This is a genomic window from Paenibacillus sp. FSL P2-0136 (genome assembly GCF_037975325.1).
GTDB classification, from domain to species: Bacteria; Bacillota; Bacilli; order Paenibacillales; family Paenibacillaceae; genus Paenibacillus_AQ; species Paenibacillus_AQ silagei.
Map to the genome: position 1 here is coordinate 5,302,853 of NZ_CP150244.1, position 57,671 is coordinate 5,360,523.

42 protein-coding genes (2 of these 42 running past the window's edge) are annotated in these 57,671 nt (G+C 55.2%); 4 read left to right on the forward strand and 38 right to left on the reverse strand.

What is annotated here, in order from left to right; genetic code table 11:
- The 21 genes from NYE26_RS22545 to NYE26_RS22645 form a co-directional block, all read right to left on the reverse strand.
- Positions 1 to 2,051, reverse strand: the 5' portion of a protein-coding gene (locus NYE26_RS22545; RefSeq protein ID WP_339250261.1) for an HDIG domain-containing metalloprotein. It extends 229 nt beyond the left edge of the window; the window shows 2,051 of its 2,280 coding nt (coding positions 1-2,051); the start codon lies at positions 2,049 to 2,051; its stop codon lies off the left edge, out of view.
- A gap of 17 nt (positions 2,052 to 2,068) precedes the next feature.
- A complete protein-coding gene (locus NYE26_RS22550) occupies positions 2,069 to 3,040 on the reverse strand; it encodes a PhoH family protein (RefSeq protein WP_036690294.1) in 972 nt (323 codons plus the stop codon).
- Positions 3,041 to 3,055: 15 nt separating this feature from the next.
- Positions 3,056 to 4,237, reverse strand: a complete 1,182-nt coding sequence (gene yqfD / locus NYE26_RS22555; RefSeq protein ID WP_339250262.1) for a sporulation protein YqfD — start codon at positions 4,235 to 4,237, stop codon at positions 3,056 to 3,058.
- The gene (gene yqfC / locus NYE26_RS22560; RefSeq protein ID WP_209872075.1) at positions 4,234 to 4,527 is read right to left on the reverse strand and encodes a sporulation protein YqfC; all 294 of its coding nucleotides are present in this window, start codon (positions 4,525 to 4,527) and stop codon (positions 4,234 to 4,236) included. The genes yqfD and yqfC overlap by 4 nt, the downstream gene beginning before the upstream one ends.
- 181 nt (positions 4,528 to 4,708) lie before the next feature.
- Positions 4,709 to 5,305 (reverse strand): hypothetical protein, encoded by a 597-nt coding sequence (locus NYE26_RS22565; RefSeq protein WP_339250264.1) that lies wholly within the window; start codon positions 5,303 to 5,305, stop codon positions 4,709 to 4,711.
- A 16-nt stretch (positions 5,306 to 5,321) separates the two neighbouring features.
- Entirely contained in the window at positions 5,322 to 6,323 is a 1,002-nt protein-coding gene (floA, locus tag NYE26_RS22570; RefSeq protein WP_209872081.1) for a flotillin-like protein FloA, read from the reverse strand.
- A 36-nt stretch (positions 6,324 to 6,359) separates the two neighbouring features.
- Complete coding sequence (locus tag NYE26_RS22575; protein ID WP_339257590.1) at positions 6,360 to 7,697, reverse strand: NfeD family protein; 1,338 nt, start codon at positions 7,695 to 7,697, stop codon at positions 6,360 to 6,362.
- Positions 7,698 to 7,898: 201 nt separating this feature from the next.
- Complete coding sequence (locus tag NYE26_RS22580; protein ID WP_036724349.1) at positions 7,899 to 8,342, reverse strand: GatB/YqeY domain-containing protein; 444 nt, start codon at positions 8,340 to 8,342, stop codon at positions 7,899 to 7,901.
- A 15-nt stretch (positions 8,343 to 8,357) separates the two neighbouring features.
- Complete coding sequence (gene rpsU, locus NYE26_RS22585) at positions 8,358 to 8,531, reverse strand: 30S ribosomal protein S21 (protein WP_005547957.1); 174 nt, start codon at positions 8,529 to 8,531, stop codon at positions 8,358 to 8,360.
- 142 nt (positions 8,532 to 8,673) lie between these two features.
- Positions 8,674 to 9,033, reverse strand: coding sequence for a histidine triad nucleotide-binding protein (locus NYE26_RS22590; protein WP_076075810.1), 360 nt, complete (start codon positions 9,031 to 9,033; stop codon positions 8,674 to 8,676).
- Positions 9,034 to 10,086: 1,053 nt separating this feature from the next.
- A complete protein-coding gene (locus NYE26_RS22595) occupies positions 10,087 to 13,773 on the reverse strand; it encodes an AAA family ATPase (protein WP_339250266.1) in 3,687 nt (1,228 codons plus the stop codon).
- 1 nt (position 13,774) lies between these two features.
- Positions 13,775 to 14,956: an exonuclease SbcCD subunit D gene (locus tag NYE26_RS22600; RefSeq protein ID WP_339250268.1), complete on the reverse strand. Its 1,182-nt coding sequence runs from the start codon at positions 14,954 to 14,956 to the stop codon at positions 13,775 to 13,777.
- Positions 14,957 to 15,523: 567 nt separating this feature from the next.
- Entirely contained in the window at positions 15,524 to 19,708 is a 4,185-nt protein-coding gene (locus NYE26_RS22605) for a UvrD-helicase domain-containing protein (protein ID WP_339250270.1), read from the reverse strand.
- Positions 19,705 to 23,265, reverse strand: coding sequence for a helicase-exonuclease AddAB subunit AddB (gene addB, locus NYE26_RS22610; protein WP_339250271.1), 3,561 nt, complete (start codon positions 23,263 to 23,265; stop codon positions 19,705 to 19,707). Before addB ends, NYE26_RS22605 begins: the two co-directional genes overlap by 4 nt.
- 257 nt (positions 23,266 to 23,522) lie before the next feature.
- On the reverse strand, positions 23,523 to 25,550 hold the full coding sequence (locus tag NYE26_RS22615; RefSeq protein WP_339250272.1) for an alginate lyase family protein: 2,028 nt from the start codon (positions 25,548 to 25,550) through the stop codon (positions 23,523 to 23,525).
- Positions 25,547 to 25,882: a cupin domain-containing protein gene (locus tag NYE26_RS22620; RefSeq protein ID WP_036724361.1), complete on the reverse strand. Its 336-nt coding sequence runs from the start codon at positions 25,880 to 25,882 to the stop codon at positions 25,547 to 25,549. The genes NYE26_RS22615 and NYE26_RS22620 overlap by 4 nt, the downstream gene beginning before the upstream one ends.
- 78 nt (positions 25,883 to 25,960) lie before the next feature.
- A complete protein-coding gene (locus tag NYE26_RS22625; protein ID WP_339250274.1) occupies positions 25,961 to 27,379 on the reverse strand; it encodes a sugar ABC transporter substrate-binding protein in 1,419 nt (472 codons plus the stop codon).
- A gap of 145 nt (positions 27,380 to 27,524) precedes the next feature.
- Complete coding sequence (locus NYE26_RS22630; protein WP_339250276.1) at positions 27,525 to 29,132, reverse strand: response regulator; 1,608 nt, start codon at positions 29,130 to 29,132, stop codon at positions 27,525 to 27,527.
- A 9-nt stretch (positions 29,133 to 29,141) separates the two neighbouring features.
- Positions 29,142 to 30,896 carry a histidine kinase gene (locus NYE26_RS22635; RefSeq protein WP_339250278.1) on the reverse strand — a complete coding sequence of 585 codons (1,755 nt, stop codon included), beginning with the start codon at positions 30,894 to 30,896 and terminating at the stop codon, positions 29,142 to 29,144.
- A 64-nt stretch (positions 30,897 to 30,960) separates the two neighbouring features.
- Complete coding sequence (locus NYE26_RS22640) at positions 30,961 to 31,803, reverse strand: carbohydrate ABC transporter permease (RefSeq protein ID WP_051477952.1); 843 nt, start codon at positions 31,801 to 31,803, stop codon at positions 30,961 to 30,963.
- A 60-nt stretch (positions 31,804 to 31,863) separates the two neighbouring features.
- A complete protein-coding gene (locus tag NYE26_RS22645; RefSeq protein ID WP_339250280.1) occupies positions 31,864 to 32,754 on the reverse strand; it encodes a sugar ABC transporter permease in 891 nt (296 codons plus the stop codon).
- A 74-nt stretch (positions 32,755 to 32,828) separates the two neighbouring features.
- On the opposite strand from NYE26_RS22645, the gene NYE26_RS22650 reads away from it, so the two are divergent.
- Positions 32,829 to 32,951, forward strand: coding sequence for a hypothetical protein (locus NYE26_RS22650; protein ID WP_339250282.1), 123 nt, complete (start codon positions 32,829 to 32,831; stop codon positions 32,949 to 32,951).
- Positions 32,952 to 33,686: 735 nt separating this feature from the next.
- Here NYE26_RS22650 and NYE26_RS22655 read toward each other — a convergent pair.
- Positions 33,687 to 35,090, reverse strand: coding sequence for a class I SAM-dependent rRNA methyltransferase (locus NYE26_RS22655; RefSeq protein ID WP_339250284.1), 1,404 nt, complete (start codon positions 35,088 to 35,090; stop codon positions 33,687 to 33,689).
- 100 nt (positions 35,091 to 35,190) lie between these two features.
- On the opposite strand from NYE26_RS22655, the gene NYE26_RS22660 reads away from it, so the two are divergent.
- Both NYE26_RS22660 and NYE26_RS22665 read left to right on the forward strand, forming a co-directional pair.
- On the forward strand, positions 35,191 to 36,180 hold the full coding sequence (locus tag NYE26_RS22660; RefSeq protein ID WP_339257592.1) for a Na/Pi symporter: 990 nt from the start codon (positions 35,191 to 35,193) through the stop codon (positions 36,178 to 36,180).
- A gap of 149 nt (positions 36,181 to 36,329) precedes the next feature.
- The gene (locus NYE26_RS22665) at positions 36,330 to 36,707 is read left to right on the forward strand and encodes an STAS/SEC14 domain-containing protein (protein ID WP_036732199.1); all 378 of its coding nucleotides are present in this window, start codon (positions 36,330 to 36,332) and stop codon (positions 36,705 to 36,707) included.
- Between the two features lie 121 nt (positions 36,708 to 36,828).
- Here the strand turns inward: NYE26_RS22665 and NYE26_RS22670 are convergent, their stop codons facing one another.
- The 13 genes from NYE26_RS22670 to NYE26_RS22730 all read right to left on the reverse strand — a co-directional run bounded on the left by NYE26_RS22670 (position 36,829) and on the right by NYE26_RS22730 (position 49,062).
- Positions 36,829 to 37,035: a hypothetical protein gene (locus NYE26_RS22670; RefSeq protein ID WP_339250286.1), complete on the reverse strand. Its 207-nt coding sequence runs from the start codon at positions 37,033 to 37,035 to the stop codon at positions 36,829 to 36,831.
- 134 nt (positions 37,036 to 37,169) lie between these two features.
- Entirely contained in the window at positions 37,170 to 39,398 is a 2,229-nt protein-coding gene (locus tag NYE26_RS22675; protein ID WP_339250288.1) for an Ig-like domain-containing protein, read from the reverse strand.
- Positions 39,399 to 39,634: 236 nt separating this feature from the next.
- Positions 39,635 to 40,984: a tRNA (N(6)-L-threonylcarbamoyladenosine(37)-C(2))-methylthiotransferase MtaB gene (mtaB, locus tag NYE26_RS22680; protein WP_339250290.1), complete on the reverse strand. Its 1,350-nt coding sequence runs from the start codon at positions 40,982 to 40,984 to the stop codon at positions 39,635 to 39,637.
- A gap of 3 nt (positions 40,985 to 40,987) precedes the next feature.
- The gene (locus NYE26_RS22685) at positions 40,988 to 41,752 is read right to left on the reverse strand and encodes an RsmE family RNA methyltransferase (protein ID WP_339250292.1); all 765 of its coding nucleotides are present in this window, start codon (positions 41,750 to 41,752) and stop codon (positions 40,988 to 40,990) included.
- Positions 41,753 to 41,915: 163 nt separating this feature from the next.
- On the reverse strand, positions 41,916 to 42,599 hold the full coding sequence (locus tag NYE26_RS22690) for a site-2 protease family protein (protein ID WP_036732205.1): 684 nt from the start codon (positions 42,597 to 42,599) through the stop codon (positions 41,916 to 41,918).
- Positions 42,600 to 42,601: 2 nt separating this feature from the next.
- On the reverse strand, positions 42,602 to 43,660 hold the full coding sequence (prmA, locus tag NYE26_RS22695; protein ID WP_339250295.1) for a 50S ribosomal protein L11 methyltransferase: 1,059 nt from the start codon (positions 43,658 to 43,660) through the stop codon (positions 42,602 to 42,604).
- A 160-nt stretch (positions 43,661 to 43,820) separates the two neighbouring features.
- Entirely contained in the window at positions 43,821 to 44,402 is a 582-nt protein-coding gene (locus NYE26_RS22700; RefSeq protein WP_339250297.1) for a DNA-3-methyladenine glycosylase I, read from the reverse strand.
- Between the two features lie 119 nt (positions 44,403 to 44,521).
- Complete coding sequence (locus NYE26_RS22705) at positions 44,522 to 46,189, reverse strand: DUF4179 domain-containing protein (RefSeq protein ID WP_339250299.1); 1,668 nt, start codon at positions 46,187 to 46,189, stop codon at positions 44,522 to 44,524.
- Entirely contained in the window at positions 46,149 to 46,706 is a 558-nt protein-coding gene (locus NYE26_RS22710; RefSeq protein ID WP_339250301.1) for an RNA polymerase sigma factor, read from the reverse strand. Before NYE26_RS22710 ends, NYE26_RS22705 begins: the two co-directional genes overlap by 41 nt.
- Before the next feature lie 188 nt (positions 46,707 to 46,894).
- The gene (locus NYE26_RS22715) at positions 46,895 to 47,806 is read right to left on the reverse strand and encodes a methyl-accepting chemotaxis protein (RefSeq protein WP_339250303.1); all 912 of its coding nucleotides are present in this window, start codon (positions 47,804 to 47,806) and stop codon (positions 46,895 to 46,897) included.
- A gap of 174 nt (positions 47,807 to 47,980) precedes the next feature.
- Positions 47,981 to 48,355 carry a hypothetical protein gene (locus NYE26_RS22720; RefSeq protein WP_339250305.1) on the reverse strand — a complete coding sequence of 125 codons (375 nt, stop codon included), beginning with the start codon at positions 48,353 to 48,355 and terminating at the stop codon, positions 47,981 to 47,983.
- A 122-nt stretch (positions 48,356 to 48,477) separates the two neighbouring features.
- Positions 48,478 to 48,657 (reverse strand): YfhD family protein, encoded by a 180-nt coding sequence (locus NYE26_RS22725; protein ID WP_036732220.1) that lies wholly within the window; start codon positions 48,655 to 48,657, stop codon positions 48,478 to 48,480.
- Between the two features lie 45 nt (positions 48,658 to 48,702).
- A complete protein-coding gene (locus NYE26_RS22730; protein WP_209872151.1) occupies positions 48,703 to 49,062 on the reverse strand; it encodes a hypothetical protein in 360 nt (119 codons plus the stop codon).
- Positions 49,063 to 49,623: 561 nt separating this feature from the next.
- Here NYE26_RS22730 and NYE26_RS22735 point away from each other — a divergent pair.
- Positions 49,624 to 53,706 (forward strand): S8 family serine peptidase, encoded by a 4,083-nt coding sequence (locus NYE26_RS22735; RefSeq protein ID WP_339250308.1) that lies wholly within the window; start codon positions 49,624 to 49,626, stop codon positions 53,704 to 53,706.
- Between the two features lie 420 nt (positions 53,707 to 54,126).
- Here the strand turns inward: NYE26_RS22735 and dnaJ are convergent, their stop codons facing one another.
- From dnaJ to grpE, 3 genes are all read right to left on the reverse strand, one after another.
- Positions 54,127 to 55,254 (reverse strand): molecular chaperone DnaJ, encoded by a 1,128-nt coding sequence (gene dnaJ, locus NYE26_RS22740; RefSeq protein WP_339250310.1) that lies wholly within the window; start codon positions 55,252 to 55,254, stop codon positions 54,127 to 54,129.
- Positions 55,255 to 55,372: 118 nt separating this feature from the next.
- Entirely contained in the window at positions 55,373 to 57,220 is a 1,848-nt protein-coding gene (gene dnaK / locus NYE26_RS22745; protein ID WP_209872159.1) for a molecular chaperone DnaK, read from the reverse strand.
- A gap of 73 nt (positions 57,221 to 57,293) precedes the next feature.
- Positions 57,294 to 57,671, reverse strand: partial view of a nucleotide exchange factor GrpE gene (gene grpE, locus NYE26_RS22750; protein ID WP_036732234.1) — the 3' portion only. It continues 210 nt past the right edge of the window; only the last 378 of its 588 coding nucleotides appear in the window; the start codon falls outside the window, past its right edge; the stop codon is at positions 57,294 to 57,296.

A 57,671-nucleotide genomic window follows, 5' to 3' on the forward strand; every position in this document is an offset into this window, starting at 1 on the left:
ACGGTTGGCTTGCGGAGCGAACGGACTGCAGCCTCCACACTGTCGGCGATCCCGACAACTGCGGATTCCTTCGACTGCGCCTTCGGGCCGGGATAACGGAAATCCTCCTCCGTGAAGTCCGGCTCTACACCCTTGTCCTCTGCAAGCTTCAATGCCTTATGATAAAAATAATGCAGGAACGTCGTGCCATGATGCTGCTCGGCAATATCGCGGATCGGCTTCGGCAGCTTGTATTCCTTCTGCATCTCCACCCCGTCCCGGGCGTGGGCCACAATGATCGACTTGCTCAGCTTCGGCTCAATCGTATCATGCGGATTCTCCATATTGTTCTGGTTCTCTATGAAATAGAACGGGCGCTTCGTCTTGCCGATGTCATGATAATATGAGCCTACCCGGCACAGCAGACCGTCCGCACCAATCGCTTCGGCCGCAGCCTCGGACAGATTGCCTACCATCACGCTATGGTGATAGGTTCCCGGCGTCTCTGTAAGCAGCTTGCGCAGCAGCGGATGGTTCGGGTTAGACAGCTCTACGAGCTTCAGGGCCGACAGAATGCCGAACGTTACCTCGAAGAACGGCATCAATCCGATGACCAGCACTGCAGTAAGCAGCCCCCCGGCAAAGGAGAAACCCAGAGCATATAACGTATTCGTCTCGTTCCATACGCCGCCGCTCAGCATGGTCAGTATGGCTACGGTCAGGCAGCCGAGCAGAGACACCATAATACCACCCTTCAGCAGCGTTGAGCGCTGTCCGGCGCGGTGCGTCGAGAAGATGGCAACATAACTTACGATTAGGGCAAAGAAGCCGAAGGTGAAATCAAATATCGTATTCTGCTGGACATTCAGCAGGATACTGGCCAGAATGCTGAACAGAATGGAACAGAAATAAGCTAAGGTCATGTCCAGCAGCATGGAGATCAGCATCGCGCCGAGAGCCACAGGTGCCAGATAGCCTATATATGTCCTCACATCCGTTTGCAGGAAGGCCGTCAGCTTCATCATAACGATGGTAATGATAAAGACCAGCACCAGCATAAGCAGCTGGGAGTTATTGTATTTGAAGCCTGAGGCTCCGCCATTGTAGCGGATGAAGGTCATCAGGCCAAAGGACAGCAGTGCAGAGAGCAGCAGCAAGCCGAGCTGCGGCCAGTAATTAATCTCTTTGCTGAGCAGCCCGTTCTCATCCAGCAGCTTATACAGCTCAGGGGTAATCTCCTGATTCTTGGCGACCAGCACATCCCCCTGCTCGATGAATACATCCGGTGTATTCTGACGGGCCTGCACCTTCGCTTCCTTGGTCGCATCCTCGTCATAGAATTTGTTGGCGGTGATCACCAGCCGTACCAGCTCCTGCACCACCTCGCGGGCGGTCCGCTGGCCCAGTGAACTGACACTGACCTGCTCGGCCACTTTGGCGCGCGCGCTCTGGGCGTCGGTAATCTGGTCATTCATCAGCTTCGTCACAATATCCCGGGCCACCGGCTTCATTTCGATGATATCCTGTGAAGTCAGGCGCGGGATCTTGATATAGGTCTCTTCCGGAATGACGTAGGCCTGATCCTTAATGACGGACTGCATCTCATTCAGCAGATGCTCGGAGTAAGTCCCCGCCTTTTGGCTGGCAGCCACAAAATTAAGGATAAAATCATTGGCCCGCCGCGGAATCTCTTCCCGGTAAATCTCAGTCTTCTCACTCTGTGAAATCGTATCATCCTGATTCAGCCCGCCGATCCGGTCCAGCAGCAGAGTTACTAGATTCTCCGCCCGGATAGGAATAATGGCATAACGGTTGGTCACATTCTCTGCAGCAGTCTCCTGGGCCTTGAGCTTGGCGTTGGTGTCCAGGATTTGCTTGGGAGCTGTAATCTCCTTGGCACTGCGGGTTCCCTCTTTGATATCATACCTTTTGGGCAGCAGATCAGAGGACAGGCTGAGGTAGAAAACAACCGCGAGTAACAGGAAAAGAGCATAGCGCGACACCGCGCTATACTTCCATCCGCTGCTGCTGTATACAAATCCGCTTAATTTCGATGGTTGCTTTGAGGCCATGAAGACAATCCCCTTTTTTATTGGAGGTTTTCGGCAGAGCGGTCATAGGCAACGATAATTTTCTGCACAAGGGAATGACGGACAACGTCCTGCTCAGCGAAGTAGACAAAGCCAAGCTCCTCAATACCGGAAAGAATCGTTTTGGCTTCGATCAGCCCTGACTTCTTGCCGCGCGGCAAATCGATCTGGGTCACATCGCCCGTGATGACCATCTTGGAGCCGAAGCCCAGACGGGTGAGGAACATTTTCATTTGTTCGGGTGTGGTATTCTGCGCTTCATCAAGGATGATAAAAGCATCCTCCAGCGTACGTCCGCGCATATAGGCAAGCGGTGCAATCTCGATCAGCCCGCGCTCCAGCGCCTTCGCCACCTGATCAGGCCCCATAACGTCGTACAAGGCGTCGTAGAGCGGCCGCAGATACGGATCTACCTTCTCCTGCAAATCTCCCGGGAGGAAGCCCAGGTTCTCCCCGGCCTCTACAGCCGGACGCGTAAGCACGATCCGTTTGACCGAGCCTTCCTTCAGCGCCGTCACCGCGAGGACCACAGCCAGATAGGTCTTGCCGGTGCCCGCCGGGCCGATGCCGAAGACGATATCGCGCTTTTTGATGGTGCTCACATAATGCTTCTGGCCAATCGTTTTGACACGGATCGGCTTGCCGCGGAATGTTGTCGTGATCTCGCCCTTGAACAGGTCCAGCAGCTGGTCGGCACGGAAATCCTTCGCCAGCTCCACGGCGTACTGCACATCGCGTTCGCTCAATATATAACCCCCGCGTACGAGTGACAGCAGCACGTTGAAGAGCTGGCCCAGCATGTCCACTTCCCGCTCCGTACCGCGAATCGTAATTTCGGCCTCGCGTGAATTAATAACTGCCGGAATTTCTTTCTCGATGATTTTCAGGAATCCATCCTGCGGGCCGAACAGGGATTGCGCTTCTCCCGCATTGTGCAAAGATATTTGAATGCTTGCAGTCTGTTCTGACAAGTAGCCTCATTCTCCTCAATTGTTTACTATCGGAAGCTCTTCCGCGATTCTCTCTTCCACCTCAAACAGCACTTTCATATAAACTTTACCATTCTCTTTCTTCTCATGCAAAATTTTTTGACTTTTGATGACGCTATCAGCGCCGTAACGCGCGAAAATATCGCTCTTGGCCCGTGTCAGCCCTTCTGCACGCGCGGCCTCCGAAGTAAGCGCTTCAGTGGTGTATTTAATCTCCAGTTCCTTCTCGGTCATCAGGCCCAGCGGCAGCTGAAAAGAGCGCCACGACAGCATGTCGGGCTCTGAAAGTGTACGTGACTTCGCAAACCCGGAGTCCCCGTAGCCCCACAGTTGAATCGCCCATTTGCCAAGAACGAGATAGGTGCGGTCCTTGCGTTCTCCTGTATACGCACTGCCCGTTCTTTTGAGCGGTACCTCCAGATTATATTCATGCCATACAAGGCCTTTAACCATGCCTTTAGCGACAACGAACTCTGTATTCTCCTCGTCACCCAGCGCACCGGAGATGAGGATGTCCCCTTTTTTAACCCGCGAATTCCGGCTGACCACCGGTCTGCCCTGCTCCGCATAGATTTCGGTCACCACCGCATCGGTCCGGCTGATGAGATGGCGCTGGCTGAGCAGCGGTTTGTTATCCGGGCGGTCAGCTTCGACGACCTGTATGGTAATGCTCGTCCCATTCCGGTGGAACCCGGCCCAAGTTAAGCCCGGAACCAGGGTGGTCAGCTCCCGGGACAGCTCGTCCGACTCCTGCATGCGCCAAATCCACTGAAACGGATAGACGCCCTCCTTGCGTGCGGCTTCCAGGATGTCCTCGGTCGGAATGCGGGTATTCCCTTCAACCTTGACGCTCCAGATCATCGAGGAGAGCAGCAGCAGGGCTACACCGAAGATCAGTATACCTGCGGCAAAAAACTTCCGTCTCCACAAGCGCGCGAGGCGAAACGGAAGTCCGTGCCTGGCTGTAACATGCATACGGCAGCCTGTCTTTTTGAGGAGCGGGCGAAGCCGGAAAAAGTCATCCAGCAGCAGATTCAAAGAAGCGCCGTCCCCGGCAGGCCTCACATCCCAGATGATGATGCCCGCTCCAGTTACAGCATTAATGAATTTCTCCACCTGCGGTCCGCTCACATGCAGTGTAACGAACCCCCGCAGTGATGACAGAGGCGGTTCTTTCATGGATTCTCCCCACTTTCCTTATATCTGATTTCACCGATTACTCCAATGACGGCAAGCTCCTGGCCCAGAATATTGCGGATGACCAGTCCTTCACCGGAAATCTCCAGCACCCCTTGGGTTAATGCCAGCCTGAGCTGCTCCGAAGAGAAGTGCAGCACGCCGCGGTGGTTCTCAATATACAGCTCCTTATTGCCGATCAGGGTGATCCGGGGCATCTCCTGCAGCACATCCTGCGGAAGATCCAGTATCCCGTTTGTCCATCCCCGCAGCCTGCGGCCGATACGGGTCATAAGTAGACGCTCCCCCTTCCTGCCTTCTGTACACCTTATGCGGCGGGGCAGCTGTTTATGAGAAGAACTCACACCCTTCTGCCAGGGAAAACAGCAAAAAAGCCTGAATCCCTTCCGGTTAGGGAATGGATTCAGGCTTATGTGCAGTATTACATGTTGCTCGGGAGGCGGAGGCAAGGTCTTAGCGCCGTGTGGAATGCGGCTGGCGGGCGCGGGGCGGACCCAGCACCTCCGCCCATACCAGACCGCTGCGCAGCGCGTCAGGGTCGCCTGTGAGCGGATGGACAGCATATGCCGGCGATGCTGCATCTGCGTCCTCCCCGTCTGCGTCGGAGCCCGCAGACGGGACCGCAGCCGCCATTCCGTCGAAGGCAGCCTTCAGCTTCTCCAGCTCTTGCTGCATGCGTTCTGTGCGGGCCTCCACGCTGTCCAGATCATCGGCCTGTTCCAGAGACACACCTTCGCCTGTCTCATCACCGGGAGCCGGCTGCCCAGCTTCAGCCCATGCTGGCGAAGACGGGGCCTCCTGAGCATCCGGCGGCGGGGCAGGCTGGTTTGGGGCCGTCCTTGTCCCGGCAGGCGCCGGAAATCCGCTGCCCTGCTGTTCAACGCGTCCGGCCTTCTGGCGGCGGGGCAGCGGATTGCCGATATCTCCCCCGCCGCCCCCAAAGGTAGGCATCCCCCCGCGCGGGGCCTGTTTGTCTTTGCCCCTCTGTTTGTTCAGATTGGTGATGATCGCTATGGCCGCCAGCACCAGGAAATAGATCACGCCGCTCATGGGAGCTCACATCCCTTTATTTGTGGGGCGGACGGCTGCTGTCGTCCCCATCGTTTAGTTTGCCGAGGGAACCGCGCATCTGCGTATCTGCCTCGATGTTTTTAAGATTCATATAATCCATCACACCAAGCTTGCCGGAGCGCAGGGCTTCGGCCATCGCCAGCGGAACCTGGGATTCAGATTCAACGACCAGCGCCTTCATCTCAACCACGCGTGCCTTCATCTCCTGCTCATGGGCAACCGCCATGGCCCGGCGTTCTTCAGCCTTCGCCTGGGCGATGCGCTTATCCGCTTCCGCCTGCTCGGTCTGCAGGTACGCACCAATGTTCTTGCCTACATCCACATCCGCAATATCAATGGACAGAATTTCAAAAGCAGTCCCTGAGTCCAGACCCTTGGATAATACGGTCCGGGAGATGGAATCCGGATTCTCAAGCACATCCTTATGCGAATTACTGGAGCCGACTGTGGTTACAATCCCCTCGCCGACACGGGCAATAATCGTCTCTTCGCCCGCACCCCCGACCAGCCGGTCGATATTGGCCCGCACCGTTACCCGTGCCTTGACCTTGACTTCAATCCCGTTCTTGGCTACAGCCGCAACAATCGGCGTCTCAATGACACGCGGGTTAACGCTCATCTGAACCGCCAGCAGCACATCGCGTCCGGCCAGATCGATGGCGGCGGCACGTGTGAATTCCAGCGGAATATCCGCTCTCTGGGCGGCAATCAGCGCGTTCACTACCCGGTCCACATTCCCTCCGGCCAGATAATGGCTCTCCAGCTGATTGATATTCAGCCCCAGCCCGGCCTTGGTTGCCTTAATGAGCGGGTTGACAATCCGGCTCGGCGTTACCCGGCGCAGACGCATCGCTACCAGCGTGATAATGCTGATTTTGACCCCCGAGGCCCAGGCAGATACCCACAGCATTACCGGGAAGAAGCTGAAGAAGACGCTTAGTACAATAATCACGGCTACCGCGATCAGCAAAAAAGTAATCATAGATGCTTCTAACATACGCTTACCTACCTCCGATATTTTGATAGACAAAAATTATTTCGCAGCTTCCTTCACTACCACACGGCCGCCCTCAACCTTCACCACGGACACGGCCGTCTGCGCCTCGATGAACCCGCCTTCTGTCACCACATCTATCCGTTCGCCGCCAAAGGTGGCGGTTCCGGCCGGACGCAGCGGGGTAACACTGATGCCGGAGGCCCCGATCAGACGCAGCTTCTCCGGGACAGGCACGAATCCCTTCTCTCTGGTAAGGCTATCCTGAAGGATGAACCGGTTCCAGATGCCCCGCTCCTTGAAGACTACGGCTACAATCACAATAACCACAGCCGCCGCCGAAAAAGCAATACCAAGGCTGAAAAGGGCATGTGTAAAGCTGTAAGCAGCCCTTACAACACCCGCTACCAGACTGATAGACCCGAGGATTCCCAGAATACCGAAGCTCGGCACGAACAGCTCCAGAATCAGCATCACCAGTCCCAGAATGAACAGCAGCAGCGTCTCCGCCCCGGCGAAGCCGGCCACATAGTTGCCGAAGAAGTAGAGGGCAAATGCCAGCGTACCGACAATTCCGGGCACCCCAAAGCCGGGCACCAGCAGCTCGATGAACACACCGGCTATGCCCACAAAGAGCAGAATCGTCATGACTACCGGATGAGTCAGAAATTGCGACATTTTCTCCGCACCGGTATGCTCAATGCGAAAAATGTCGTCTGTCGAGTAGCCCAGCCAGGTAATCGCCTCCTGCTCTGTTCCAGCAATCCGGTCGGCGTAACCGGCCTGAAGCGCCTCATTGCTGCTCAGAGCGATAATCTCGCCAGCCTGCTTGTTCACACCCAGCTCCGGGCGGTTAACTACCAGATGGACATCCATCATGCCGGCCGCCACTTCAGGATCACGCCCATTCAGCGTGGCAGCCCCGATCATTTTGGATTTCCAATAGGATACCATCTTGGCATCTTCCACGCTCTTCCCGTTCATGTCCACCAGCGAAGCGGCCCCTATCATGCTGCCCGGCTTCATGATAATGGCGTCCGCGCTCAGCGCAATGTAGCTGCCTGCGGAAGCGGCGTTGCCTTTGATATAGGCTACTACCGGGATCTTGCTGTCTCTGACCAGAGTGCCGATTCGTTCGGCAGAATCCACCCGTCCTCCAGGTGTATCGATCTCCAGAACAATCAGAACTGCGCCGTAATTCGCCGCTTCCTGAAAGCCCCGTTCCAGAAAGCTCTGCAGACCCCGCTCAATCTCCTGATCCACCGGAATAATGAAGACGGGTCCGTTGACCACTGTACCTGAGGCCGCTCCCGGTGCGCGGACCGCTTCATTATCCGCCTGAACCGTCCCCGCCAATGGCAGGAACAGAAGAACCATTAAGGCCGCGATACAGGAAAATATGATGGTGCGTAACTTATTCAAGCCTGCGCCCCCCTTTTGTACGTGAACCATTTGCATTCTCAACTTATCATTGTATGTAAGTCTGCATATAATTCTTAGTATACCTTATACGCAGGTCTATCCAAAAAGCTCCACATAATGAAAAACACCCCTTATAAAAGGGGTGCTAGCGTTATATTATTGCAGAAACTGCTGAACCGCCTGGTTCACAAGTTTACCATCGGCGCGACCTTTGACCTTAGGCATCAGTGCGCTCATCACCTTACCCATTTCACTTTTCGAAGAAGCACCGGTTTCCTGGATGGTCTGTTGTACAATTACTTTAATTTCTTCTTCGGTAAGCTGCTCGGGAAGATATTTAATGATAATCTCGATTTCTGCCTTAGTACTCGCGGCAAGCTCATCGCGACCCGCTGCTTCAAATTCTTGGAGGGCATCTTTGCGCTGTTTGATCTCACGACTAAGGATATCAAGCACTTCGTTGTCGTCTAATGTTCTCTTCAAATCTATTTCAAGATACTTTATTGTAGAACGAACCATTCGAATGGTGGAGAGTGTGAACTTGTCCTTACTCTTCATCGCTTGCTTCATATCTTCGTTCAATCGTTCGCTAAGATTCATGCGTGGGTAATCCTCCTAAAACTTTCTCTTACGAGCAGCCTCAGACTTCTTCTTGCGCTTTACGCTTGGCTTCTCATAATGCTTGCGTTTCTTCACCTCAGCCAAGACACCATCCTTAGCAATGGAACGTTTAAAGCGACGAAGTGCAGCATCAATTGTCTCGTTTTTGCGAACTTTCGTTTCAGACACCAGTTTTCCCTCCCTCCGACCAGACCGTCCAAGAGCATAACAACACGGTTCATCACCTTTCATTATAGGTCAAACCTAAATAAGGTGTCAACCTTCGCGTTATTCTTTTTTTAGCCGGGCTGTACATAGTTGCATTGCTTAATTAGGCATGAGAACTGGAGTTCCCCGTAAGGGCACCAAGCTTGGCTCCACCCAGCAGATGATAATGCAGATGCGGCACTGCCATCCCGCTGTCCGGACCGCAATTATTAATCAGCCGGTAGCCGGTATCGGCAATTCCGAGCTCTGCAGCAAGCTGCTGTGCTACGGCATGAATCTCGCCAATCAGCGGCAGATCCTCAGGCGTAACCTCGTTCATAGAAGCGATGTATTTCTTCGGGATAATCAGCACATGCACAGGGGCGGCAGGCTCAATATCGTGGAACGCCAGAATCCGCTCATTCTCGAACACCTTTTTGGACGGGATTACACCTTCGATAATTTTGCTGAATACAGTTTCCATACCACGCTTCCTCCCAAAAAATTTGTAATGCAGAAGCTTGCATCCGGCACTTTCCGCAGCAGAGGCTGAGATAACAGACACGAACCTAACTCTTATTCGTACAACGGCCACCCGCTACTCACAGGCAATGACCGTCAATACAGCTAGAGCTCTGCGGGGCGCACACGCCTGAAGATCATCGGGCTTCCGGCCTGATCGGCTTCGCGACAAATTTCAATTTATGGAACTAATCATACAGGATGTTGAGCAATTACGAAAGGCGGAAGGCTATATTCTGGTGAAATCAGATGTTCGGCGCGGCTTATGCTGGGATTGTGAGGGAAAGTGGGCGGGCGGCGATGTATGGGGGAGCTGGGGTGGGGGCAGCAGGGAGTATGGGAGCAGGTAAACAGGCAGGGATCAGGGAATAGGGATCAGGATATCAGGTGGGGGCGGATCAGGGGAGCAGGGGTGGAAGTGTCACGCGAACAGGGCGTTAATATCAGGGGCAGGGAGTGGAGGATCACAATAACAGGGGGTGTAGGTAGGGCAGACTGTATTATAACAGGGTGGCGGCACAATAAATTCGGTTTATCGTGTACATTTGGTCCGGGCGTACCTCCACTAGCACAATTGGCCCTCTTACCCTTGCTGTGGCATAATGTATTCGGTTTCCGCAAACATATGGTCCTGGAACACGTTCAATAGCACAACTGCTCCTCTAACCCTCGCTGTGGCACAATGTATTCGCTTTTTCGCATATATTTGGCTATTTACACGCCTACTAGCTCATTGTGTTCGGTTTTCCGCATACATTTTGTTCGATTGCCTTAAAGGAGGGTGCTCCCTCCTTGGGGTAGGACCGTTGCTAGTTTTGAGCGTGGACCCAAAAAAAGACAAAAAAAAGAAACACCCTTCACAGCTCATATGAGCTGCTTCGGCGGCGGACGTATGAGAAGGAGTTCATTCCCTGTCATACGTCCGCCGAGGTGTTTCAAATAATGTCGGCTTAGCTGTATTATAACAGGGGGTTGGAGGTGTATCTGTGATTCTCATCACAACCAACCCCGTCTTTCACATTTTTTCCAAAAGAATGGTTGAACCCCCGCCGCCCTGCTCTGCAGGAACCACAATCAGCTTGCGCGGCAGGCGGGCCCGAAGCTCAGGAACATGGCTGATGATGCCCACAGACAATTGGTCATTATGCAGTCTCTCCAGTGAAGTGATAACGGTGTCGAGCAGATCCGGGTCCAGGGTGCCAAAGCCCTCATCCAGGAAAAAGAATTGCAGCGGGTATTGTCCGCGCAGCTGAATCTGGGCTGACAGGGCAAGCGCCAGCGACAGGGAGGTCAGGAAGGTCTCTCCCCCGGATAACGTGGACACAGGACGTCTAACGCCGCCGTTCCCGTCATCCCGGATGACGAAGCCCCCGCCTGAATCCACCTCCAATGCATAACGCTGCTTGCTCAGGAACCGCAGACGCTGTGACGCAGCCTGGCATACCTGCATCAGCTGCTCCTCTGCAATATACTCCACAAAGGCGTTGCCGCGCAGTACGGTCTGCAGCTTGGATAAACGCTCCTGCATCGCCGCATGTCCGGCCCGCTTGTCCTCCAGCTCTACCCAGCGGATATGGCGCTGCTGCAGATCCTCCAGATCCCGTTCTGCCCGTGCACGGGCCTGAAGCGAGGCTTCATCCTCCTCTTTGCACCTCAGCAGCGTTTCCTGGCTCTCCTGCCATTCTTCACTGCTGAGCACAGCTCCAGCCAGCTTCTCTTCAATACTCCGCAGCTGCAGCAGGCACTCCGCCTCTTCTTCGCGGTAGGACTTCACACGTTCGGCAGCTTCTGCCCGTTCTCCGGTCTCCAGCGATGAGGCCTCCACTTCTGCGGCCGAAGCGAACGGCGAAGACTGCAGACTCTCCTCCCACTGGGCGGCGGCGGCGGTATAATGCTCCTGCGCCGATTCTGCCGCCTGGCGGGCTACCGCAGCTTCACGGGTCTGCTGCTGCGCCTTGTCTGCTGCCCGGCGGTGTTCCTGCCGGCTGCGCTCCAGCGCAGTCTGCAGCTCCAGCAATCTGCGTTCACACCCGGCCAGCAGTTCCCCGGCAGGCCGGCCGCCGGTCCCTTCGCGAAGGCGCTGCTCTTTATCGCGGGCAAGCGCCTCTTTGCCTTCAAGCTGCGCATCCCACTGCGCCAGCTCCTTGTCCAGCCCGGCCAGCTGCTCGTTCAGCGTCTGCACGGTGAGGCTTTTCTCGTCCAGGAACTTGACGCTGATCTCCAGCCGGCTGCGGATCTCCTCGGCGCGTTCATCCTTGCCAAGCATCTCCTGATACGTTCTCTCCGCTTTCTCCGGGGCAAGCTCCGGGAAGAGACGGCTCCATTCCTCCCTTAGCTTGCCGGCTGAAGCAGCCAGCTCCTCTGCCTTGGCAGACAGTCCCTGCAGCCAGGTCTTCTCCGCTTCGGCACCTGCCGCTTCCTTGTGATACACCTGCTCCAGCTCCTGCAGGGAACGCTGCCAGTCCGAAGCCGCGCGGCGCAGCTCTGCGGAGCGTCCTCGCAGTGCGGCCAGCTGATCATTCAAGGCAGACAACCGGCCATCCAGCGCGGATAAGGCTTGTTCATCCGGGAGCTGCGCGGTTGCCTGAGAGTCGGGAGACTCCGAGGCGTTTAACGAATCAGGTGCGGCGTGTGAACCCGAACTGTTCAGAGAGTCAGATGCTGCATAAGAGCCGGAACTGCTTGAGAGCTTGGAAGCCTCAAGAGACTCCGAAGGGCTCAAGGAATCAGAAGCGTTGTGAGACTCAGAATTGCTGAGAGTGAGAGATCCGGCATCCGAACCGGAACTGCCTGAGAGCTTGGGTGCGGGTGCGGCGTAGGAAGTAATGCTTGCCGTCTTGTTCGCAGCCGCCTCTGCCCCGGCGGCGCCAGCGGCGGACTGGTGCAGCGCCTCTTCGGACGCGGCTCCCGCTAGCCCAGCGAGCCACGAGCTGTCCTGCTCCAGCAGGCTGCGCAGCAGATGGCGCGTCTCCAGCGCCTGCCGGGCCTGAGCGCGGACATGGCGGAGCCTATTGTCCAGCTCCCCAGGGTCCCCCTGCTTCTGAACAAGCGCAGGGGAGGGGTGATGCTCGCTGCCGCATACCGGGCAGGGAACACCTTCCTGGAGTTCACCGGCGAGTGCCTGCGAGAGCCGGTGAACCTCCTGCTCCTTCAGCGCAGCCTCCAGCGCGCTGATGTGCCCCTCCAGGCGGCCGGCAGCGTCTCCCGCTGCCCCTTCGGCCGTCCGCAGCTCTTCCTGGTGCAGGGCGGCGGCGGCCAGCAGCTCTCCGCGCCCGGCATCCAGCGCCTGCCGCCGGGACCCGGCGGCGGCCAGCCGCACTTCCGCCGCTGCGAGCACAGCCGCGCGGCTCTGGCGCTCACGTTCTGCCGATTCCCGCTGGGCCTCGGCAGAACGCAGTCCCTGCAGTCTCTGCATGGCTTCCTGCAGAGACTGCCGCTCCTGGGAGCGGACCGCCAGTGGCTGCAGGCTCTGCTGCAGCTCGTGCTGTTTCTTTTGGCCGCGGGCCAAAAGCTCACGCTCCCGGGCCAGGCTCTCCCGCCCGGCGGCCAGGCCCCGGGCGGCTTCCTCGCGGCGCACCTGCAGCGCCGCCCGCTCGCTGTGCAGTGCGCCGAGCTCGGCCTCCAGCTCGAGCGCGCGCCGGTACCGGCCCTCCTCCTCGCGGAGGGCCGGCTCGCCTGCGGACAGCGCGGCCTGGGCCGCTGCTTCCGCTTCCGCCCCGGCTGCCGCCTCCTGCACGGCGGCGGCGGCCAAGGCCTCAAGGCCCCCGGCGCGTGCCGCCCGGGCCTTCCAGGCCTCCTCCGCGCTGCGCCAGGCCTTCAGCGCGGGCAATCTCCGCTCGGCCTCGTCCGCCTTGCCGAGCTTCTGCTCCAGGAGGAGGATCTGCTCCTCCTGGGCCAGCAGAGCCTGCCGCTGCGACTCGCGGCGGGCCCGTTCCTCCTGCAGCTCGCGGATGCGGGCGAAGCGCTCGGCGCGCTCCGCAGCCTCCGTGAGCCGCCCCCGGCAATCCGCCGCATGACGGATCGCCTCCTGCACACGGACGGCGGCCGCTTCCACATCTGCCTTGCCCGCGCTGCCCAGCCCCTGCTGCTCGGCCTCCAGAGCGCGCAGTGCCGCCTCGTTCTCCTTGACGCGGCGGCTCAGCTTCAGTGCCAGCCCGTCGCCGTACTGTTCCAGATGGAACAGACGCTGGAGCATCTGCCTGCGGTCCACGCCCCGCAGCGACAGGAACTCGGCGAATTTGCCCTGCGGCAGCACAACGGCCCGGGTGAAGTCGTCCATCTTCAGCCCGATGTGCTCTTCGACACAGCGCGTAACGTCCGCCAGCTTGTCGGCCATCACAAGATCCCCGTCCGCCTTGACCTCGATGAACCGGCTGATCGTATTGCTGACCGACTGCTCCCCGGTGCGTTTGAACTTCCGTTCTACGCGATAGCGACGCGTTCCGGAAGAGGAGTTCAGCTCGAAGGTGAAGGCCACGCTGAGCTGGTCCTCGGAATGGTTCATAATCCCCTGGGTTCCGTTCACGGCGCGCTCCACTTTGCCGTACATCGCCAGTGTAATCGCGTCCAGCAGACTGGATTTGCCGCTGCCCGTCGGACCGAAGATCCCGAACAGCCCCGTCTCGGTCAGGCTGGCAAAATCAATCTCCTGCTGCGCCCGGTAACTCTGCAGCCCGGATAATTTCAACAATATCGGCTTCAAATCAGTTCTCCTCCCCTTCCGCAGCTTGATGCCGCTCTTCTTCCGCCAGCTCCAGGAACAGCTCAATCAGGCTGTCATCCGGCTCCGCACCGCCGGTCTGGCGCTGATAGAACCTGCGGAACAGCTCCTGTACCGGCATGCGGGAGCGGGACATCTCTTCCAGCTCCTGCTCCATCTGCGGATAGACCGGCCGGATATGGACGATGCCTTCCCGTGACTTGCGCAGCCGCTGGATATCATTCATGGACATGGCCTCGGTTAAGCGCAGCTCCAGATCAATGAATGCTCCCTCATCCCTGCCCTCATCCAGCCAGCCGTAGACCTCCTGCAATCCGCCCGCAGATCTCCAGTTCACCAGCGGCCGCCCGCAGGAGAGATAGATTTCCTCGAACACCGGCTCCCCGCCGGGTGCGACATTAATCATGGCCACCGACTTGGCCTGGCCTGCCTCAGAGAAGCTGTATGCCAGCGGGGAGCCGCTGTAGCGGATCATCCCATCGCCTTTGACCCGCTGGGCGCGGTGAAGATGTCCAAGTGCCGTATATTGCGCGCCGCAAGAGAGTGCCGAAGGATCAACGGTATAAGCGCCGCCGACCTGAATCGGCCGTTCAGAGTCACTCTCCACGCCGCCCAGCACATAGATATGGCTCATCGCCAGATTGACGGTCTGCGGGGTGAACTCGCGTCCAAGCAGATTCATCAGCCGCCCCACCCGGGCGCTGTAAGCCAGCCTCAGCTCAGCCTCCCCGCTATCCCCCGCGAGCAGCTCGCCGAGACGGGCTTCGGAGGGGTAAGGGAGCGCAGCGATTTTGGCAACCTCGCCGGTTCTGGCCGCATGCACCGTGACCGGTTCCGAAGTCGGCATTCCGACGAGCGTAATCCCTTGTCTGCGGACAAGCGGGGACACGGAAGCTACGCGCTCCGGCTGGTCGTGATTGCCCGAAATCACCACCAGCGGACGTCCGCCTGCCGTCAGTCTGGCCGCAGCGTCATAGAACAACTGCTCCGCCGCAGCCGGAGGATTGACTGAATCATAGACATCCCCCGCCATCAGAATCAGATCCGCCCCGGAGGAGTCGGCTATCATAACCAGCTCATCCACGAACTGCTCCTGCTCCTTCTGCCGGCTTCGGCCCTCCAGCGTCCGCCCCAGATGCCAGTCTCCCGTATGCAATATGCGCATTTCCGCCCTCTTTTCCCCGCCTGTCTGCGGCAATTATAGATTCAAAGAATGTATGCTGTTTTTCGCATATATTCGGACCATTCACCTGCGTGCGAGCACCATGTATACTGTTTTTCACATACATTCGGTTCATATGCCTGCGCGCAAGCACCATGTATACTGTTTTTCACATACATTCGGTTCATATGCCTGCGCGCAAGCACAATGTATGCTGTTTTTCGCATATATTCGGACCATTCACCTGCGTGCAAGCACCATGTATGTTGTTTTTTAGATACATTCGGGCCATATCTCGCTGTTCCAGCCGGTTGCATTCGGCTTATAGCATACATTCAGCCTTTAACCGATGAGATTAGATACACTCTTGCTCTTCCCGGCGATCCTTCAGCCACATTCAGCCAGCAAAGCCACTCTACAAATCATTCATAGAACTCTTATCCATAAATATCATTTCAGTCGACAGCCAACGCACTCAGACCGCAAGCATGTATTAGTCTAAAATACCGCGTAGCACCCTAGATCCGCCTCATCCTCATCCGCTGCAGCTACGCAATCCTTCCCCGCCAATCACAATCTCACAGCATGTCCGCCGTCGAAAAAGTACAGCCATATCTCGCTGACCGGCTCGCCCAGAATATCCAGCAGCGCCTTGCTGTACAGCTCCAACTGGAAACGGTATTTGTCCGACAGCTGTGTAAGCCCGTCTCCGTGCGGAGGGATATGATCTGTTTTGTAATCCAGCAGAATCAGCCGCCCCTCTTCCCGGAACAGGCAGTCGATCACCCCTTGAATCAGTACCGTCTCTGCAAAATCACCGCCGCCGCGTTCATCCGCAAGTCCGGCAGCCGCTTCGTCCAGATAGTCAAGCCCCCGGTAGGCTTCACCGGCTGGCATCGTGTAACTGAAGGGCTGCTCTCTGGTCTTCCAGGCAGAATGGAACAGTCTGTGTCCCAGCTCACTCCGGCAGAACTGCTCAACTTCCTCCAGCACCACCGCATCCGCCTGTTCCTTGCTAAGGATAGCAAGCCTTTCAAGACGCGCAAGCGTAGCCTCCAGCACAGACCGGTCTACCGGCTCATCCAGGGGGATATGCTGCATCACCGTGTGATAAGCCGTTCCGCGCTCGGCAGGGGTAAGTCCCCGCTGCTCCATGAATTTCGGCCGCTGGAGATGCAGGCTGTCCCTATACCCGCGTTCGTTCCGTTCGTCCGGTCCACCCGGGAGCTTCCGCTCCTCCAGCTGGTCGTAAGACGGCTGCTCCTGCATCGATAATAATCCCTTGAGCTCGGTAACCGAGGTCTTAGCAGGGATGCTTGACGCTGCCGCATACCGGTAAGTCCAGCCCAGTCTCTCTGCAATCTGCGCAGCTGCCGGGGTCTCAGGTGTTGACACCGTCTTGCCCCTGCGGAGCGCCTCCAGCATCACCCGGCGTTGTTCGTTTTTGTCCTGATCGCCGTCCCCGGCAAGAAAAGCGCCAGGGCTAAGCTCCGCTGCACCAGTCACCGTAATGCTCCAGTTCGACTCATCGCCATGTAGCACCGTGGATACCGGTCCCTCACTGCCTGCCAGCTTGCGCAGAATAGCAGCGGCAGGGTGGCGGATCAGCGCCGGTCCCACCCAGTCCAGATAGCTGCGGCCCCGGGCCAGCAGGTGATCCGCCAGCAGCAGCTCCTCGCGGCCCTGCATTGCGGCCCAGCCGGACACCGTGCGCGGCAGATCCCTGACCGTGCCGACCAGAATCATTTTGTCGCGCGGACGGGTCAGTCCGACATAGAGCACACGCATCTCCTCAGCGAGCAGCTCCAGCCGCGAACGGCGGTTAATCGCCAGATAGGGCAGTGTCGGGTAGCTGACCCGGGTCTCCCGCTCCACGAAGCGCGGCCCGAAGCCAAGCTCCTTATGCATCAGGAACGGGGAGTGCAGGTCCTGACGGTTGAACATTTTGGCCATACCTGCCAGGAAAACAACAGGGAACTCCAGACCCTTGGATTTGTGGATCGTCATAATTCTGACGCCCCCGGCCTCCTCGCTGCTTCCTCCGGCAACCCCCAGATCGCCGCCATTCTCTCTCAGCCGTGAGATGAACACCAGGAAGCGGAACAGCCCTCTGGCCGAGGTCTCGTTCTCGAATTGAACAGCCCGGTCATACAGCGCCTTCAGATTGTTCTGGCGCTGAAAGCCTCCGGGAAGCCCTCCGACCCACTCCAGATACCCGCTCTCCCGGTAGATCCTCCAGATCAGCTCGCTTAAGCTTCCTTGCCGGGCAGCATTTCTCCAGTTCTCCAGCCTATCCAGAAAGGACTTAAGCTTACGCTGCAGCGTAAGCGGAATATCCCGCAGCGCCGCCGAAGCATCGGTTCCGTCAGTTATACCTTCCTGTACACTCTCATTTCCTGACGATGGCGTAAGCTCTGACGCGGCGGCTGTCTCTCCGGCTGTGTCACCGGTACCGGCCCCCTGCCCCGCCAGCAGCGCGGCCTCCCAGAACAGATCCGGCGGATTGTCCCGCAGTGCCTCCCCTGCTTCAGAGGCCGCAACCAGCGCATCGTAGAACGTCCCTCTGCTGCACAGCCGCACCTTCGCCAGCTCCTCCTCGCGAAGATTCACTACCGGTGAGCGCAGCACTCCGGCCAGGGGAATGTCCTGGCGTGGATTATCGACAATCTGCAGCAGGGAGAGGGCAATCTCTACCTCGGTAGCCTGAAAATAACCCTTGTTCTGGTCCCCGTACGCCGGAATACCCTCACCCCGCAGCTCCTCAATCATCAGCGGCGTCCATACCCGGGCCGAACGCAGCAGAATGACAATGTCGCCGTATACTACGGGACGCATGATCCGCAGTCCTTTATCATAGATCAGCAGCGGCTCGCCGCCGGTCATTCCCGTCATCTGTGAGATACGCCGGGCAATGGCCCGTGCTTCCAGCTGCGCAGTCTCACTCTCGGCAGCCTCCAGCTCCAGAAGGGGCAGCTCATCGCCCTCTGCCGCTTCGTCCGCCGGACCCGGGGCTGAGGCTCCCTTGTCGATCAGCAGCAGCTCCGGCGCAAAATAAGTATCCAGACCTTTCTCCGCAGCTCCCGGAAAGTTCGCTCCGTACACCAGCTCTGCCCGCTCATCATAACTGATCTCCGCGACATTGCTATCCATGATCTGCCGGAAGACCATATTCACCGCATTCACCACTTCCAGCCTGCTGCGGAAATTGCGGGCCAGATCGATGACGAGACCATCTTCCCGTTCCTCCTGTCCCGGATCAGCCCCCGCCCGGCCATCTGCCTCAAAGACATGCAGGGTGCTACCTGCACTGTCTCCGTAGGAAGGATCATTACTGAACCTGCGGTATTTATCCAGGAACAGTCCCGGCTCCGCCAGGCGGAACCGGTATATACTCTGCTTCATATCCCCGACCATGAAGCGGTTGCCGGGGAATTCCCTGGAGATCAGCCGGACAATCTCCTCTTGCACACTGTTGGTATCCTGATATTCATCCAGCAGCACTTCGTCGAACTGGCTGCGGTACTCCATCGCCGCATCCGACGGTAGCGAATGCCCCGGCTGTGAGTCCGGATGGCGCAGAATCTGCAGGCAGTAATGCTCCAGATCACTGAAGTCCACCAGCCCCCGGCCCGCCTTCTCCAGCCTGTAGCGCTCGCCGAACGCGATTACGGTCTCCGCCAGCTCCTGCATCAGCGGAGCCGCCGTATGTAGTTCATTCAGGAAGGATTCCGACGGACGGCCGAACAGGGATTTTTGCAGCTCGAGCAGGCTCTTCTTCACCTGATCCCGGATTGCCTTCACGCTCTCCTGAAGCAGCGGATCAGTGGCATCCTTCTTGCAGGGCTTCAGCTTCCCGAAGGAGATCTCCATGAAGATATCATACAATCCGGCCCAGGGCTGCGAGTCCACCGCGTCCAGCAGGCCTTGCGCCATCTCCAGATCGGCAGCAAGATTCTCCGCGTAAGGCGCCGGACCGCCGGGTTGAAGCGCAATGTCACGCCCCTGCTCCAGCTGGCTGATCGCCCCCTTCAGCGTCAGCCTGGCTTCGGCAAGAATGCTCTGCACCCAAGGCGTATGGCTCAGAGCCTCAGCATCCGGCAGCGCAAAGTCGGCTGCGGTATCCCGCAGCCACTGCGCAGGCCAGGGATGGCTGCGCGCGAAATCATGCAGCCGCTGAATCAGCGAATGCACCGCATCATCGCTCCGTTCACCGCTAAACCAGTCTGCGAGCTGCACGAATAGGGTATCTTCCCCGTCCTCAGCAACCTCGCCGTATTTCTCTTCCAGCAACTCTTCCAGCAGCTCCTGACGCATCATCTCCGCCTCATGCTCATTCAGGATACGGAAGCCGGGATCGATCGGGATCATCTGGTAATACCGGCGGATTACTTCAAGGCAGAAGGAATGCAGAGTGGTAATGGAAGCTCTGCCCAGGAGGGCAAGCTGGCGGCGCAGATATTCATTCCCGCCCTCACTGTCCTCCTCCAGCTTACGCTCCAGCGCTTCCCGGATACGCTGGCGCATCTCGGAGGCGGCAGCCTTGGTAAATGTTGCCACCAGCAGCCGGTCCACACTGAAGCCCGCTTCCTCATTGCTGATTTTGCGGATAATCCGCTCGACAAGGACCGCCGTTTTGCCGGAACCGGCTGCCGCTGCCACGAGAATATCGCTGCCGCTCTCGGCAATGGCGCGCCACTGGTCGTCACTCCACAGACTGCCTTCCGGCTTCGTTTCGGGTACAGGTCTTGTACTCACAGCTTCTCTCCTCCTTTGCGGGACAGCAGATCCCAGATCACTTCTTTGCCCGGCTTACTTAGAATGTTATAGCTATTGCCCTCCACCGCTTCATCGAACTGGCAGACGGGACGGAAGGAGCAGAAGGTACAGGCTGTTTCCTGCTGAATGCGGTAAGGCTGTATTGCCACATCCCCCTCTGTAATGCTAGTCCCGATCTCCGAGATCGTGCTGCGCACTGAGGACCGCAGCTGCCCCCACTGTTCTGGGGTAGCTACGGATGCGCTGCTGTAGAAGCTGCCGTCACTCTTCAGCGCTACCGGAACAATAGAGGAATACCCTTTGTCGAGTGTGGTATCCATCAGCGATACTACCTCACGGTCGGCGGTCAGCAGGCCCTTCATCTTGAAGCGCTTCATCAGCTCCTGCTCCGCTTGCTCCCGGTTCATTCCGTTGGCTGAGGTCAGGAGCGGATCATGAACGTGGAAATAGAGCGCCCCGGCAGGCAGTGCTTCCTGGCCCAGCCATTGCTCGGAATAGGTCAGCAGCACATCAAGGTAAGTCAGCATCTGTAGCGACAATCCATAGTAGACCTCATGCAGCTTGAGATCCTTCTGGCTTGATTTGTAGTCGATCACCCGCAGCAGAATCCCCTGCTCCCCTTCAGCCTTATCCACCCGGTCAATCCGGCCGACCACCTCCATCACACAGCCGTTCGGCAGTGTGATTCTCAGCGGAGGCAGCTCCTGGCCCGGGCCAAAATCCAGCTCCAGCCCGACCGGCTCAAAACTCCCGCGCCGCGAATGCTCCCCGAGGATGACCGAAGCGCGGCCGACAATATTCTTCAGCTTGCGCGAGATATAGCCGTAGCGCTTGCTGCTCATCAAAATCTCTCCCTGTAACAGCGGAGACAGCTTGTCTACGGTCTTCCCCGCCTCCGTGCGGCATTCCTCCGCAGTCATGCTGCCCCAGCTGCGGCCTTGCTCCTGCAGCCGCTTCGCCATTTCACTAAGGGCCGCATGGAAAAGCTGCCCGATATCCGGAGCTTGGAGCTTATAGAGCTGTCGCTCCTTCAGCCTCAGCCCGTAGGAAGCGAAATGAGAGAAGGAGCAGGCAACGAACCGCTCCATCCGTGACACGCTGCCGCGCAGCGTAGAGCCGCCATACAGGCGCAGGCTGGTCTCCTTCTTCAGCCGTATGCCTTCATTGCGGTAGAACAGCGAGCCGAGCAGCCGCTCCAGCTTCAGCTTCATGGACAGATCCGCATGGCGGTATTCCGCTGCCTGTTCACCCGCAGGCTTGTCTGCGCCCTGCTCCGCCGCAAACCAGTTATAGACCTCCCACCACATGCCGGGGATCTCTGCCCCTTGACGCCACTGGCGGAGCTGAAACAGCAGCATGCGGAGCGTCTGCTCAGGATGGCCGATGAAGTCCATATGGACAGCGTCGTCATCATTGCCGCTCTGCGGGAAGCCGGAGAGGAATTGTTCATCTAACTGCTGCGGGAACATTCCCTGCAGCTGGCGGATGACCTCCGAAGGTAGCAGCGCTTTGCCCTCATCGTCAGCTACGGCATAGCTGATCCACAGCTTTTTGCTGGCCGTCGTAAGCGCATTGTAGATCAGGAAACGTTCATCCAGCAGCTTCCGGGATGAGCCCGGCGCAAGCTCCATACCGGACTTCTCCAGCATAAGCCGTTCCCCTTCGGACAGAATGCCGTCTTCCTTGAACTGTGCCGGAACCACTCCTTCGTTGAAACCGAGCAGGAAGGCGTACTTCACCCCCGACACTCGGGTACGGTCCATCGTACCTACCAGCACCTGGTCAAGTGCGGGCGGGACGAGCCCCATTTTAAGCTCAGCCAGCCCGGTCTCCAGCACCCCGGCGAACAGGCTGAAATCTATCCGTTCCTTGCCCATCATCTCGGCAATCTGGTCCAGCAGACCCAGAACAGCGCCCCAGAGCTGGCTATGCTCCCGGGCGGCTTCCGGGCGGCCTTGCTTCAGTGACTCCGCTCCCATCCCTTCGAGCTTCCGTGCCGCTTCCGTATCCTCCAGCAGCAGATATACCGCCCGGCATAGCTCCAGACCGCTGCGGCTGGCTTTGATTCTCTGCTCAAATGCCTGCAGCGGTCCTGTAATCGCACTCCGGCAGGCTTCCATTCTGGATAGCATGGCTTCATCTACAGCCTCACTGCCCTCCAGGGAGAGGCGCGGAATCCCCTTCCAGGAGCGCCCGTCCGTCCAGCGATAGCCGTGAATGCCGCAGGCCAACACATAGTTCTCCAACTCATCCATATCGGCACGGGTAATGTTTCCGTCCAGCGGGAGCAGCAGCTCTGTCTTCACGCAGCGGAACACATCTTCATAACGCCAGCGGCGGCGGACGACATCGAGAGCGGAGCGGATGAATTCCACCAGCGGATGATGCAGCTCACTCTGCTTCTGGTCCAGGAAGAACGGAACGCCGAAGTCCTGAAATAACGGGGCAATCAGCGGCTCATAATCAGCCATATTGCGCATGAATACCGCCATTTCCCCATATTTGGCCCCCGATTCTCTGGCCAGGGCCTGCATCTCGCGCAGCACGCCCTCCACCTCGGTGCGGCGTGAAGCCCCAGCCCGGATGCTGATGGCTTCCTTCACCTGTTCAGCCGGTCCCGTCCAGGGATGCCGGCGCTGTAATCCGCGCTCCAGATGAGCGAGTACGGGACTGTCCTTGAACCTTGGCAGGACGGGCGGAGCCAGCAGCTCATCCCATACGGTAAGTCCCATCTCCTCCGCTATTCCCCGCAGCTTAATGTAAGTAACCGCCGCCGGATGGAACAGCTCCAGCTCATGAGGGGCAACGCCCGGCGGATGGATCCGGTCCAGTGTGAGCGCAATGGTCATTGTGTCCGCGTACTGCATCAGCTCACGCAAGACAATGAATTCCTGGTTGCTGAAGCCGTGGAAGCCGTCCACCCAGATCTCGGCGCCGCGGATATAGGCAGAGTCCGCAATATGCTCAGCCAGTTCGGCCAGTCTGTCCTCTTCATCTATATAGAGCTGTGACATCTCCTGGTCCAGCTCGCTGAAGACGAGATGCAGATCATCCAGCTTCCCGGCCAGAATAGGGCTGCCCAGCGTGGCATCCCGCATTCTGCCGATCTGCTCCTCCAGGTCTCCGGCTCCAAGACAGCAGCGCTTAAGCTCCGTGTGCAGACTGCTGAGCCGCTCCACAAATCCCGGCCGGTCCGAGGAAGCCCCGAACAGCTTCAGCTCCTCCTTGCGCTTGCTGATAATCTTGAAGATCAGCATCTTCTTGCCTTCTTCACTGATAGGCAGACTTGCGCTGCCGCCGGTCTCCTGCTTCACCCGGTAGGCAAGCCGCGAGAAGCTAAGCGTCTGGGCACGCAGACTCCCCTTCACGCCGCCCGCCGCCAGCAGTCCCCGTTCCGCTCCGAACGATCCCTGCTCGGGAACAAGTATAATGATCGGGGCCCCCAGCGGCTCTGCCTTCAGCCTGGAGGATACCCGCTCCCATATTGTAGTCGTCTTGCCGCTGCCCGAGCGGCCGATGATGAAGTTAACCGTCATTTCAGCAGACTCCTTCCGTTGAACCCTGGCACTCTATGCGACACCAGAATCTATGAAACTTCTCGTCTCAATAGTATAGCATACCTCCACCGCCCGCTCCAGAACGTACGTTTGCCATTGTTTGCAAATGCAGAAATAAAGAAGACTCTCCCGGAGCCGCGCAAACGGCGGGCGGAAGAGTCTGAATAAATGCATGTAAATTAGGTTCAAGGCTAACAATTACTGCTGCAACTCCTCCCAAGTGAAGCACAAGACCCTTATTCCTTCCGCTCCGTCCAGCCCAGGGTGTCCGGGCCGATTACAATGGTGCCGATCGCATCTCCGTATACATAGGACAGCTCGACCCGCCGCCGCTCCGCGTCCACCATGCAAGTGTTCACGTGCAGCGGACCGCTGTTGTCCGCCGCATCGCCGGGTAGACACAGGGTCAGAATTCCAGCCTTACCGGCCCAAGCCGCCCGGCCCTCGATTACCGGAATCTCCGATTTAGAGCCGTAGACCTCCGATACCCAGCCCTGCTCCTTATTCACCGTGAACTGTTCATCCTTCAGGCCGCTTGTCATCCAGCTCATATTCAGCTTCACTGTAGAGCCGGGATAGACCACGGTTGCTGTAGGCTGTGCGGCGACGGCAAATCCTCCAGCTGCGTCTCCTCCGGTTCCAATAACGGCTGTTTCAGCTTCAACTTCAGCTTCTCCGGTCACTGCTTCTCCAGCCGCTCCGGCTTCGGAAAACAGCTCCAGCACCGCCTCCGGGTGCAGATGGAACCGCTGCTCCAGCTCATGCTCGCCATCCGCCTCCAGCCAGTCGGCAATCAGTAGCAGCGGCACCTCCACGCCCAGCAGCACCCAGCGCCGGTGCATTACCGGACCGGGAAGACGGATGTATCCGTCATGCGCGGCATCAATGAAGTGGTAACGGCTGTTGCTCTCCCAGCGGAAGGTGCTGGCCTTAGCCACAGGCTCGCCCCATTGCTGGGTAGAGATATACGGCGTCTGATCCAACCCGTCTATGGTAATAGTGTTGTGTGCCCGGGTGCTTTTGAAATAACGGCGCCATTCCCCTTCCTCATAGGTGTACCTCCCGGTATCGGTGAAGAGCAATTGCCCGTTCCACATCCACTCCAGATTCAGCGCATCGGCATGACCGTGCGCTCCGCCCATCTCTGCGGCATCGAAGAACAGATACTGCTGCGGGTCCCGCATCACATAATACCCGGTCTGCACAAAAGCCACGCTGCTCACCGAAGGCGCAGACTCCGCCTGAAGCTGCACACACCGCTCATACGCCTCGGCTCCCAGCAGCCAGAGGCATTCTGCATTGCCCGTGCCGCGTCCGATCAGCGCATCATCCTTCAGAATGGCGCCCAGCAGCGTCAGCCGCTGCCGGCCGCTGCTGATCCAGTCGGAATCGCCGATCCCCGTGGACTGGTGATCCGGGCGGACCAGCGCTTCGGTGAACGCGGCCATCTTGCGGAGCTGCCCGCCGTACCAGGAGGAGAACGGGTGGCCGGATAACGCGCCCAGCAGATAAGGCGTCCCGAACATCTCAATGGCGGCATCATGGTAATGGGTGGTCAGCTCGATCTGTATCCCTTCCGGCCCGACCTGATGCAACAGACACAGCTCCAGGCGCTCCCCGGCCAGCTGCCGCCAATACGGTGCGCGCGGATGCTCATGATGGAAGACAGCAATCATGTAGAGGCCCTGCATATGCATAATCGCATGATTGATCTCCGTGCTGCCCAGGTAGCGGGTCAGAAATTCAGCATGCTCCGCAAGCCCCTCCAGCAGCTCACTGCGGAAGTGTCCATCCAGCAGCGGGCTGTCCTCCATATATTTGTACGCAGAGATCCAGGACTGCACCCGCAGGCCGGTCTCCAGCAGACGCCATGGACCCAGCTTCTGGAAAAAGACCGCTTCCTCATACGACGGAATCACAGGAACCGGGTTCTGCTCGCGCCAGCAACGGAAATGCTGCATAAAGGTCGTAACGTATTCCTGCTTGCCATTCATCAGATAGGCCTTGCCCAGATCCAGCATATGCCAGTGGCGGTTGATGCCCCAGGTGAATTCGGGGTCGTTCGTAGGATTATGCAGCCAGTCCGCCACCGGCTTGCCCAGCGGAATCCAGCGGCTCAGATCGCCGGTATAAGGAATAATGAATTCATTATTCACGGCATGCTCGGCAATCTGGACCGAGTTCTGCGCCTCGATGGGGAAATGACGGGCATAATAAGCGGCAGCGCTGCGCAGCTCAGATGCGTTCAGATAATAATCCTTCATTCCTGCTTCTCCAGGAAGTCCTCACGAAACGGATTGAACACATCCAGAATCACGGAATCCTCCAGCGCCTTCACACCATGCGGAATATTGTAGCCGGCATAGAAGCTGTCGCCCGCCTTCAGAATACGCGTCTCCTCCCCGACCTTGACCTCAAAGCTGCCCTTCACAATGTAGCTGATCTGCTCATGCGCATCATGGGAATGAACCTCTCCGATGCCGCCTTTGGCGAAGGTGACCTCCACCATCATCATCGAGCCCCCCTTTGCAAGCAGGGTGCGGGAACTGCTCTCATTAAGAACCGTCTTTGCTGCTTCGCTGTTCTCTAAAATCATTTCGGATCTGCTCCTCTCTCAATATGCAAGAAAGCGGCCGAATCTATCATGCATCGGCCGCCACCTGAACCTTACCTCTTATTCCTCGGTGGATAATTTACCCTGCAGCTTCGATGCGTCAAAGCTTGGATCGGCCACAATATCCGTTGCGCCGGAGGCTCTTGCTTTCTCTAATGAGACATTATACCGGGTATCCAGGTCTTTGATAATGCTGTCCACATCGCCGCCGGTGAAGACGAATGCCGAGAACGCATCGCTCCATTTGCTGCCTTCCAGTGACCCTTCTGTAATGGTCAGCGGGTTCGCCGGATAAATCGCGTCATAACGCTTCGGCAGGAAGCCTTCAATGCCGGGAATGCTTGGTTTTTTGCCGGAGCTGATGACTGTAGGGATCAGGGAGATGCCGTAGCCTTTTTCATAATACTCGCTTTGCAGGCTGTCGCTGTACACATACTCCATGAACTTCCACGCTGCTTCCTTGTGCGTGCTGTCTGCGCTGATGCCGATGTAGGAGCCGCCGATGATCTGCGATGCACCCTTAATCGTTCCGTCCGTAGTCGGTACAGCAACGGCAGCCCAATTAGCGGTGGTCGGGAACTGGTCTTTGTAGACGCCGGGCTCTGCCGAGTGGTTAATGTACATGCCGATTTTGCCTTGGGCGAACTGCGCGCGCAGCGGATCAATGTCCAGACTCTCTACGCCAGGCAGCATGCTGCCGTCTTCGTTCATCTGACGCAGGGCCAGCGCAATATCCTTGTACATGCTGAAATCAAATTGGCCGGTCTTGTAATTGTAGCCGTCAATGCCGGTATTGTTGCTCGCGCCAGCTACGGTATTGGATGCACGCCAGAAGCCGCTTGAGCTCTTGAACGGGCTGGCAAAGCCATATATGCCGTCCTTTTTGCCGGTTTCGGTAATCTTTTTGGCGGCAGCAACCATCTCGTCCAGAGTTTTTGGCGGATTCTCAATGCCCGCTTGCTTGAAGATATCTTTATTATAGATCAGTCTCCAGATCTGTCCGGTGTTGGGCAGGGTATAGGTCTTGCCGTCCACGGTATTCTTGTTCTCCAGCAGGCTGTCCTTGAAGGTCTCCTTCATCTCACTGCTCATATAATCATTGATCGGGGCCATGTAGCCTTTTTTGTAATAGGTCTGGAAGTCGTTGATCTGAAGCACATCAGGAGCCTGCTTACTGGCAAAAGCGATATCTACCGCCTGCGGATAATTGTCCCCCATCACGGTCATTTCCACTTCGATGTTATCCTTATTCGTCTTGTTGAATTCATCAATCTTGGATTTCATGAAATCGGCGTCGTGACGGTCGGGTGTCCAGTAGAGGATTTTGGTTTTGCCGCCGCTTGCTGCTCCGTTATCTCCCTTGGCGTCCGCCGGTTTGCTGTTACTTGCCGCGGGCTCCTTATTGCTGTCGGCAGCGCAGCCGGCCAGACTCAGTGCCAGAACTGTACTCATTGTTGCAACAACCCATTTTTTATCCATCGTTATGCCCCCTTGTGCTTGTCCTGACAGCCTGCAATCGGCTATCTGTTAACGTAATCATAATGGTTCCGCTTTCAGTGGGGTGAGGGACATTCTAACTTTGTAAGGGGGAAAAAATGCTTGTCCCTGTTCCTTCAGCTCCTGCTTATTTCAGGTATTTCTGCCGGAATGCTGTGGGCGTAAGTCCGCAGTATTTTTTGAACAGGCCGCTGAAATACGGGCGGTCCTCATAGCCGAGCATCAGGGAAATCTCCTGCACCTGCGCCCCGGCAATCAGCAGCTCCTTCGCCCGCTCCATCCGCAGCTTGGTAATATACTGAATCAGCGTCATGCCGGTCTCCTTCTTGAAGGCGCCTGCGAAATAGCTCGGGCTCAGATGGACGGCCTGCGCGCAGCTGTTCAGAGTCAGATTCTCCTCCAGATGCAGCCGGATATATTCTCTGGCCCGGTTAATGGACTGTGTTACATCGCGGAACTGCTTGCTATCGACGAATTCACAGCCCATGCTGGCGAAGTGATTGATATAGCTTTTCCAGCCGCCAAAGGTTAAAGAACGGTTCTCCTCCAGCGCCGTCAGGTCAGCCTCCAGCTGTATGCGCTCCTCTTCCGTGATTTCATCACAGAACGCCCGGTACATAGCGAAAGTCAGCCCGGACAAGAGACGGACCATCGACAGCGGATCAGGATATCTGCCGGAGAGGGTCCACTGCCGGAAGATCTCGCCGATGATCTCATGACAGCCTTCTTCATTGCCGGATTTGAGCGCGTACAGCAGCTCCTTCACCTTCTCCTCAGGATAGTCCGGGGCTGCGCGGTTCTCCGGGTCCAGCTCTGTGAAGCGGAAGATACAATTCCCCTCACTGTAAAAGCGGTAGGCCAGCGCTTTGGCCGCATGCACGAAGGAGGCCCTGATCTCACGCGGTCCCCGTGCCGCTGTGCCAAGGCCGATCGAAACGGTATTCTTGCTGTATTTCTCCACATTCTCACGGCACAGCTCCAGCAGCTCTACCGTATCCATGGCCTCCGGCGGATTAAAGATCGCGGCCAGCCGCTGTCTGCTCTCGCGCAGTACAACGCCGCGCGTGTGCATTTTCAGCGTCTCGTCCAGTATGTTCTTGATCGCAAAAGGAATGATCTCACTGTCATCCAGATGCAGAGTGTACCCGTATTCGGTATAACAGTCCAGCTCAATAGCCATCACCAGCAGATTGCCGGCGTCCAGGTCGATGCCGAGCTCCTGCCAGCGGCTGTCACTCAGGCTGATATTGGTCTCCTGGCGCAGCAGAGCGGTGAGATAATCCTGGCGCAGCTGCGCATGGCTGGCCATCATCTTCTGCTCCATTTGCTGTATCTGCTCTGCTCTCGCCCGCTCTTCTTCAATAGTCTGCTTCACCTTCAGCACAGCGTCCACAATCTCCGGCTGGGTGAACGGCTTCAGCAAATAGTTGGAGGCGCCCAGCTTGATCGCCTCCTGCGCATAGCTGAAATCCGAATACCCGCTGATGAATATGAATTTGGCCCGCAGCTTCGCTTCGGCAGCCCGTTTCATGAGCTCAAGACCGCTGAGCTTCGGCATACGGATATCGCTGATAACGATGTCGGGGTCCTTCTCCAACAGCAGCTCCCAGCCCTGCTCACCGTTGCCGGCGGTCCCCGCCACCTCCATTCCATGATCCGCCCACGGGATCGTTGAAGCAATTCCTTTGACGACAGTCTGAATATCATCCATTACGCACAGGGTCAACGGGTTCATGGCAGCCTCCTAAAGGATCGGTATCGTGACGGTTACAGTTGTGGCAATATCGGGAATGCTGCTGAAGGCAATCGATGCGGATTCACCGTAGTGCAGGCTGAGCCTGCTGCGCAGGTTGGACAAAGCATATCCCCTGCGCTCCGCTTCGGTGCCGTTCACCGCATTCGCAAGCTGAGCGGCATCCATGCCGCAGCCGTTGTCCGTGACCCGCAGGATCAGGAATCCGGCAGCGCGGTAGATGCGGATCTCAATTCTGCCTAGCTCCGCTTTGTCGCGGAAGCCATGCAGAATTGAATTTTCCACTAGTGGCTGAAGCAGAATCTTCAACATCCGGACGGACAGATAGGCGTCATCCTCCACCTCTATCGTATAGGTGAACAGATTCTCATAGCACTTCTGCTGGAGCTGCAAATACTGCCGGACATGCTGGACCTCCTGCTGGAGGGTCGTAATATCATTCCCGTTGTTCAGCCCCAGGCGGAACAGGAGCGACAAGGCCACGATCATCTCGCTGACATCGCTTTTCTCGCCATTCTCGCTTTTCCAGAAGATCGTATTCAGCGTATTGTATAAGAAATGAGGGTCCACCTGCGCCTGTAGCGCCTTGACCTCCGACTTGCGCTTCTCCTGCTCCGAGGTCCGCACCTCCTGAATCAGAACCTGAATCTGGTCCAGCATCCGGTTGAACTTATGGCCGACGGCGCTGACCTCATCCTCATAGCGGCTCTGAAACCGCACATCTAGATCGTTATACTCTACCTCTACCATCAGACGCTGCAGCTTGTTGAGCGGCTTCAGCAGTGCAGAGGCGAGCAGGTTGGACAAGGCCAGCGCCACCACGGTGCAGATTAGCATAATCCAGAAGATCAGCCAGCGGATCTGCTTCAGCGGCTGCAGCAGGTCTGCTTTGGACTGAATGCTGACCATAACCCAGTCCTCATTCATCGACAGCGTGCTGTAATTGACGAGCAGCTCCTCGCCTGAGACATTGATATAGTTGAAATCTCCTGCCGTCCCTTGGTTGAACCGGCTGACGAAATTCTGCTCCGTATTGAACGCGTAAGTCTGCGTCTCCGGCCGGATGACCATCGATCCATCCTTTTGCAGCAAAAAGAGCTGAACCTGATTATTCATCAGATCCTGCTCCAGGATGGACCTCATCGCCTCCTCCTTCATGTTCACAACCATATAGACGTCCGGGAAATTATGATTGTCAATTACCGTTGGCTTCAGCAGCAACGAGAGCACCCGGCCCTTCGATTGAAACAGCTCGCTCTGATGCGCCCCCAGCCACAGGGTATTCCAGCCCGGCCGCTCCAGATAGCTCCCGTACTTCTCCATGAAGTTGGTCTTCCGGTCGGGGAAATCCTTAGTGGAGTAAAAATCGCCAATCGGCGTACTAAGATAGGTCGCATCGATCAGCGGCTCCACCAGCTTAAGCTGGTCAAAAGAAGTCTGCAGCAGCGACAGATTCTGATAATAATGAGCGGAATTATTGTTGCTGACATCTTTCATCACTTGACCAAAGCTTTCGCCCAGCATCAGGGAAAAGGAAGAAACCACGATATGCCGGAGATGCTCGTCCATCACCTGAACGGATTTGTTCAGAATGCCTTGCTTCAGCTCAAGTGCACTGCCCTGAATGCTGCGCGCCGCGAAGAGATACGAACCGACTCCGGTTACACTGATACAAAGAATGGCGAGGAAGATGTACAGCACCTGAATTCTTTTCTTCAAAGACTGCTTGTAGAAACCGAGTTTCATCCGTGAACCACTCCTTGCCACCCATTGTAACAACAGTGCGGGCGGAACACTACTCTTTCCGGGACTACCCTTTGACGGCGCCGAGTGTTACCTGCATGAAGGATTTATTGGCGAACACATAGACCACCAGCAGCGGCAAAATGGACAGGCACGCGCCGGCCATCATCAGCTGCACCTCTGACGCCGCTCCGATTCCGTAGCGCAGATTCGCCAGCCCGACCGGAAGCGTCTGGAGCTGGGGATTGCTCATCGTGAAGACCAGCGGCAGAATATATTCATTCCAGGACCCCTGGAACGCCCCCAGTCCGGCAACCGCCAGCGCAGGCCGCAGCAGTGGCAAGATGATACGCAGGTAGACAGAGTAGAAGTTGCAGCCATCGATCATCGCCGCTTCGTCCAGGTCGCGCGGAATGCTCTGGAAGAAGCCGATTAAGATGAAATAACAGGTGGCATGGGCGCTGATCAGGATAATAATGACGCCCCAGAGCGTCTTGTTCAGGCCGAGCATGACCATCAGGTCAAATTGCGGACGCAGCACCACGGCCCCGATAGAGATGAACAGCGTGGAGGCCATGAGCAGAGAGTACGCTTTTTTGCCGATAAAAGAGACCCGGTTTACCGCATAGGCAGACATCGAAGCCACCAGCAAAGTGCCGACAGTGGTGACCACGCTTACAAATATACTGTTCAGCGTATAGCGGGAGAAGTTGGCGTTCTTCCACGCTTCCAGGTAGTTCGAGAAATGCCAGCTTGACGGCCAGATGGTTGCACTGCCGGTCAGCTCCTGGTTCGTCTTGAACGAGCCCAGCACGACCATGATGATCGGGAACAAGGCCAGCAGGGCGGCCGCAATCAGAAAGATCCAGAGCACAGCCTTGCCGAGCAAGCGGGTCAGCAGCGGGGACATGACGGGACGGGTATGGGTATGAGTACGGGTGTTATTCATTCTGCTCTCCTCCTGTCGGTTCTAGTACACATCGTTTAATTTCTTGGAGATCCGGAAGTAGACCAGCGTCACGCCGCCCACAATGACCGCAGTGGTGAAGCCGACTGCGCTGCCATAGCCGAGCTGCTGGATGGACTGCGCTTCCGCCGAGACCGGGAACAGGAGCTTGAACAGGTACAGGTACATGACTTCTGTTTTGCCGTACGGCCCGCCTTCGGTCAGCACCATAATACTCTCATAACCCTTCAGCGAGATGGTGATCGCCAGCATGATAATCATCTGCATCACCGGTCCCAGCAGCGGGATGGTCACATTCTTCAGCTTCTGGAATTCATTCGCCCCGTCCAGCGAGGCCGCTTCGTACAGATCATTCGGAATGCCTTGGAGTCCGGCGAGGAACAACAGCATATAGTTACCGACGGCACCCCAGATAGCAATAATGATTGTGGTCATCATCGCATGGTCGGCGCTGAGCCAGCCAACCGGTTCGTTGATGATCTGGAAGCGGATCAGCAGCTGATTCAAGATCCCGTTATAGGAGTTGAAAATAATGAAGAAGACAATCGCCATCACCGAGGCGCTGAAGATCGTAGGCAGATAATAAATCGCCCGCAGGAAGGAACGCCCCTTCATTTTGCGGTTCAGGATAATCGCCAGCAGCAGCGACATCGGAATCGTCACCACGAGCTTGCCGAGCGCATAGATCCCGGTATTGCCGACAGCGGACCAGAACTGATGGTCGCGCATTACCCGCCCGAAGTTATCGAGGCCGATAAATACAGGCGTCCCAAACCCCTGATAGTCATAGAACATATACCGCAAGGCCCACAGCAGAGGATAAATGCCGAACACCAGGGTCAGGAACAAGCTGGGAAATACGAAGACGTAGGCATGTATTTTTTTCTGTTTCATAAACGGCCCCCCTTAGAATCTGTACCTTGATTATAGAGGGAACATCTAAGCGGCCGGGATAGGGAAATCAACTATTGAAAGGGGAGGATGTTACTGAGCTGGGGCGGCGGGGAGGGCCGGAGGGCAAGTCGATGGTGAATGGGGCGGGCGGCGAGAGGTGGGTGCGGCGGGCGGCGGGACTCCGGCGGGCGGAGTGAGACGGGCACAGCGTTGGCGGGACTCCGGCGGGCGGCGTGAGACGGGTACGGCGGGGGCGGGACTCCGGCGGGCGGCGTGAGACGGGTACGGCGTTGGCGGGACTCCGGCGGGCGGCGTGAGACGGGCACAGCGTTGGCGGGACTCCGGCGGGCGGCGTGAGGTGGGTGCGGCGGGGGCGGGACTGGGGCGAGTTTTGTGTTTTAGGTAGCTTTAGGTGTATTTGGTACAACTAAAAGCGGCCAAAATGGCTCGTTAACAGGTTTAAGTGTATTCTCTGCAACTAAAAATCAGATTTTCATCTCCACAGTTACTCCGAGCCGATTTTAATTGTACAGAATACACCTATCTCAGCTATTCTGGTTTTGGGCGGTCTTTTAACTGTACCAAATACATCTATTTGTATTAGTGCTAACGACCGTTTCCCTCCTCACACAGAACATTTTCCACCCTTCCCTTCCCCCACTTGCATACTCGTCCCTTAGCCCTCCTCTCCGGACCCATTGTGTTCGGTTTTTCGCTATTCGGTTTCTCGCACACATTCGGCCGGTCGACTTTTGCGGCGTGGGCCAATAGACTACTTTCTTATTCCCCTGCCCAGCCTCACCACGGGGTGTCCACGTATGGTTGATGAAGATAGGAAAACTGCTGATTTTGAGTCTGAACCCTATAAAAAAAGAGCCTCTATAAAAGAGACTCTTCCCGCAAAACCGGCTGGCCCGCCGGGTCTGAAACTTCTATTTGCTGTGCACCTCAAAGATGGCGAACTTCAGATAATGCCCCTCGTCCACCCCGAGAATCTGCGGATGGTCCTTGCCTGCGGCCCGCCATTCGATCAGTCTCAGCACCTTGCCGGCATCCTTGGCCGCTTCCATGATCGTGTCAAGGAACAGCTGCGGCTGCATGTGGTATGAACAACTGGCCGTGACCAGATATCCCCCGTCATTCACCAGCTTCATACCCTGCAGATTGATGTCCTTGTACCCGCGTACGGCACCTGCCACTGCGCTTTTGGTCTTGGCAAAAGCGGGCGGGTCCAGAATCACGACATCCCATGTGCGTCCGCCCCCGGCGGTCATCGGCTTCGCGGTATCTGCCTTGGCAGCCGGTTTGCTTCCGCTTGTCCCTTCTGCCGCCGCGCCGCCCGTAGCACGCTCGGTGCGTTCCTCCTGACCCTTGACCTGATTGCGCAGGAAGGCAAATGCATCATCTACCACGAATTCCACCCGGTCGCTGAATCCGTTGATCTCCACATTGGCCTTCGCACTCTCAATGGCATGCGCAGACACATCCAGGCAAGTTACCTTCTTGGCGCCATACTTGCAGGCATGCAGTGTGAAGCTTCCCGTATGCGCAAAGCATTCCAGCACAGTTGCACCATCCCAGTACGGGAAGGTGACAGGCTTGCCGCTTTTGTTGACCGGCAGCATCTGGAGTGAACCATCCTCGGCAGCTACATTCTGCAGTGTAATTCCGCTGCTCCCGCCCCAGCCCTTCATCAGCGGAGCAATCGATGCTCTATTCTCCCGCTGATCGAAGAAGTAGCCGGTCTTCTGTCCCTCTTCAATGTCAACGATGACCTTCAGCCCGTTCTCACTTACGGTAATGTGGCGCGGGCATTCGCCGTAGAGCACACCCGTGGTCTGTTCCAGTCCCTCCAGCTCCCGCACACTGACATCGCTGCGCTCGTAGATGCCACGCGGCGCCATCACCTGCACCAGTGCCTCCACAATCTCGGAGCGGTGCTGATCCATAGCCAGTGTCAGCAGCTGCACCACAAGGACTTCACCGAAGCGGTCAATGATCAGCCCCGGCAGAAAATCTGCTTCCCCATAAACCAGACGGTAAGCATCCGCCCCCGGCAGGAAGCGTTCCCTGTGCCGCAGACAGTCCGCGAACCGCTCGACAAAAAACGCCGTGTCCATAGCCGCCAGCTTATGCTGCGACAGAATTCTCACCCGAATCTGTGAAGCCGGATTATAATACCCGGTAGCCAAGTACCGCCCCTGATGGGTCAGAACATCCACCAGTCCGCCTGGCTGCGGATCTCCGTCTACAGATGCTACTTCACTGGCGAAGACCCATGGATGGCCCTGCTCCAGTCTTTTTTTACGGTTTCGTTCCAGAATTACTGATGCCAATACCTTCAACTCCCTATTCTTGTTGCCAGATTAATATACATGTCCTATGCCTGGCGTTCATATATTGGTACAACCCCCGTTCAAAAAGGAGCCTGTCCTTATGATCCGTGAACTGTTATTCCCTGTCCTCTACGGTCTTGTCATATTCCTCGCCGGCATGAAGGTGATGGAAGCCTCGTTGTCGCGGCTGGCCGGTCCTCTGCTGAAGCGCAGCCTGCACAAGGCTACCTCCACACCAGCCAAAGGCCTGATCGTCAGCGCCCTGCTATCGGCGCTGCTGCAGAGCAGCACCGCTGTAACGGTGCTGACCATCGGCATGGTCAATGCCGGGCTGCTGACCTATGCCCGCACGCTTGGCATTATTCTCGGCAGCAACATCGGCACCTGCCTGACAACGGAGCTGATCAGCCTGCAGATCAGCATGCTGGCCGCGCCGCTGCTGATCGCGGCGCTCTGCCTGTGGGCCGCCGCCGTGATGGCCGGCGAGCTGGCCCCGCAGTCCTGGCGGCTGCTTGAGGCCTGCCGCCGGATCTCGGGACCGCTGCAGTTCATCTGCCTCGCGGTCACCGGCTTTGCGCTCGTCCTGTGGGGCATCGCGGTCATGCAGTCCATCGGCCCCGCCCTGGAAGGCAGCCCCCTGTTCCGCTGGTTCCTCGGGCATGCCGCAACCAGCGCACTCTGGGGGCTGGCCGCCGGGGCTGTGCTGACGGCGATGGTGCACAGCAGCGCCGCAGTCATCGGCATGGCGATGGGCCTCGCCGCCAGCGGCGTGATGCCGCCTGCGCTTGGCATCGCCATCGTCCTCGGCGCGAATATCGGCACCTGCGTCACTGCTGTCATTGCCGCCATTGGCAGTACGCCTTCCGGCGTATTCGTCGCCTGGTCGCATGTGGCACTGAATGTCGGCGGCGCCTTACTCTTCCTGCCCTTCATCCAGCCTCTGCAATCCCTGTCCGCCTGGATCGGCGGCGGACCTGCCGCCCAGCTCGCCCATGCCCAGACTATTTTCAACGTCGTCTGTTCGCTTGGTGTACTGCCGTTATGCTATCTGCGCGTCTGGTCCAGGCTGGAGCAACGGCTGCAGTCCTGAGTCTTCCAAGAATCGTAATCGCAGTCCTCATTATACTTCAAATCCGCCCTGCAGTACTAATCCAAAGCTTTATTGCATAAGAAATTTATCCTTTATTGATTTTATGGGATTTATACGCATAATTGTAACTAAGGGAGATGATTTCAAGGTTGAGTAAACAAAATATCAGCACAACAGTTTCAGGAGATTTAATTGTTACCCATCTAATTGGAAAGATTAACACAGATGATGTGAATGAATGGTTCCATGGATTCGAGCATGCTTGCCAACAATTCATTTCCGAGAATCGGAAATACAAATTGCTGGTGGACCGAAAAGGATACACGCCAGATCATTTTTCTGTTCAAAAAGCATGGAAAGATAAGTTCTTCAATGAAACCCTATTGAATCACAGCAAGGCAATTGCGTTTCTCCTTGAGGAAGGGGAGATCATGAATTATTTACAACAATCCAACACCAAAAAATCCGTGAATTTTTTTGATAATTATGAACAAGCATTGATTTGGTTAAATGAGTATTCAATATAAAGCCTTACAAATTTCCAGTTCATTGTGAGTCAGCGCTCTGTCATAGCAACAATTTTATAGAATTACAGAAAAGATCCTAAAAAAAGACCCAGGGCCACCGATATTGGCTCCGGGTCTATATTTACATCAGCTTCTTAATCTTATCCAGCGGCAATTCAACAGCCTTAGAGACCGCTTCGGGAGAAAATCCATTAAGCAGCAATTTACGGATGAGCTCCGCCTGACCTTCTTCTTTTCCTTCCGCTTTTCCTTCAGCTTTGCCTTCCTCAATACCTTCCGCTTTGCCCTCTTCGTATCCCCAACGCTTCCAGGCTGGCATCAATTCCATTATGACTTCTCCCTCCTCCCTCCTTATTAATCTTGAGCATTCCGATTCCTCACCATAAACAAAAAAACCTGCACACCGTCCATATAGACGAATGTGCAGGTCTTGTTGCCGCTCAAACCGCAAGCAGTATTACACTATTTCACGCTAACAGATACCGAGACTGTCTTAGTCCCCAGTTTTCCTTTAATAGATGCGGTTCCCTTGCTCACTGCTGTAATCATCCCAGTGGCATTCACCTTGGCGACAGCAGGCTTGGAGCTGGTCCAGACCATGCTTCCTGTGACAACTGCAGTGCGGCCGGTATCATACAGCGCGGTTACCACTACGTTTTTGCCTGCGCCCGGTGCAAGACTCAGCCGGTTCTCACTGACTGTAAGCTTCATCAGCTTGGGAACAACCGTTATCTTAACCGTCGCCTGAATGCCCTGGTAGGAACCGGTCAGGGTAGTTGTACCCTCAGCCAATGCTTTGACGGAAGTTCCCTTAATAGTAGCCACAGCCGGGTTCGAAGATTCCCAGTTCATTACCCCTGAGAAGTTGGCAGATTTGCCGTTTGAAAAATATCCGGTGGCCTTAATGGACTTGGACGCCTTGATGTTCATTTCCAGCGTTGCCGGGTCCACCACCAGCTTCACGACCTTCTGTTCAATCGTTACCGGAACACTGATGGTCTTGTTGGAGTAGGTTCCCTTCAGGGTTGCCGTACCTTTGACCAGTCCCTTGATGGTCTTGGCGGCAGTTGTCTGCTTAAGAACCGCATTGCTGCCGCTCAGCTCCCATTTGATGCTTCCCGACACATCCAGCTCGTCGCCATTCTCCAGCACAGCCTGGACAGCGGGCAGTGGCAGCTCTTCACCAATTACTACTCCCAGAGCAGCATCGGGTCCGATCAGGACAAGCACTTTATTCTGAACCGTTACGTTAAACTGAACGCTCTTGGAGCGGATCGTTGCAGCCGAAGCGGAGGTCACTTCGCCAGTCTTGAGCTTCCCGGTCAGGATGGCCGTACCTGCCTTGCCGCCGACAAACTTCCCGTCCTTGATGGAGACAATCTCTTCATTCGCAGAGGTCCACTCCATCTCATCGCTGATATCCAGTTTGGTGCCGTCATACTTGGTTCCGGTCACCTTCGGCAGGCTTACTGCATCCGCCGTGTAGATTTCCTGCTCCGTCTTCTCCAGGCCCAGCTCCGTCAGGGTTGGATAGACGGTGATCTTGAAGCTTTTGCTGATGCCCAGATAGCTGGCCTTAATGATTGAAGTTCCTACCGCTTTACCCGTAACAGTGGCATAAGCGTTGCTTGCATCCGCCGAATTGGCGGTTACTGTAGCATTCATCAGGTTATCCGAGGTCCAAACGGCGGACGCTGTTTCGTTCGAGGTTGAATTGACAGCATTCCGCATTGCTGCGGTTACATTCAGACTCTCCCCCAGGAAAAGCGACTGGTCGCCGGAAGGCGTCAGCAGCAGCGCTTCATAAGGCGCACGCACATAGACATCCACCGACTGGGTAACACCCAGATAGCTTGCGGTGATGACCGTTTTACCCACGCCCAGGATGGTAATCTCACCGTCTTTAACAGTAGCTACGCTCTCGCTGGAGCTGCTCCATTCCACCTCATTGCCCAGGGTAATCTCCGGACTTGCCGAAGTGGCTTTGGTCTTGGCGGTCAGCTTGGCCGGATGGTCCCCGACCAGCATTTCCATTTCCTTGACGATGGTGTCATTCTTGTCTTTCAGCACGATAGCGGCATAAGGAAGCTCTACCACCGCTTTGATCGTTTCGGTTAATCCTTTGTACTTGGCGGTAATGGTAGCCTTACCTTCACCGACCAGCGTAATCTTGCCTGCAGCAATGGTCAGCACGCCTGTATTCGAGCTGCTCCATTCCGTGTCCTTCGTGACATCCTTCTCCGCAGTGGCCGATGTTCCGCCGATGGCGGTGGCCGTAACAGACAGCAATTCCTCTTTGTCGCCTAATTTATAGCTGCCCTCTGTGCTGCGGGTCAATTTCAGTTCCTTAAAGGCATGGGTGACCGACACCTCTACAGAGGCTATCGCATTATTGAGAGTTGCTGTAATTACCGCCGTTCCGGAATTCACCGGTGTAAGCTGGCCATTTAATACTGTAACTACTTCTTTCTTGGAAGAGGTCCATGTTGCGGCTGCCGTCACATCCCGTTTGGAAGCGGAGCCCTCTACATTGGCATATAGCTTAAGCTGCTTCGGTGACTGGCCCACGGTAAGCTCTACCTTGGCTGAGCTGTCGAATTCAATAGAGATAGTGTCTCCAGCAGCGGCAAAGACGTTTACCGGAAAAGCGGCCACAACGAGCAATATCATAATGAGGAGCGTTTTTGTCATTTTCCTGTACACGGTCATCTGTTCTCTCCTTAGACGGTCTGATTATCGGTGGACTTTTTGCCACTCTCTTCCACTATATCGACAAATCCGGCCCAAGTCTTTACCCCATTTTCCATATTTCACGATTCCCGGGCAAATTCAGGTCTTTGTAACTATGAAATCACAGTCCGGCAAAAAAGGATGCCTAATCGCCTTCATCGGCTAAGTAGACATCCTTTCATTCGCAAGCACCTGTCCTAGCGGACGCTTTCGCGCAGTCCAGCTGCCGTCCGGCTAACACTGACAAGCTCGCCCCGGCATTCATTCACGCCGGCTTCGGTTACCTTCACCTGGCACAGCTCGCCCTGCAGTGAATCGTCGCCGTTAAACAGCACCTGGAGATAGTTGTCGCTGAAGCCGTGCTGTACGCTGCGTCCCGCCGAGCCTTTGGCAGCCCGTTCTGGAATGACGGACAGCGTCTTGCCGACGAACCGCCGGGCATAAGCTAGCTGCATCTCTTCAGAGAGGTCAATCAGCTCCTGCACACGCGCATTCTTGATCTCCTCATCGACCTGATTCAGCATCCGCGCAGCCGGGGTTCCGGTCCGTTTGGAATACGGGAAGACATGCATCTCCGAATAGTTGACCGCCTTCATGAAGTCGTAGCCTGCCCGGAACATCTCATCCGTCTCGCCCGGGAAGCCGACGATCACATCCGTTGTGATCCCCACATCCGGCATAGCCTCTCGGATCAGCTGCATTTTGGCAAAATACTCTTCCGTGGTATACTTCCGGCGCATCGCCTTCAGCACCTCGTTATGGCCCGCCTGGAGCGGAATATGCAGATGGCGGCACATCTTGGTGCTGCGGTTCAGCACCTCCAGCAGCTTCTCATCAATCTGGCTCGCTTCAATGGAGCTGATGCGGACACGCTCCAGCCCGTCCACCTTATCCAGCTCCCAGAGCAGGTCAGCGAGGCGGTAGTTGTCCAGATCATCCCCGTACCCGCCAGTATGGATGCCGGTCAGCACGAATTCCTTGTATCCGGCCTCCACCAGCTGATGCGCCTGGGCGACAATCGATTTCGGATCACGGCTGCGCGACAGACCGCGCGACCAGGGAATAATGCAGAAGGTACAGAAGTTGTTGCAGCCGTCCTGTATCTTCATGAACGCCCGCGTCCGGTCAGCGAACCCGGGCACATCCATCTCCTCGAACTCACGCGTCTTCATAATGTTGCGGACCGCATTCACGGGCTGGCGTGACTCCTGAATATTCTTTACATGCGTCATAATCTGTTCACGGTCCTGGTTGCCGATCACCAGATCGACTCCGGGAATATCGAGAATCTCTCCAGGTGAGGTCTGCGCGTAGCAGCCGGTAACCGCTACGATGGCGTCTGGATTGCGGCGGACCGCCCGGCGGATCATCTGCCGGCTTTTTTTGTCGCCCGTATTGGTCACTGTACAGGTGTTAATCAGATAGACATCGGCGGCCCCCTCGAAATCTACCTGCTCGTATCCATCATTCTTAAAGAGCTGCCAGATGGCCTCGGTATCATAGAAATTGACTTTGCAGCCCAGTGTATAAAAAGCTACAGATGGCATGGTTTAAGCTCCTCCCATTTCTCCGGATTCATATAAAATGCAGGCGGCGGCAACCATGCCTGCGGTTTCACAGCGCAAAATACGCGGCCCCAGCCCGACAGAGACGGCTCCGGCCTCCTCAGCCAGTCGGCATTCCTCCGTACTGAAGCCGCCCTCCGGCCCTACAACAATCATCACTTTAGCCGCAGCTTCCTGCGGAAGCGATGCCAGCCATGGCGCGGCTGCGCTGCGGAGCTGGAGTCCCTCTTCCTTCTCATAGCAGAAATAGACGGCATCATAGCCGTTGAAGCTCTGGAGCAGCTGCTTCCAGCTGAGCGGTGAATGCACCTGCGGAACAATATTCCGGTGCGCCTGTTCGGCGGCCTCCTTACAGATTTTGCGCCAACGCTCTAGCCGCTTACTCTCCTTGCGCTCATCGTAATGCACAATCGTCCGCTCTGAGAGGAACGGCGTGAAGGCTACAGCCCCGATCTCCGTGCATTTCTGAATGACTGTCTCCAGCTTGTCCCCTTTGGGCAGGCTCTGGGCGACAGTAATCTGAATGCGCGCTTCATGAGTCATAGCCAGAGGCTCCAGTATGTTCACGGTGACGAGGCCAATCTCTATGTCAGCAATCTCGGCCAGCGCCTCGCGGGCCACGCCGTCGCTGACGATCAGCTTGTCCCCGGCCTTGCCGCGCATGACCTTCGCGATATGGCGGGCGTCTTCACCGTCAATGCTAACCTTGTCTTGTCCGAACTGTGCCGGAGTTACGAAATAACGCTGCATCTCTCATCCTCATCCTGTCCGTTATTCAGCGTAAAAGCGGCGTAGTCCCCGCCAAATCAGGTCCCGGCCGCCGCTTCACACGTATCATTCATCTACTTAATAATCACATTATATTCTACAACGTTTGCCATGCACTGAACAGTCCCTGTCAGTACTGCTCTGCTCAGACCCCGAACATTTTTAGGAACAGCTGGAAGAAATCATTACCCGTACGTGTCGCCCAGTAGCTAAGCGGTTCTATCGTATAGGCGCGCAGACCCGGAATGAAGATGATCAGCAGGAAAAGGAAAACCGTATACTGCTCATACTGCTGAAGTCTTCCACGGATCGGACGCGGTGCGATATCCTCTACAATCCGGTAACCGTCCAGCGGCGGCAGCGGAATCAGGTTAAATACGAAGAGGAAAAAGTTGAAGTGAATGAACATCCCGAAGAACCAGATCAGCGCCCGGAGCACCTGCTCGTTCTTAATCGAATCCATCGTGCCCGTTCCCACAAGAATCGCATAGATCAGCGCGCCCAGAATACCGAGCAGCAGATTGCTGATTGGCCCGGCGGCTGAGACAATGACACCCATCAGACGGGGACGGCGGAAGTTATCCCGGTTCACGGGAACCGGACGCGCCCAGCCGAAGCCGGCAATCAGCAGCAGAATGATGCCGAAGAGGTCAAAGTGCACCGCCGGATTCAAGGTCATACGGCCCAGCAGGCGTGCTGTAGGGTCCCCGAATTTATTGGCAAAATAGGCGTGGGCGAATTCATGCACCGTAAACGCAATAACAATCGTAATCAGAAAAAACGGAAGCTGCTGTAAAGGATATACTAAAAATTGATCCAGGGAACCCATGTCTACCTCTTTCCGGCTGTGAACGCCACCCAATCTTCTTCGCGGGTTACTTCTAAAATCTCGAAACCGGAGGACTTCAGCGCTTCCGCGACCAGCCCTTCCTTATCCTTATAAATCCCCGAGGTAATATAGATCCCCTCCGGCTGAAGCGCACGGTAGACATCGTCCGTGAACAGCACAATAATCTCGGCCAGAATATTCGCCACGACCACACGGACCGGCAGAGTCACTCCCAGCCCGTCTGCCGCCGCGGCAACAACAGGAACGGCCTCTTGGTCAGCCGTATTGCTTGGCCGGGCTGAAGGCCACATCTCTCCGGCTGCGGTATCCGCCGCCCCCTCACCGCCCAGCAGCGAGAGCAGATCGCTCTCCTTCACGGTGATTGCTGACTCCAGCCGGTTCAGCGCCACATTCTCACGGGCACTCTCTACGGCGACCGGGTCCAGATCCAGCGCCAGGACAGAGGCGGCACCGAGCAGCATCGCTCCGACAGCAAGGATGCCGGAGCCCGTACCTACATCGATGACCTCGTCACCGCTGACAATATGCTTCTCAAGAGCGCGAAGGCACAGCGCCGTTGTCGGATGCGTCCCGGTTCCGAAGGCCATGCCGGGGTCGATCTCAATAATTTTTTCATCCGCAGAGGCCGGAGTATATTCTTCCCATGTCGGCTTAATAGTCAGCCGCTCCGAGACGCGCAGCGGCTTGAAGTACTGCTTCCAGGCATGAGCCCAATCCTCCTCATCCACCGTCTTCCAGGAGATCTGTGCCAGCCCGGGGTCGATGCCGAATTCTCTCAGCTCTTCCACCCTTGGCGTCACCTCGGACACAACCGCGTCCATGTCCACCGATTCCGCATAATATCCTTTAATGACCGCTTCCCCTTCGGGGATGTCATTGAGCGGTTCATCGTATAGTTCACCGTAACGTGTATCCCGGTTTTTATTCAGCGTCCCGGATTCTTCAATAGAGACTCCGCCCGCTCCGGCCTCAACCAGCAGATTGGAGATCATCTCCTGTGCTTCCTCGGTTGTATGTACCGTCAATTCTTGCCATAGCATGGTAATGAATCCTCCTAAAAGTTTGTGAGCGTTACTTCTCTCGATTCTGCTTCGAACAAACTTACTTCGGAAGCATAGACTCAGTTTTGGGAGCATAATGTCCCTCGAAGCTTATCTTAGCTAGTATAGCATTTCTTACCCGTTCAGCGCCAAACTGCGTTCAACTCTCTACGGCAGACGGGGTGCTGCGGCAAAAACAATCCAGCGCATGGTCATCTACCATCCCGGACGCCTGCATAAAAGCGTAACAGATCGTCGAGCCGACAAACTTCATCCCCTTGCGCTTGAGCGCCTTGCTCATCAGATCGGACTGTGGGGTCGTCGCGGGAACCTCGGCTCTGTTCTTCCAATGATTCACCACCGGCGTCCCGCCGACAAAGCTCCACAGATAACCGGCAAAGCCACCCTCTTCCTCCCGGCAGATCTGCTGGTACACCTGTGCATTGGAAATCACTCCCTTAATCTTCAGACGGTTGCGCACAATCCCCACATTTTGCATCAGCTCTTCGACCTTGTCCTCCCCATACAGCACGATTTTCTCCGGATCAAAGCCGTCAAAAGCCTCGCGGAAGCCCTCCCGCTTCTTCAGCACCGTATACCAGCTTAGTCCGGCCTGCATGCCCTCCAGCATCAGCAGCTCGAACAGCTTCAGGTCATCAACCAGCGGCTTGCCCCATTCTTCATCATGATAAGCTATATATACCGGGTCCGAGTTTACCCAGTCGCAGCGCTTAATTTCCATAGTTACTCTCTCCTTTGTCTTATAATTCTGGCAGCTATTCATAGCCATATCTTCTAACTGTATACGAAAAAAAGAGAAGAACACAAGGTTCTTCCCGTTAAAATAATGAAATAATGTTATTATTGTCCTTGCAGCTGTACCCGCGTCTCTTTGTCCGGCTCATTTGTAGTGTAATAGAACATGTATATTGAAGCTTCTGTTCCCTTGAAGTTCTCATAAACATCAATGCTCCGGTTATTTCCGTCTCCGCGGAATTTCGTTGAAACGATCTTACTTACGATCCGGTCCTTACCGGTACCGATATGAGTCTGGTTCACGCCGCCAAACTTCGGATCATCGCTCCTCGTCTCCACATAGAGATCCTCACCCTGCATATAGTAGGTCCACTGTACCGGATAACCGCCGGTCTCCCGGATCACCGTCTGCTTCTCGCTGGAGATGTTGGTTAATTGAAGCGGCTTCTTATCATCCCCATGCCGGATAACCTTATAATTACCTACAAGCGTCATTGGCGTGTCTTTGGTAATCTCCAGGTCCGACGGCCGCTCGAAGCGCACTGCAATCAGCTCTTTGTCCTCAGACATGGAATACCATAATCCGCCTTCCAGCGTCCGGCCGCCCACCTCGAGAGAATAATTGACATACGGCAATTCAGAGAACGGCTTAGCTTTGCTGCGAACCGATACACGGACCTGCGTAGGTGTCACAACCATCTGCTCAATACGATTATCTGTATTTCCTGCTTCCAGGGGCAGATCCAGCGCAGTTTTGATTGTCGCGCCCGCCATCTTCTTCTTGCTCAGTTCAAAATCAAACGCCCAAGGACCGTCGATGTTCCTTTCAAGCTTCGTGTAATCCAGCTTATAGACGGTTTGATCCTTCGGCACATCGGCAGGTTTGTAATACTGAACCGAGGTGTATTCTCCGTTATCTCCCGGCTTACCCATTGCTCCTGCCCGGGAGTTCTTTACAAGCTGCCCTCCCCGATAAGCAGTGATTTGCGGAAAGGCCCAGTTCTTGGCTTCCGGATCATCGAAGATGGCGGCAGTGGAGAGCATCAGATGGTCAGTACCTTCCTTAAAGGGCTGTACGCTGAAGGATTCCAGTCCATCCCGGTTCACAGGAAAGCTCTGCCGCTCCGGCGAGTCCGTATCCAGCTTCAAGTCTACCTCCTGCTGCGAGTACAATTGAATCCGCTCAGCCGTCAGACTTACCTTGGCCGTCTCTTGATCCGGCGTCCAGTCCGTCTCGAAATAACCGTTGTACCGCTTGTTCTTCTCGTCCCACTGCTGATTGTTGAATTCCTGGTTGCCGCTGCGTCCCGGGCCATCCTTGAGAGTCATTCCATTGATGTTCCACAGCTTGCCGTCGCCCCCGTCCGGACCCACATCCAGACTATACAGAATCACTGTCCGGTTCTCATCGGTGAGCGCTGTATGCAGCGTCAACGTTACTCCATCCTTGGTGATCGTCTGGCCCAGCGGCTGGCCCAGGTTCTGTGACAGCGCCGCCTCCACCCCGCTCCGGTGGTCCAGCAGGCTGCCCCAATCATATTGCACAGCGGCATACACAGGAACAGCCATCAGCACTACGCTGAAGGAGGCTGCGACAGTGATCTTTTGCCAGTTGCGGTGGCGGACCGGGCTGCCTGCTCCCGCACGGCTGCCGCCTTTGGATGATGCATATCCGGTCTGCTCCATTCTGCCCCACATTTGCTCGAAATCAGGATAATTCAGCTCCTGATCCTCATTTAAGCGACGCTTTAACTGCGCTTCGGTTCTGTCCATATTCATCGTCCTCCTTCGTTATGGGCTGAACGCCCGCTTCTTCCAGAATCCTCTTCATCATCCGTAGCCCCTTATGCTGTCTGGACTTCACAGTTCCCAGCGGGATATCCAGCATCTTGCGGATTTCCTCCAGACTGAAATCATGCATATACCGCAGGGTCAGCACCGCCCTGATCTTCGCCGGGAGCCGGGACATGTATCCCGCCCATTCCAGCTTCGTTTCCTTCTGCTCCACCAGCTTGTCTACCAGCGGCTGCGGATTCTCCCTGAACATATGGAGATGGGCCGTCAGCTTCTGCTGCAGGCTGTTCCTGCGCTTCAGGTGGTTCAGGCAGGTGTTGACGGTGATTTTCATAATCCAAGCCTTCAGATATTCAATGCCCTGCCACTCGCTGCGGAAGAGAGTGATGAATACCTCCTGACACAGATCCTCAGCATCGGCAGCATCGTGCACCATATAATAGCAGGTACGATATACCTCCTTGCTGTAGGTTTGGAATAATTCCCTGTTGCCCACTTGAGCATGCCCTCCTTTCTTGTTTGAATTACCTTTATAACAACCCCGGGCTTCAAAAGGTTCATTTTCAGCAGCATATCCAGCTATATGTACTAAAAAAGCAGCATGTCCACCTGAAAAGCACAGGCTGCATACTGCTTACAATAGATTGTCCGGGAATAACTGCTCAACTTCAGAGCAAGCACAGCTTAGATAATATTCATGACCTCGCGCGCCTGGTTGTCCAGTTCCTGTGCAGAGGTAGCGATCAGCGTGAATTCATCCAGCGCCACTTGAATCTGCCGCTGGCTGAGCTGCACATTATCCTGCACCTGGTTCAATCCCGTTGATATTCTGCCTACCTCTTCCGTAATGGCCTGGACACTGTCCCGGACTTCGGTAATCTGATCCTGCACCATCGCAGACAGCTTTCTTACCTCCTTGGCCACCACATCGAATCCCCGGCCGAATTCTCCGGCATGTGCAGCCTCAATCGCTGCATTCAGGGCAAGCAGATGAGTCTGGGAAGCAATATCACGGATGGTCTGCACTACGCCGCGGATCGCCGCAGCCTGCTTTTGCAGACTTAGCAGTGTTTCGGTATTCTCAGTCGAAACCTCGGCAATCCTGTCAATACTCTGCAGCAGCTCCTGACTCCGCTCAATTCCTTTGTCCGCACGCTGATTAAGGCTATCCGCCATGCCCTGCATTAGCTCCACGACATGGCTCATGTTGTTTTGTCTCTCCGTAATGTTAGTGGCCACCTTGGATACGCCGATGACATGGGTATTTGTCTCATCAAACACCGGCATATATGTAGCTTCCAGCCAGACCGAATTCCCCTCTGCGTCCATCCGCTCAATTTTGTCCTGGAAGCTCCGGCCAGCCATTAAATTCTGCCAGAACACCTCATAATCCGGACTGTTCACGAATGAGGGGAAGCACAGCTGGCTGTGCTGCATGCCGTACATGTCCTCCGCTTTGTATTTCACTGACTGGGCAAAGATCTCATTGACATAGGCGACACGCCGATCCAGATCAAAGCGGATCATGGCAAGGTTTTTTTCCAAGGCTTTGACAACCAGTTCGTCTGTAACTGCTTGGTCTGCTAGATTTTCCATGTTGACTGCTCCCTATACATCTCAATTTTTAACTGATATACGGACGACTCTCGCTTATTTCACTTTACTCTTATTAACGGCTGTTCCAGCGCTTTGGATGATATCAATTAATAATGAGTCTAAACAACTTAGCCTATTCAGAGCAAGGATGGTTAGTCCCCTATTTACATCAGACTACTTCCTGGGGCCATAGTCCCCCATCTTAATTCCCCACACGCTGTCCTTCCGGTAGGCAGCCGCTTCCTGCAGCTCTGGAAGTCTCGTATCCTGCGGATAATGCCGCTCCAGATACTGGACGAAGGCCTGGCGCAAGCCGATCTCCTTATCCAGCTTGTTGAATTCGTTCGGATGGTTCTCCATCTCGGCAAACGATGCTTCCCAGCTCTCCAGATCTCCCGCCTCCGACTGCTCTGCTCGAACCTTTTCAGCAAGCATTCTTAGCTCCCGGTAAGCTCGTTTCACTTTCGAGGAATAGACCTGCTTCTGGTTCATGAAGGTCAACAGCGCCACCAGCAGCGCCAGCCCTACCCACATTATCACTGTATTCACTTATGTATCCTCCCGGACTCGCATATCACTCCATTATACACGCCAAAACACAAAAATACCCCACTTACGCAGGGTATCCGTAGCAACAATTCGTCTGCTCATCTCTTCTTGACTTCACCGAATTATTCTTTCTTCATAATCTCTCCCAGCTGCCGCTTATCAGCCTCACGGGAACGGTCCATGGCCTCTATATCATCCTGATCTGCTTCAGCTGCTGAGAATTCAACATCCTCGGCCTTCGCCTCATAGAGCATTTTCATTTTTTCGGTTTTGGAAAAGATCTTCGAGTTCTCTCTGTCCATAGCTTGCCATCAGCCTCCAATGTACTTAATCTGGTTGTCTTAGCTTCAAATCATTCCGCCGGCTTCCTCAATCAGTGACATCGCCTGACCATGAATAGCTGCATCTACAATAACCGTCAGCAGAATATTTCTGCCTGTAGGCCCGCCATCCCCGCCATGGCTCATTCCGCTCCCGCTCGTATGCGCCGCAGCTAATATGCCCGTATGGTCACTGACTGCCCTCATCGAATCCATGCTCGCCAAATTGCCGGTAACCGGATTTACTCCCGGCTCCTGCCCGCTTCCCCCAAACCTGCTAAACCGGTCAATGGAAATCTCCTCTGCACGCAGTGCCTGCAGCTTACGGGAGACCCCTTCCGCTTCCTCCGGGGTTTTGAAGTAGGCCAGTATACTTTTTTCAGACATGGGAATTCCCCGCTTTCTGCCTGGTATTCATTCGTACAAGCTTACTTGGCTATTTTGGATTTCCGGACAGGAATTTATACATTTAGGGTTGGCTGTGACTCCAGCGAAGTTTTGGACTTTCACCCGCTGTTGTCCGCTGATTTCATTATCCAGAAGCCACACTTCTAAATTTCAGCGCTGTTTTTCCAACCATCATTCATGTCAGTATTCATGACGATAATTGTTTTTTTCTCTGTTATTTTGTATTTTTTTGTCTTTTAATTTCTTCGTAGTAGTTTTAAAAGTCTATTTGTGTCATATAACATTCCGCAGGAAATGAAAACATTCTCAAAACTCTATAAATTTTGTGTAGATTTTACAAATAACCAGTGGTAAAATCTTCTTAATATTTTTCCTAGTAATCTTGACGGAAATAAACCGGATTAATAGAAAAGGAGAATCCGGCTACTGTCTGTAGCAGGAGAGATGTAAGCCAGAACCAACATCATATTGTGGAGGGGATTACATTTGGAGTGGACAAAATTACCTCGTAAGCTATCATTACTAACTTTATCATTGGGTGTGGCTGCAAGTATGATTCCGGGCGCAGCCTTCGCCGCCAGCAGCTTGAAGACACCCGTATCAGGCAATCATCTTCCAGCCTTGATTCCAGCGAATCAGCCTTATATTTCTCCACAGATTAACACCAAATCCTCAAATCTTGTCCGGGTTATCGTTCAGCTCAGCGGCCAGCCTGCTGCCGTCGGCAAGTATGCTGCCAGACAAGGAATTACAGCACTCGCCAATACAGCGACTGAAGCTGCAGTGAACAGCCAACAGGAAGAAGTACTGGATAAGGCTGAAGCCAAGAAGATTGACCTGACCGTCAATTACAAGTACGACACGATTCTGAACGGCTTTGAAGTCACCGTTCCGGCTGACAAAATCCCTGAGCTGGCGAAGATCTCCGGCGTGTCTTCCATTTATCCGAACAGCACCTGGTATGCTCTCCCTGATCAGACAGTGACCGAAGTGACTTACAGAAACGACAATGCTCCCCTGAAGCAGATTCATGCCGATTGGGCGGCTGACCAAGGCCTCACCGGGGCCGGACTGAAGGTCGGTGTAATTGATACCGGTGTGGACTATACGCACCCGGATATTGCCCCGGCTTATAAGGGCGGCTATGACTCCTTCTATCAGGATAATGATCCTTATGAAGAAGTTCCGCTGACTCCTGAAGAAGATACCGAGTATGGCGTAGGCTATGCGGGAACTTACCACGGTACGCATGTAGCCGGAACGATCATCGGTCAGTATGCAGCTAAAGGCGATGTGGCTCAGAAGGGTGTCGCTCCCGGGGCTGACCTGTATGTCTACAAAGTATTGGGCCGTAATATTGATAAGCCGAACACTTCCTCCGGATCTTCCGCTCAAGTCATTGACGGAATTGAACGTGCGGTCAAGGACGGCATGGATGTCATCAACCTGTCGCTCGGCTCCGATTCGGAGAAGGATGTGAACTCCCCGGATTCCATCGCTATTAATAATGCGGTTCTCTCTGGAGTAACTGCTGTCATTGCAAATGGGAATAATGGAGAAGCAGGTTATTTTTCCATGGGTTCTCCTGCTGCCTCCCAACTCGGAATTTCGGTAGGTGCCGTTAATAGCCCTATCAAAGCGTTCTCCGGTGAGTTCAAGGCAGAGATTACGGGTTCAGTCACTTCAGTGACTTATGACACCTATAATCCGTTCCATGTCATGGCCTATGAATTGGGTCAAACAGACTTTGCCGATATTATTGGAACAGAGCCGGTTAAAGTGTTCTACGCTAATTTAGGCGCAAATGAAGATTACCCGGAAGGAAATTTCAGTGAGAAAACTGTTGTTCTGGTATCCCGTGGCGATCTAGCCTTTGTAGACAAGATTGCTAATGCCAAAGCTCACGGTGCCAAAGCTATTGTGATCTTCAATGGTAATTTCCAGACAGTAGACGGTAAGAAAGTAGCTATTCTGGATGAGAGCTATACTGACCGTTCTGACTTTATCGGTTCCAACCTTGGCGATGGATATGACAACATCCCTACGCTGGACCTGAAGGGCTCCCAAGGCCGCGCTTTAGCCAGAGCCATTGTTGCTAACGGCAACAAACCTGCTTACTTTACTTTCAGCTCCGAATATCCGATGGATATGACCGCCGGCGATGAAGTGACCAGCTTTTCCTCACTAGGACCGAACTTCGACGGTAAATTAAGCATTAAGCCGGACATCGTAGCTCCTGGTGACGGAGTGCTGTCTACGTGGCCTGCTTATGGCAAAGGTCATCCAGGAACTGATTATTCCAAAGCATACAATCGTATTAGTGGTACAAGTATGGCAACACCGCATGTAGCAGGCTTGGCACTGCTGATCAAGCAGGCACATCCAACTTATACACCATTAGACATTCGTGCCGCTCTGGCCAACACAGCAGATCCTGTGTTCTACCAGGATGCACCTGAAGATTTCTATCTTCAAGGTCCTGGACGCGCCAATGTAGAAAATGCCATCATCACTCCGGCCTTGCTGCAATCGATAGAGCCGATCTCTATTCTGGACAAGAACTTTATCCCGCAGAATGTAATCAACTACAATCCGTCTACAAGCTTTGGCACCCTGCTTCCCGGTTCTGAAGCTAGCCAAGTGCTGCAATTAAAGAATATGAGCGATACTGCGCTTACCTATTCTGCTTCCGTGGAATGGAACTATGGTGATCCCAAGCATGTATCTGCGACGCTCGACAAATCATCGGTAACTGCCGCCGAAAAAGTTGCCTCCACGTTCAACCTGAAGGTTACCGTCGCTGCTGATACCGTGCCGCAAATGCTGCAAGGTAATGTCGTCCTGGAAGCAGCAGGACAGCCAACTCTGCACTTGCCGTTTGCAATCAATGTAGATAAGACGACCGAACAACCTGATTGGGGCACAGGCATTCAGGAAGCTGCACTGAGCCAGCCGATCGTCTACACCAATTCAAGTGCTATTCTGAACTACAAGCTGAAAGCAAAAGATATTAACTACTATGAAGTGAATCTGATTGGCTTGGATGATATCAAGAAAGGCTCCTTCCAGGTATCCACGACCGGTGCGCCGGATAAGTTCTTCGAGCCTGGGAACTATAGCACGGTTGTATCATCCACCTATCACCCATATGACCACAATGGTGATCCAATCTTGGATGCTTACGGCAACCCTGCGGTGGCCGGTCTGACCGATGGAGTCTACAAGCTTGAGGTTATCGGCATTAAAGCCAAAGATAACACCAAACCGATCAAGATTGACTATAACAATGATGAATACTACAGTACCTACACCTCATTCCGCTTTATCACTGTCTCTGACAGTGGAAACAATGGCGGCGGCGGTGGTGGAGGTGGCGGTACAGTAGTTACGCCAACACCTGTGGTGGTTCCAGAACCTGTGAAGTCCCTTGTTGAAGAAGGCGTTCAGCAAGTAACGGTAACACCTCTAACCGCATCGAAGGATGGTGTAACGACAGTAACCGTGAGCGACAGCGATCTGAAGGCCGCTCTGGCCAAAGCCGCTACTGTCAAGACAGCCGTTGTTATCTCTCTGATCAGCATCTCAGATAAGTCTGCTGAACTGAGCCTGACTGCTGATCAGGTGAAATTACTGTCCGCCATTCAAGCAGGCAGCACCCTTATCGTGAATGTTGGCGGATCTGCTGTAGCCTTGCCGGTATCCTTATTAGCCGCTTCCCCTGCAGGCCAGAGCTTGAAGCTAGTAATTAAGCAAGAGCCAGACGCAGCCAGCAAGCTGATTGCAGGTACTCCGGGTGCCCAGGTTATTGGAACCCCGGTATCCTATGAAGCTTCATGGACTACAGTTACAGGCAGCACTTACTTGAACGTTCCAACCAACGTGTTCATCAAGCGCACCTTTACTGTACCTGGCAAGATTGAATCCAAGACCGCAGGCGTACTGTTTGAGAAAGACGGACTGGTGACCCCGGTTGCTTCTGTCTTCACACCGCAAGCCGATGGAACAACCCTTGTGACCGTAAGCCGTCCAGGCTTCTCCGTGTATGCAGCAGTCAGCAAACCGGCAGCAGCCTTCACAGACATCGCGAATTCCAAATCAGCGGTTGCGATCCAGACGTTGGCCGACAAACTGATTATCCAGGGAACCTCGGCAACAACTTTTGCGCCGCAGAGCAATCTGACCCGCGCTGAGTTCACAGCACTCTTAACCCGTGCACTGGGTCTGCGTACCGATGCTGGCGTAACCTTCTCCGATGTGAAATCAACGGACTGGTACGCCAAGGATGTCGCCGCAGCCTCCAAGTCTGGTCTGATTCTGGGCATAGGCAACGGCAAGTTTGCACCTACGCAAAAAGTAACCCGTCAGGAGCTCGCCGTCATTCTGGACAGAGCGCTGAAGCTGACAGGCACTGAACTGAAGGCTGTAGCCAATCCTTCGTTCACAACCTACTCCGATAGCGCTAAGGTAGCTCCTTACGCCAAGGACAGTCTGCAAGCCCTGACCAAAGCCGGCATCTTCGCCAGCGAAACGGGCATTGCCTTCAATCCAACAGCTCCGGCAACCCGTGAGACAGCAGCCGCTGCACTCTATGAATTGCTGAGCAAGATCGGATTGATCGAGTAGTAGAATAAGCTTAAAAGGCTGTCCCAGTAGTTGTTACATGACTACTCAGGACAGCCTTTTTTGTTTGGTTGAGACCCGTTTGAGCACTTGAGCAGACGCTGTTGCACATAATGTGCATACTACCTCTGATTGCATTTACTACATTAGAATCCCCTTTAATTCGTCCCAAAGGAGATTCTGTTGTATTTCATACATTTGATTCTTAGATATCTGTTTAAAAATGACCATTTAAAGAATTTCTACTGTACGTTGTGCAACAGATTCTCTTTTTGGTGAATTTCAAAAGCATTCTGTTGTAGCAAATACAACAGAACCACAAAGACAATAAAACCAGCAAAAAACAGCGCCCCGCCTCCACTTAATGGAGATGGGGCGCTGTTTTACAAGCTCTTCCATCCTTATTTCATATTACCTAAAAGTTCAGTCTCCCCGGAACGCCTTTTTCACGCGATCAAAGAAAGACTGTTCCTGCTCATGCGTGTTCTCTCCGTTGTAGGAGGCGAACTGGCGGAGCAGGTCCTTCTGCTCATCGCTGAGCTTGCTAGGTGTGACTACGATGACGCGGACATGCTGGTCGCCGACGCCGTTGCCGCGCAGATGCGGAACCCCTTTGCCTTTGAGGCGGAAGAAGGTACCGGTCTGGGTGCCTGCCGGGATCTTGAGCTTCACCTTCTCGGTCAGCGTTGGGATCTCAATCTCGTCACCCAGTGCCGCCTGAGCGAACGTCAAGGGAACCTCGCACATAATATCGTTGTTCTCGCGCTCGAAGAAATCATGATTCTTCACACGGATCACAATGTACAGATCTCCGGCCGGGCCGCCGCGTGTGCCGCCTTCGCCTTCACCAGTCATGCGCAGCTGTGCGCCGTCATCGACACCGGCAGGGATACGCACATGGATCTTGCGCTGTCTCTTCACCTTGCCCTGGCCTGCGCAGGTGGTGCATTTCTCTTTGATGATTTTGCCTGTGCCGCTGCAATGGGAGCAGGGACGGCGGTTACGCATCTGTCCAAGCGGTGTATTCTGCACGAATTCCTGCTGTCCGCTGCCGTGGCAGACGGAACAGGTCTCCGGCTTCGTACCCGGCTTGGCTCCGGAGCCGAAGCAGGTATCGCAGGTCTCCGTGCGCGGAATGGTAATATCGGTCTCTTTGCCGAACACCGCTTCCTTGAACTCAATGGTCATCGTATACTGCAAATCGCCGCCGCGCTGTGGGGCATTCGGATCACGCCGTCCACCGCCTCCGCCGAAGAACATATCGAAGATATCACCAAGACCGCCGAAATCTCCGCCACCGCCGCCAAAGCCGCCGCCCATTCCCTGATTAGGGTCAATATGCCCATATTGGTCATACCGCGCCCGCTGTTGTCCGTCACTCAGGACATCATAGGCTTCCTTAACCTCTTTGAACTTGGCCTCAGCATCACTGGCCTTATTCACATCGGGATGGTACTGGCGCGCCAGCTTGCGGTAGGCCTTCTTCACTTCGTCTTCTGAAGCATCTCTTCCGAGGCCCAGAACCTCATAATAATCACGTTTATCTGCCACTGCTTTCACCTCCGTACATCGTTAATTCTCCCCATTTACAAGGTAAAAGGAAAGCCAAAACCCGGGATGCCCCGGTCTTGACCTTCCCTCTCACCACCATAGAACTTATCGTCTAAGGTTACCCTTGATTCTTCTCATCGTCAACCACTTCGTAATCCGCATCTACCACGTTATCCTTCTTGGCATTGCCTTCAGAAGCATCCTGGCCCGCTTCAGCGCCCTGCTGCTCCTGTGCAGCCTGCTCATACAGCTTCACGGACAACTGTTGCACAATCTCATTCAGCGCCTCTGTAGCGGCAGTGATTTCTTCCAGGTTGTCGGTTTCAAGTGCAGCCTTCACCTTGTCCTTGGCTTCATTCGCTTTGTCGATCTCGGAAGCATCGACCTTGTCACCCAGATCCTTAATTACTTTATCTGTGGAGTATACGAGCTGGTCAGCACCGTTCTTGGCTTCGACCAGTTCTTTACGCTTGCGGTCTTCCTCAGCGTGCAGCTCGGCATCCTTCATCATCTGTTCCACTTCTGCGTCGCTCAGACCGCTGGAAGAAGTGATGGTGATCTTCTGGCTTTTGTTGGTGCCTTTATCTGTAGCAGAGACGTTAACGATACCGTTGGCATCGATGTCGAAGGTAACCTCGATCTGAGGTACGCCGCGCGGTGCCGGTGGAATCTCGTTCAGCATGAAGCGTCCCAGTGTCTTGTTGCCGTTCGCCATCTCGCGTTCACCCTGCAATACGTGGATTTCCACGCTAGGCTGGCTGTCTGCGAAGGTCGAGAACACCTGCGATTTGCTTGTAGGGATCGTAGTGTTGCGCTCAATCATCTTCGTGAACACGCCGCCTGCAGTTTCAATACCGAGGGACAGCGGAGTGACGTCGAGCAGAACTACGTCTTTTACATCACCAGTCAGTACGCCCGCTTGAACAGCAGCACCCAGGGCTACTACTTCATCCGGGTTAACGCCCTTGTGAGGCTCTTTGCCGGTAAGCTTCTTGATCGCATCCTGTACGGCAGGAATACGGGTGGAGCCGCCGACCAGTACGATTCTGTTCAGATCCGCAGGGGTCATTCCGGCATCCTTCAGCGCTTGACGTGTAGGTCCCAGCGTGCGCTCAACCAGGCTTGCAGTCAGCTCGTCGAACTTGGCACGGGTCAGGTTGATCTCCAAGTGCTGAGGCACTCCGTCAACTACCGTGATGAACGGAAGCGATACTGTAGTTGTAAGTACGCCGGACAGCTCTTTCTTTGCTTTTTCTGCAGCATCCTTCAGACGTTGAACAGCAGCCTTGTCCTTGCTCAGGTCAATGCCCTGCTCTTTCTTGAACTCAGCTACGAGGTAATCCATCACCAGTTGGTCAAAATCATCTCCGCCCAGACGGTTGTCACCGCTGGTAGCCTTCACTTCAAAGAAGCCGTCGCCCAGCTCAAGGATGGATACGTCGAAGGTACCGCCGCCAAGGTCATAGACCAGGATGGTGTGATCTTCCGATTTCTCCAGACCGTAAGCAAGAGCTGCTGCTGTTGGCTCGTTGACGATACGCAGCACTTCAAGGCCGGCGATTTTGCCTGCATCCTTAGTAGCTTGACGCTGGCTGTCATTGAAATAAGCAGGAACTGTAATAACCGCCTGAGTTACAGTCTGGCCCAGATAAGCTTCAGCATCGGATTTCAGCTTCTGAAGAATCATTGCCGAGATTTCCTGTGCAGAATAGTCTTTGCCGTCAATGCTTTCTTTGTGGCCTGTACCCATGTGGCGTTTGATCGAAGCGATCGTACGGTCCGGGTTCGTGATAGCCTGGCGTTTTGCCGTTTCACCGACGATGCGCTCGCCGTCCTTCTTGAAGCCTACAACCGATGGGGTTGTACGCGCGCCTTCCGGATTCGGGATAACGACGGCTTCGCCGCCTTCCATAACGGCAACGCAAGAGTTCGTGGTTCCTAAGTCAATACCGATAACTTTACTCACAGTAATGTGCCTCCTCAGAAATAATGTGAAGCCCGGGGCTTCATCCATATTTATTATCTTATATAGAACAGATCTACATGCTGACTTTGACCATGGCCGGACGAAGAACCTTATCCTTCAGGAGATAGCCCTTCTGGACCTCTTCCGTCACGATGCCTTCCTCGTACTCCTCGCTCTCCACCTGCATGATCGCCTGATGATATTCAGGGTTAAAAGGCTGCCCTACCACTTCCATAGCTGTAAGCCCTTCAGTCTTAAGGACTCCCTCCAGCTGACGGAAAATCATATTCACGCCTTTGATGAACGCTTCAGCGTCTGCACCTGCTGCAGGAGTCGCCAGTGCGCGTTCAAAGTTATCCATTACCGGGAGCAGCTCAGTTACGAGCTTAGATGTTGCGTACTGCGCCAGCTCTTCCTTTTCTTTCTGGGTCCGGCGGCGGAAGTTATCGAA

Coding starts and splice junctions, on each gene's coding strand:
- yqfD (WP_339250262.1), bottom strand. CDS start 4,237: ATGAAAGAACCGCCTCTGTCATCACTGCGGGGGTTCGTTACACTGCAT.
- yqfC (WP_209872075.1), bottom strand. CDS start 4,527: ATGACCCGTATCGGCCGCAGGCTGCGGGGATGGACAAACGGGATACTG.
- NYE26_RS22565 (WP_339250264.1), bottom strand. CDS start 5,305: ATGAGCGGCGTGATCTATTTCCTGGTGCTGGCGGCCATAGCGATCATC.
- floA (WP_209872081.1), bottom strand. CDS start 6,323: ATGTTAGAAGCATCTATGATTACTTTTTTGCTGATCGCGGTAGCCGTG.
- NYE26_RS22575 (WP_339257590.1), bottom strand. CDS start 7,697: ATGGTTCTTCTGTTCCTGCCATTGGCGGGGACGGTTCAGGCGGATAAT.
- NYE26_RS22580 (WP_036724349.1), bottom strand. CDS start 8,342: ATGAATCTTAGCGAACGATTGAACGAAGATATGAAGCAAGCGATGAAG.
- NYE26_RS22590 (WP_076075810.1), bottom strand. CDS start 9,033: ATGGAAACTGTATTCAGCAAAATTATCGAAGGTGTAATCCCGTCCAAA.
- NYE26_RS22600 (WP_339250268.1), bottom strand. CDS start 14,956: ATGCGCATATTGCATACGGGAGACTGGCATCTGGGGCGGACGCTGGAG.
- addB (WP_339250271.1), bottom strand. CDS start 23,265: ATGACGGTTAACTTCATCATCGGCCGCTCGGGCAGCGGCAAGACGACT.
- NYE26_RS22615 (WP_339250272.1), bottom strand. CDS start 25,550: ATGAAGGATTATTATCTGAACGCATCTGAGCTGCGCAGCGCTGCCGCT.
- NYE26_RS22620 (WP_036724361.1), bottom strand. CDS start 25,882: ATGATTTTAGAGAACAGCGAAGCAGCAAAGACGGTTCTTAATGAGAGC.
- NYE26_RS22625 (WP_339250274.1), bottom strand. CDS start 27,379: ATGGATAAAAAATGGGTTGTTGCAACAATGAGTACAGTTCTGGCACTG.
- NYE26_RS22630 (WP_339250276.1), bottom strand. CDS start 29,132: ATGAACCCGTTGACCCTGTGCGTAATGGATGATATTCAGACTGTCGTC.
- NYE26_RS22635 (WP_339250278.1), bottom strand. CDS start 30,896: ATGAAACTCGGTTTCTACAAGCAGTCTTTGAAGAAAAGAATTCAGGTG.
- NYE26_RS22640 (WP_051477952.1), bottom strand. CDS start 31,803: ATGTCCCCGCTGCTGACCCGCTTGCTCGGCAAGGCTGTGCTCTGGATC.
- NYE26_RS22645 (WP_339250280.1), bottom strand. CDS start 32,754: ATGAAACAGAAAAAAATACATGCCTACGTCTTCGTATTTCCCAGCTTG.
- NYE26_RS22660 (WP_339257592.1), top strand. CDS start 35,191: ATGATCCGTGAACTGTTATTCCCTGTCCTCTACGGTCTTGTCATATTC.
- NYE26_RS22670 (WP_339250286.1), bottom strand. CDS start 37,035: ATGGAATTGATGCCAGCCTGGAAGCGTTGGGGATACGAAGAGGGCAAA.
- NYE26_RS22675 (WP_339250288.1), bottom strand. CDS start 39,398: ATGACAAAAACGCTCCTCATTATGATATTGCTCGTTGTGGCCGCTTTT.
- mtaB (WP_339250290.1), bottom strand. CDS start 40,984: ATGCCATCTGTAGCTTTTTATACACTGGGCTGCAAAGTCAATTTCTAT.
- NYE26_RS22685 (WP_339250292.1), bottom strand. CDS start 41,752: ATGCAGCGTTATTTCGTAACTCCGGCACAGTTCGGACAAGACAAGGTT.
- NYE26_RS22690 (WP_036732205.1), bottom strand. CDS start 42,599: ATGGGTTCCCTGGATCAATTTTTAGTATATCCTTTACAGCAGCTTCCG.
- prmA (WP_339250295.1), bottom strand. CDS start 43,660: ATGCTATGGCAAGAATTGACGGTACATACAACCGAGGAAGCACAGGAG.
- NYE26_RS22700 (WP_339250297.1), bottom strand. CDS start 44,402: ATGGAAATTAAGCGCTGCGACTGGGTAAACTCGGACCCGGTATATATA.
- NYE26_RS22705 (WP_339250299.1), bottom strand. CDS start 46,189: ATGGACAGAACCGAAGCGCAGTTAAAGCGTCGCTTAAATGAGGATCAG.
- NYE26_RS22715 (WP_339250303.1), bottom strand. CDS start 47,806: ATGGAAAATCTAGCAGACCAAGCAGTTACAGACGAACTGGTTGTCAAA.
- NYE26_RS22725 (WP_036732220.1), bottom strand. CDS start 48,657: ATGGACAGAGAGAACTCGAAGATCTTTTCCAAAACCGAAAAAATGAAA.
- NYE26_RS22730 (WP_209872151.1), bottom strand. CDS start 49,062: ATGTCTGAAAAAAGTATACTGGCCTACTTCAAAACCCCGGAGGAAGCG.